The 56,163-nt window shown below is 69.6% G+C and carries 60 protein-coding genes and 1 pseudogene (2 of these 61 running past the window's edge); 28 read left to right on the top strand and 33 right to left on the bottom strand.

All coding sequences use genetic code 11. The features are described from left to right. Positions 1-244 carry the end of an amidohydrolase family protein gene (locus Pme01_RS16700; protein ID WP_168114220.1) on the top strand. It extends 764 nt beyond the left edge of the window, so only the last 244 of its 1,008 coding nucleotides appear in the window; the start codon falls outside the window, past its left edge; it ends in the stop codon at positions 242-244. Positions 245-406: 162 nt separating this feature from the next. Here the strand turns inward: Pme01_RS16700 and Pme01_RS16705 are convergent, their stop codons facing one another. Further along, positions 407-1,780 carry a glycoside hydrolase family 6 protein gene (locus Pme01_RS16705; RefSeq protein WP_239088277.1) on the bottom strand — a complete coding sequence of 458 codons (1,374 nt, stop codon included), beginning with the start codon at positions 1,778-1,780 and terminating at the stop codon, positions 407-409. A 197-nt stretch (positions 1,781-1,977) separates the two neighbouring features. Between Pme01_RS16705 and Pme01_RS16710 the strand changes: the two genes are divergently transcribed. Together Pme01_RS16710 and hypF are read left to right on the top strand one after the other, a co-directional pair. Further along, complete coding sequence (locus Pme01_RS16710) at positions 1,978-2,823, top strand: M15 family metallopeptidase (protein ID WP_168114218.1); 846 nt, start codon at positions 1,978-1,980, stop codon at positions 2,821-2,823. Positions 2,824-2,840: 17 nt separating this feature from the next. Further along, entirely contained in the window at positions 2,841-5,159 is a 2,319-nt protein-coding gene (gene hypF, locus Pme01_RS16715; protein WP_203935678.1) for a carbamoyltransferase HypF, read from the top strand. Positions 5,160-5,162: 3 nt separating this feature from the next. Here hypF and Pme01_RS16720 read toward each other — a convergent pair whose 3' ends face one another. From Pme01_RS16720 to Pme01_RS16790, 17 genes are all read right to left on the bottom strand, one after another. After that, positions 5,163-5,564, bottom strand: coding sequence for a hypothetical protein (locus Pme01_RS16720; protein ID WP_168114216.1), 402 nt, complete (start codon positions 5,562-5,564; stop codon positions 5,163-5,165). Between the two features lie 11 nt (positions 5,565-5,575). Then, entirely contained in the window at positions 5,576-6,658 is a 1,083-nt protein-coding gene (gene hypE, locus Pme01_RS16725; RefSeq protein WP_168114215.1) for a hydrogenase expression/formation protein HypE, read from the bottom strand. Then, complete coding sequence (gene hypD / locus Pme01_RS16730; protein WP_203935679.1) at positions 6,655-7,791, bottom strand: hydrogenase formation protein HypD; 1,137 nt, start codon at positions 7,789-7,791, stop codon at positions 6,655-6,657. The genes hypE and hypD overlap by 4 nt, the downstream gene beginning before the upstream one ends. 63 nt (positions 7,792-7,854) lie before the next feature. Further along, complete coding sequence (locus Pme01_RS16735) at positions 7,855-8,127, bottom strand: HypC/HybG/HupF family hydrogenase formation chaperone (RefSeq protein ID WP_168114214.1); 273 nt, start codon at positions 8,125-8,127, stop codon at positions 7,855-7,857. Then, positions 8,105-8,509 carry a hydrogenase maturation nickel metallochaperone HypA/HybF gene (locus Pme01_RS16740; protein WP_168114213.1) on the bottom strand — a complete coding sequence of 135 codons (405 nt, stop codon included), beginning with the start codon at positions 8,507-8,509 and terminating at the stop codon, positions 8,105-8,107. Before Pme01_RS16740 ends, Pme01_RS16735 begins: the two co-directional genes overlap by 23 nt. Positions 8,510-8,513: 4 nt before the next feature. After that, on the bottom strand, positions 8,514-8,621 hold the full coding sequence (locus Pme01_RS31795; protein WP_373315491.1) for a DUF6893 family small protein: 108 nt from the start codon (positions 8,619-8,621) through the stop codon (positions 8,514-8,516). Positions 8,622-8,631: 10 nt separating this feature from the next. Then, positions 8,632-8,721 carry a DUF6893 family small protein gene (locus tag Pme01_RS31800; RefSeq protein WP_373315492.1) on the bottom strand — a complete coding sequence of 30 codons (90 nt, stop codon included), beginning with the start codon at positions 8,719-8,721 and terminating at the stop codon, positions 8,632-8,634. Positions 8,722-8,742: 21 nt separating this feature from the next. Then, a complete protein-coding gene (locus Pme01_RS16745; RefSeq protein WP_168114212.1) occupies positions 8,743-9,228 on the bottom strand; it encodes a hydrogenase maturation protease in 486 nt (161 codons plus the stop codon). Next, a complete protein-coding gene (locus Pme01_RS16750; protein ID WP_168114211.1) occupies positions 9,225-10,547 on the bottom strand; it encodes a hypothetical protein in 1,323 nt (440 codons plus the stop codon). The genes Pme01_RS16745 and Pme01_RS16750 overlap by 4 nt, the downstream gene beginning before the upstream one ends. After that, a complete protein-coding gene (locus Pme01_RS16755; protein ID WP_168114210.1) occupies positions 10,544-11,185 on the bottom strand; it encodes a DUF6084 family protein in 642 nt (213 codons plus the stop codon). Before Pme01_RS16755 ends, Pme01_RS16750 begins: the two co-directional genes overlap by 4 nt. A 1-nt stretch (position 11,186) precedes the next feature. Next, entirely contained in the window at positions 11,187-11,822 is a 636-nt protein-coding gene (locus Pme01_RS16760; RefSeq protein WP_168114209.1) for a DUF5947 family protein, read from the bottom strand. Continuing rightward, positions 11,819-12,706 carry a NifU family protein gene (locus Pme01_RS16765; RefSeq protein ID WP_168114208.1) on the bottom strand — a complete coding sequence of 296 codons (888 nt, stop codon included), beginning with the start codon at positions 12,704-12,706 and terminating at the stop codon, positions 11,819-11,821. The genes Pme01_RS16760 and Pme01_RS16765 overlap by 4 nt, the downstream gene beginning before the upstream one ends. 4 nt (positions 12,707-12,710) lie before the next feature. Then, positions 12,711-14,516 carry a nickel-dependent hydrogenase large subunit gene (locus tag Pme01_RS16770; RefSeq protein WP_168114207.1) on the bottom strand — a complete coding sequence of 602 codons (1,806 nt, stop codon included), beginning with the start codon at positions 14,514-14,516 and terminating at the stop codon, positions 12,711-12,713. A 10-nt stretch (positions 14,517-14,526) separates the two neighbouring features. After that, the gene (locus Pme01_RS16775) at positions 14,527-15,594 is read right to left on the bottom strand and encodes an NADH-quinone oxidoreductase subunit B family protein (protein WP_168114206.1); all 1,068 of its coding nucleotides are present in this window, start codon (positions 15,592-15,594) and stop codon (positions 14,527-14,529) included. A 34-nt stretch (positions 15,595-15,628) separates the two neighbouring features. Next, positions 15,629-16,321 (bottom strand): D-sedoheptulose-7-phosphate isomerase, encoded by a 693-nt coding sequence (locus Pme01_RS16780; protein WP_168114205.1) that lies wholly within the window; start codon positions 16,319-16,321, stop codon positions 15,629-15,631. After that, positions 16,318-16,587: a HypC/HybG/HupF family hydrogenase formation chaperone gene (locus Pme01_RS16785; protein ID WP_168114204.1), complete on the bottom strand. Its 270-nt coding sequence runs from the start codon at positions 16,585-16,587 to the stop codon at positions 16,318-16,320. Before Pme01_RS16785 ends, Pme01_RS16780 begins: the two co-directional genes overlap by 4 nt. After that, a complete protein-coding gene (locus Pme01_RS16790) occupies positions 16,584-17,204 on the bottom strand; it encodes a D-sedoheptulose-7-phosphate isomerase (RefSeq protein ID WP_168114203.1) in 621 nt (206 codons plus the stop codon). The genes Pme01_RS16785 and Pme01_RS16790 overlap by 4 nt, the downstream gene beginning before the upstream one ends. Positions 17,205-17,557: 353 nt before the next feature. Between Pme01_RS16790 and Pme01_RS16795 the strand changes: the two genes are divergently transcribed. From Pme01_RS16795 to Pme01_RS16820, 6 genes are all read left to right on the top strand, one after another. Continuing rightward, on the top strand, positions 17,558-18,244 hold the full coding sequence (locus Pme01_RS16795; protein ID WP_168114202.1) for a hypothetical protein: 687 nt from the start codon (positions 17,558-17,560) through the stop codon (positions 18,242-18,244). Between the two features lie 235 nt (positions 18,245-18,479). After that, complete coding sequence (locus tag Pme01_RS16800) at positions 18,480-19,805, top strand: sugar ABC transporter substrate-binding protein (RefSeq protein ID WP_168114201.1); 1,326 nt, start codon at positions 18,480-18,482, stop codon at positions 19,803-19,805. Positions 19,806-19,808: 3 nt separating this feature from the next. Next, entirely contained in the window at positions 19,809-20,690 is an 882-nt protein-coding gene (locus Pme01_RS16805; RefSeq protein WP_168114200.1) for a carbohydrate ABC transporter permease, read from the top strand. After that, positions 20,687-21,577, top strand: coding sequence for a carbohydrate ABC transporter permease (locus tag Pme01_RS16810; RefSeq protein ID WP_168114199.1), 891 nt, complete (start codon positions 20,687-20,689; stop codon positions 21,575-21,577). Before Pme01_RS16805 ends, Pme01_RS16810 begins: the two co-directional genes overlap by 4 nt. Further along, positions 21,574-22,665 carry a Gfo/Idh/MocA family protein gene (locus tag Pme01_RS16815; RefSeq protein WP_168114198.1) on the top strand — a complete coding sequence of 364 codons (1,092 nt, stop codon included), beginning with the start codon at positions 21,574-21,576 and terminating at the stop codon, positions 22,663-22,665. Before Pme01_RS16810 ends, Pme01_RS16815 begins: the two co-directional genes overlap by 4 nt. A 10-nt stretch (positions 22,666-22,675) precedes the next feature. Then, the gene (locus Pme01_RS16820; RefSeq protein WP_168114197.1) at positions 22,676-23,527 is read left to right on the top strand and encodes a sugar phosphate isomerase/epimerase family protein; all 852 of its coding nucleotides are present in this window, start codon (positions 22,676-22,678) and stop codon (positions 23,525-23,527) included. A gap of 44 nt (positions 23,528-23,571) precedes the next feature. Here the strand turns inward: Pme01_RS16820 and Pme01_RS16825 are convergent, their stop codons facing one another. Then, entirely contained in the window at positions 23,572-24,174 is a 603-nt protein-coding gene (locus Pme01_RS16825) for a TetR/AcrR family transcriptional regulator (RefSeq protein ID WP_239088278.1), read from the bottom strand. A gap of 143 nt (positions 24,175-24,317) precedes the next feature. Between Pme01_RS16825 and Pme01_RS16830 the strand changes: the two genes are divergently transcribed. The 3 genes from Pme01_RS16830 to Pme01_RS16840 all read left to right on the top strand — a co-directional run bounded on the left by Pme01_RS16830 (position 24,318) and on the right by Pme01_RS16840 (position 27,422). Beyond that, positions 24,318-25,511, top strand: a complete 1,194-nt coding sequence (locus Pme01_RS16830; RefSeq protein WP_168114196.1) for an alkane 1-monooxygenase — start codon at positions 24,318-24,320, stop codon at positions 25,509-25,511. 112 nt (positions 25,512-25,623) lie between these two features. Further along, a complete protein-coding gene (locus Pme01_RS16835) occupies positions 25,624-26,448 on the top strand; it encodes an MEDS and STAS domain-containing protein (RefSeq protein WP_168114195.1) in 825 nt (274 codons plus the stop codon). Next, positions 26,445-27,422: an anti-sigma factor RsbA family regulatory protein gene (locus Pme01_RS16840; protein WP_168114194.1), complete on the top strand. Its 978-nt coding sequence runs from the start codon at positions 26,445-26,447 to the stop codon at positions 27,420-27,422. Before Pme01_RS16835 ends, Pme01_RS16840 begins: the two co-directional genes overlap by 4 nt. Here the strand turns inward: Pme01_RS16840 and Pme01_RS16845 are convergent. Then, positions 27,419-28,051, bottom strand: a complete 633-nt coding sequence (locus tag Pme01_RS16845; RefSeq protein WP_168114193.1) for a LysE family translocator — start codon at positions 28,049-28,051, stop codon at positions 27,419-27,421. The two genes, Pme01_RS16840 and Pme01_RS16845, sit on opposite strands and share 4 nt — an antisense overlap. Before the next feature lie 214 nt (positions 28,052-28,265). Further along, complete coding sequence (locus tag Pme01_RS16850) at positions 28,266-28,493, bottom strand: flavin reductase (RefSeq protein WP_168114192.1); 228 nt, start codon at positions 28,491-28,493, stop codon at positions 28,266-28,268. Between the two features lie 455 nt (positions 28,494-28,948). Here Pme01_RS16850 and Pme01_RS16855 point away from each other — a divergent pair, with 455 nt between their 5' ends. From Pme01_RS16855 to Pme01_RS16870, 5 genes are all read left to right on the top strand, one after another. Beyond that, positions 28,949-29,152 carry a lipid A biosynthesis lauroyl acyltransferase gene (locus Pme01_RS16855; RefSeq protein ID WP_203935680.1) on the top strand — a complete coding sequence of 68 codons (204 nt, stop codon included), beginning with the start codon at positions 28,949-28,951 and terminating at the stop codon, positions 29,150-29,152. A gap of 2 nt (positions 29,153-29,154) precedes the next feature. Further along, entirely contained in the window at positions 29,155-29,703 is a 549-nt protein-coding gene (locus Pme01_RS16860; protein WP_168114191.1) for a DUF6879 family protein, read from the top strand. Between the two features lie 14 nt (positions 29,704-29,717). Then, the gene (locus tag Pme01_RS16865; protein ID WP_275408536.1) at positions 29,718-30,563 is read left to right on the top strand and encodes a helix-turn-helix domain-containing protein; all 846 of its coding nucleotides are present in this window, start codon (positions 29,718-29,720) and stop codon (positions 30,561-30,563) included. After that, complete coding sequence (locus Pme01_RS31530; protein ID WP_275408535.1) at positions 30,547-30,672, top strand: hypothetical protein; 126 nt, start codon at positions 30,547-30,549, stop codon at positions 30,670-30,672. Before Pme01_RS16865 ends, Pme01_RS31530 begins: the two co-directional genes overlap by 17 nt. A gap of 100 nt (positions 30,673-30,772) precedes the next feature. After that, positions 30,773-31,252, top strand: coding sequence for a hypothetical protein (locus tag Pme01_RS16870; protein WP_168114189.1), 480 nt, complete (start codon positions 30,773-30,775; stop codon positions 31,250-31,252). Between the two features lie 22 nt (positions 31,253-31,274). Here the strand turns inward: Pme01_RS16870 and Pme01_RS31535 are convergent, their stop codons facing one another. The 5 genes from Pme01_RS31535 to Pme01_RS16895 all read right to left on the bottom strand — a co-directional run bounded on the left by Pme01_RS31535 (position 31,275) and on the right by Pme01_RS16895 (position 36,247). Further along, a complete protein-coding gene (locus Pme01_RS31535; RefSeq protein WP_240947802.1) occupies positions 31,275-31,931 on the bottom strand; it encodes a DUF4232 domain-containing protein in 657 nt (218 codons plus the stop codon). A gap of 151 nt (positions 31,932-32,082) precedes the next feature. Beyond that, positions 32,083-33,141 (bottom strand): SIS domain-containing protein, encoded by a 1,059-nt coding sequence (locus Pme01_RS16880; protein WP_168114187.1) that lies wholly within the window; start codon positions 33,139-33,141, stop codon positions 32,083-32,085. A gap of 27 nt (positions 33,142-33,168) precedes the next feature. Further along, positions 33,169-34,002: a carbohydrate ABC transporter permease gene (locus Pme01_RS16885; RefSeq protein ID WP_168114186.1), complete on the bottom strand. Its 834-nt coding sequence runs from the start codon at positions 34,000-34,002 to the stop codon at positions 33,169-33,171. Next, positions 33,999-34,886: a carbohydrate ABC transporter permease gene (locus Pme01_RS16890; RefSeq protein WP_203935681.1), complete on the bottom strand. Its 888-nt coding sequence runs from the start codon at positions 34,884-34,886 to the stop codon at positions 33,999-34,001. The genes Pme01_RS16885 and Pme01_RS16890 overlap by 4 nt, the downstream gene beginning before the upstream one ends. 38 nt (positions 34,887-34,924) lie before the next feature. After that, positions 34,925-36,247, bottom strand: a complete 1,323-nt coding sequence (locus tag Pme01_RS16895; protein ID WP_203935682.1) for an extracellular solute-binding protein — start codon at positions 36,245-36,247, stop codon at positions 34,925-34,927. Positions 36,248-36,443: 196 nt separating this feature from the next. On the opposite strand from Pme01_RS16895, the gene Pme01_RS31055 reads away from it, so the two are divergent. Together Pme01_RS31055 and Pme01_RS16905 are read left to right on the top strand one after the other, a co-directional pair. Continuing rightward, positions 36,444-37,403 carry a hypothetical protein gene (locus Pme01_RS31055; RefSeq protein WP_239088279.1) on the top strand — a complete coding sequence of 320 codons (960 nt, stop codon included), beginning with the start codon at positions 36,444-36,446 and terminating at the stop codon, positions 37,401-37,403. Continuing rightward, entirely contained in the window at positions 37,400-39,103 is a 1,704-nt protein-coding gene (locus Pme01_RS16905; protein ID WP_168114183.1) for a peptidase M16 family protein, read from the top strand. The genes Pme01_RS31055 and Pme01_RS16905 overlap by 4 nt, the downstream gene beginning before the upstream one ends. Positions 39,104-39,128: 25 nt before the next feature. Here Pme01_RS16905 and Pme01_RS16910 read toward each other — a convergent pair whose 3' ends face one another. The 3 genes from Pme01_RS16910 to Pme01_RS16920 all read right to left on the bottom strand — a co-directional run bounded on the left by Pme01_RS16910 (position 39,129) and on the right by Pme01_RS16920 (position 41,867). Continuing rightward, positions 39,129-39,851: a hypothetical protein gene (locus Pme01_RS16910; protein WP_168114182.1), complete on the bottom strand. Its 723-nt coding sequence runs from the start codon at positions 39,849-39,851 to the stop codon at positions 39,129-39,131. A 100-nt stretch (positions 39,852-39,951) separates the two neighbouring features. Beyond that, complete coding sequence (locus Pme01_RS16915; RefSeq protein WP_168114181.1) at positions 39,952-41,259, bottom strand: MFS transporter; 1,308 nt, start codon at positions 41,257-41,259, stop codon at positions 39,952-39,954. Beyond that, the gene (locus Pme01_RS16920; RefSeq protein ID WP_239088280.1) at positions 41,256-41,867 is read right to left on the bottom strand and encodes a GntR family transcriptional regulator; all 612 of its coding nucleotides are present in this window, start codon (positions 41,865-41,867) and stop codon (positions 41,256-41,258) included. The genes Pme01_RS16915 and Pme01_RS16920 overlap by 4 nt, the downstream gene beginning before the upstream one ends. A gap of 423 nt (positions 41,868-42,290) precedes the next feature. On the opposite strand from Pme01_RS16920, the gene gsmA reads away from it, so the two are divergent. From gsmA to Pme01_RS16955, 8 genes and pseudogenes are all read left to right on the top strand, one after another. Continuing rightward, positions 42,291-43,751: a sporangiospore maturation cell wall hydrolase GsmA gene (gene gsmA / locus Pme01_RS31540; protein ID WP_168114179.1), complete on the top strand. Its 1,461-nt coding sequence runs from the start codon at positions 42,291-42,293 to the stop codon at positions 43,749-43,751. A gap of 372 nt (positions 43,752-44,123) precedes the next feature. Further along, a complete protein-coding gene (locus Pme01_RS16930; RefSeq protein ID WP_308441090.1) occupies positions 44,124-45,119 on the top strand; it encodes a glycoside hydrolase family 5 protein in 996 nt (331 codons plus the stop codon). Positions 45,120-45,282: 163 nt separating this feature from the next. Further along, positions 45,283-45,429: pseudogene (locus Pme01_RS31065) on the top strand (transposase); the annotation flags it as partial. A gap of 62 nt (positions 45,430-45,491) precedes the next feature. Continuing rightward, positions 45,492-47,027: a glycosyltransferase family 2 protein gene (locus Pme01_RS16935; RefSeq protein WP_203935683.1), complete on the top strand. Its 1,536-nt coding sequence runs from the start codon at positions 45,492-45,494 to the stop codon at positions 47,025-47,027. A 200-nt stretch (positions 47,028-47,227) separates the two neighbouring features. Further along, positions 47,228-48,025 (top strand): ABC transporter ATP-binding protein, encoded by a 798-nt coding sequence (locus tag Pme01_RS16940; protein ID WP_239088281.1) that lies wholly within the window; start codon positions 47,228-47,230, stop codon positions 48,023-48,025. After that, positions 48,022-48,783: an ABC transporter permease gene (locus tag Pme01_RS16945; protein WP_168114175.1), complete on the top strand. Its 762-nt coding sequence runs from the start codon at positions 48,022-48,024 to the stop codon at positions 48,781-48,783. Before Pme01_RS16940 ends, Pme01_RS16945 begins: the two co-directional genes overlap by 4 nt. A 46-nt stretch (positions 48,784-48,829) precedes the next feature. Continuing rightward, positions 48,830-49,615 (top strand): MerR family transcriptional regulator, encoded by a 786-nt coding sequence (locus tag Pme01_RS16950; RefSeq protein WP_168114174.1) that lies wholly within the window; start codon positions 48,830-48,832, stop codon positions 49,613-49,615. Between the two features lie 240 nt (positions 49,616-49,855). Continuing rightward, positions 49,856-50,536 carry a TMEM175 family protein gene (locus Pme01_RS16955; RefSeq protein ID WP_168114173.1) on the top strand — a complete coding sequence of 227 codons (681 nt, stop codon included), beginning with the start codon at positions 49,856-49,858 and terminating at the stop codon, positions 50,534-50,536. Here Pme01_RS16955 and Pme01_RS16960 read toward each other — a convergent pair. The 4 genes from Pme01_RS16960 to Pme01_RS16975 all read right to left on the bottom strand — a co-directional run bounded on the left by Pme01_RS16960 (position 50,522) and on the right by Pme01_RS16975 (position 54,846). Continuing rightward, complete coding sequence (locus Pme01_RS16960; RefSeq protein ID WP_168114172.1) at positions 50,522-51,577, bottom strand: LacI family DNA-binding transcriptional regulator; 1,056 nt, start codon at positions 51,575-51,577, stop codon at positions 50,522-50,524. The genes Pme01_RS16955 and Pme01_RS16960 overlap by 15 nt on opposite strands. Positions 51,578-51,730: 153 nt before the next feature. Next, complete coding sequence (locus tag Pme01_RS16965; protein ID WP_239088282.1) at positions 51,731-52,561, bottom strand: carbohydrate ABC transporter permease; 831 nt, start codon at positions 52,559-52,561, stop codon at positions 51,731-51,733. A gap of 3 nt (positions 52,562-52,564) precedes the next feature. Next, positions 52,565-53,530 (bottom strand): carbohydrate ABC transporter permease, encoded by a 966-nt coding sequence (locus Pme01_RS16970; protein WP_168114171.1) that lies wholly within the window; start codon positions 53,528-53,530, stop codon positions 52,565-52,567. Beyond that, complete coding sequence (locus Pme01_RS16975) at positions 53,527-54,846, bottom strand: ABC transporter substrate-binding protein (RefSeq protein WP_168114170.1); 1,320 nt, start codon at positions 54,844-54,846, stop codon at positions 53,527-53,529. Before Pme01_RS16975 ends, Pme01_RS16970 begins: the two co-directional genes overlap by 4 nt. Before the next feature lie 301 nt (positions 54,847-55,147). On the opposite strand from Pme01_RS16975, the gene Pme01_RS16980 reads away from it, so the two are divergent. Next, a protein-coding gene (locus tag Pme01_RS16980; RefSeq protein ID WP_239088283.1) for a beta-xylosidase/alpha-l-arabinosidase crosses the window boundary here: on the top strand, positions 55,148-56,163 show its start. 1,459 nt of this gene lie beyond the right edge of the window; 1,016 of the gene's 2,475 nt are visible here — the first part of the coding sequence; the start codon lies at positions 55,148-55,150; its stop codon lies off the right edge, out of view.

Consider the following 56,163-nt stretch of genomic DNA (forward strand, 5'->3'; position numbering starts at 1 on the left):
CAAGCTGCTGTTCTGGTGCGGCGAGGACAAGATCGTGTACGGCTCGGAGGCGCCGATCTTCCATCCACAGTGGGCACTTCGGGCGTTCATGGACTTCCAGATCCCGCAGGACCTGTGCGACGGGTACGGCTACCCGCAACTCACCGATCAGGCCAAGCGGAAGATCCTGGGCGAGAACCTGCTGCGCCTGCACGGCATCGACGTCGCCGACGCCCGTGCCAGGCTGGGCCGTACCCACACCTAGCATCGCCCCGATGGGGACGTGACAAGCTCACCACCGACTCAGGCGTCGAGGACCGCGAATCCGGTGGCTTCGGCGGGGTGACGCCGGTACACAACGCACGGTCCCGGGCTCTTGGACGCTTGTGCCACCCATAGGCGGCCCAAGCGTCCAAGAGCCCAGAAGCTACGGGCTGGTACAGGTCAGCGTCGGGTTCGACGCGCTCCCGTTGGCGGTGAACCCGAACTGGGTCGACGCCCGCGCGGCGAGCGATCCGTTCCACGAGGCGTTCTTCACCGTCGCGGTGGAGCCGCTGACGCTCAGCGTCCCGTTCCAGACCTGGCTGATCGACTGGCCGGAGGCCAGCGTCCAGGTCACCGTCCAGCCGTTGACGGCCGAGGTACCGGCGGTGACCGTGACCTGTCCCTGGAACCCGCCCTGCCACGAGTTCACCGTCTGGTACGCAGCGGTGCAGGCACCCGTAGCCGGTGGGGGCGTGGTCGGGGACGGGGTGGACGGCGGGGTTGGAGACGGAGTCCTCGTCGGCGTGGGAGACGGCGTGGTGGACGGAGTAGAAGGCGGTGCGGTGGTGGGTGGCGCGGTCGTCGGCGGCTCGCTGGGCGGGTACGGTGCGCTGCTGGCCAGGCTGTACGCGAGATCCGGTACGAACGAGCCGGCCGCGTACCCGCAGCCGTCGGCCTCGCCCGGCGGCTTGATCCACAGGTACGCGTCGATGTTCGCGTCGCCGGTGTTCGTGGTCGGGTACTGGCCGATGCGGCGGTCGGTGTTGTCGTCGGCGCACCAGTCACCACTGGCCCCGCCGTTGCGGCTGGTGTCGATGATCTGGCGCTTGCCCGGGACGCCGGCCCCGGCGAGGGCGGAGATGATCGACCGGCCGTAGCTGGCCTCGCTCGACGTGGATTGGAAGTTCGACACGTTGGTGTAGAAGCCGTCGGCGTACTGCACGCCGGCCGCCCTGAGCCGGTTGGCCTGCTCGCTTGCGCTGTTCCAGGCCGAGTGCCCGCCGTCGAGGTACACCTTGGCGTTCGCGTTGCCGGCCTTGATGGTCTGCGTCGCCGTCGTCAGGGCCTGGTTGCGTGCGGCGAGCTCGCTCGCGCTCAGGCAGGTCTGCAGCGCGATCGAGTCGGTCTCCAGGATGACGATGACGGTCCGGTCGCCCAGACCTCGGGAGAAGTTGGAGACCCAGGTCTGGTACTGGTTGAAGTCCGGGGCGCCGCCCGCGCTGGCGCCGCCGCAGTCGCGGTTGGGGATCTCGTAGACCGACAGGACGGGGATCCGGTTCGCCGCGTTCGCGGCGCCGATGTACGTGGAGACGTCGGACTGGACGGTCGACGGGTTGAAGGACGACAGCCAGTGCGCCTGCGGCTGGCTGGCGATCTTGTCACGGATCACCGGGGTACGCGAGTCGTTGGGGTTGGCCGCGACCCACTTGACGACCTGGGTGTTCGGATCGCGGTACAGGGCGCCGGAGAGGGTGCCGGCGGACGCGGAGCCGCTGGTGAACCACACGCTGGCGGCGACCGCACCAGCGACGGCCACCGCGGCGATGGTCGCCGGTCGGCGGCGGCCGGATGAGGGGCGAGAGGGCACGGGGGTGTTCCTTCCTCCCAGAAAACTGACAGATATCGATGGGAGCGCTCCCAGGTGAGGTTAGTGCACCCGGCTGTCAACTGCCAAGAGGTACGCGGCGCACTCAGTCCCATCAATCCGGCGGCGAATCGTGGTAGACACAGGTCATGGCGACCCTTCGATGGCTGCGGCCGACGGCACGCGTCCTCGCCACCCTGCTCGTGACCACGGTCCTCAGCTGGACGCCGACCGCCGCCACGGCCGAGGCCGGCATCGTCCGAGCCTCCGCGCCGGCCGGGGCCGGCGGGCGCGGCCCGGCCGGGTTCGTCGCCTTGTCCGATGTGGATCACACGATCCTCCAGGACATCCGGTACGACACGTACCACAACTTCGTCGGCCGCCCGATTGTCGGCTACCGCGACCCGATCTGCATCCTCACCCGGCAGGCCGCCGAGGGCCTGCACCGGGCACAGGTCGCCGCTCAGAGCCTCGGGTACAGCCTCAAGGTCTACGACTGCTTCCGCCCCCAGCGCGCCGTGGACGACTTCGTACGCTGGGCGGAGCGCCTCGACGACCAGCGGATGAAGGCCGAGTTCTATCCGCGCGTGGACAAGACCGTGCTGTTCGCCGACGGGTACATCGCCAGCAGGTCGGGGCACAGCCGGGGCAGCACCGTCGACCTCACGCTGGTCGCCCTGCCGCCCCGCCCGCAGCGCCCGTACCTGCGGGGCGAGCCACTGGTCTCCTGTTTCGCGCCCCGGTGGCAGCGGTTCGGAGACAACACCGTGGACATGGGTACCGGATTCGACTGCTTCGACCCGCTGGCCAACACCCTCGACCCGCGGATCACCGGCCGCGCGATGGACAACCGCCTGCTCCTCAAGCAGGTGATGACGGACGCGGGCTTCACCAACTACGCCAGCGAATGGTGGCACTACACGCTCGCCGGCGAGCCGTACCCGGACACGTACTTCGACTTCCCGGTGGCGCGCCGAGCCGTGACGGGCGGATAACCAGGGCGGAGGTCGTCGTGGCGGACGAGGACACGCCGGTACGGTGGCGGATCCGGGTCGAAGGCATCGTCCAAGGGGTCGGCTTCCGGCCCTTCGTGTACGCCCTGGCCATCCGCCACGGCCTGGCGGGGCTGGTCGGCAACGACGCGCAGGGGGTCTTCCTCGAGGTCGAGGGGCCCCCGTCCGGTGTCGCGGAGTTCCACCGTGACCTGACCCGCGAACCGCCGCCGCTTGCGGTCATCGAGCGGGTCACCGCCGAGCCGATGCCGGCGACCGGGCTGCCGGGTTTCGTGGTCGCCGCCAGCGAGCCCGGTGGCGAACGCCAGACGCTCATCTCACCCGACACCGCCACCTGCGCGGACTGCCTTCGTGAGCTGTTCGACCCGGTCGACCGCCGGTACCGGTACCCGTTCGTCAACTGCACCAACTGCGGCCCCCGGTTCACCATCGTCCGCGACGTCCCGTACGACCGGCCCTTCACCACGATGGCCGGGTTCCCGCTGTGCGCGGAGTGCGCCCGCGAGTACGCCGACCCGGCCGACCGGCGCTTCCACGCGCAGCCCGTGTGCTGCCCGGCGTGCGGCCCCCGGCTGCGGCTGATCACCTCGCCGGGCGAGGACATCACCGGCGCACCGCCGGGCGAGGACGTACCCGGTGACCCGATCGCGGCCACCGTCGCGCTGCTGCGGGCCGGCAAGGTCGTCGCCGTCAAGGGGCTCGGCGGCTACCATCTCGCGGCGGACGCGGCGTCGCCGGAGGGCGTCGCCGCGCTGCGCTCCCGCAAGCACCGCGAGGAGAAGGCCTTCGCGGTCATGGTGGCCGACGTCGCCGCCGCCCGGAAGCTGTGCGCCGTCGACGACGCCGAGGAGCGGGTGCTCACCAGTCCCCGGCGCCCGATCGTGCTGTTGCGGCGCCACCGGGACTCGGCGCTCGCCGAGCAGGTCGCACCGGGCAACCGGTTCCTCGGCCTGATGCTGCCGTACACGCCGCTGCACCATCTGCTGACCCGTGAACTCGACCGCCCGTTCGTCCTCACCAGCGGCAACGTGAGCGACGAACCGATCGCCTACGAGGACGCCGACGCGTTGGCCCGGCTGTCGCCGATCACCGACGCCTTCCTGCTCCACGATCGGCCGATCCACATCCGTACCGACGACTCGGTCACCCGCGCGGTCGCCGGGCGGGAAATGCCGATCCGGCGCTCCCGCGGGTACGCCCCCGCTCCGCTGCGCCTGGGCCGCGCCGTCCCCCGCCCGGTGCTCGGCTGCGGTGCGGAGCTGAAGAACACGTTCTGCCTGGCGAAGGGCGAGTACGCGTTCGTCTCGCACCACATCGGCGACCTGGAGAACTACGCCACCCTGCGCTCGTTCACCGATGGGGTCGCACACTTCCGGCGGCTGTTCGACATCGATCCGCAGGTGATCGCGCACGACCTGCACCCCGAGTACCTGTCCACGAAGTACGCCCTGGACCAGACCGCGATCGGCCACCGGGTACCGGTGCAGCACCACTGGGCCCACATCGCCTCCTGTCTGGTCGACAACGGGGAGGTGGAGCCGGTCATCGGGGTGGCCTTCGACGGCCTCGGCTACGGCGAGGACGCCACCATCTGGGGCGGCGAGTTCCTGGCCGCCGACCTGACCAGCTTCGAGCGCGTCGGGCTCCTCGAACCGGTACGGATGCCGGGCGGGGTGGCGGCGATCCGGCAGCCCTGGCGGATGGCGGCCGCGTACCTCGACGCCGCGTTCGCCGGCGACCCGCCCCGGGATCTGGCGGTGGCCGAGCGCAACGCGTCCACCTGGGACGCCGTGCTCGCGGTGGGGCGCTCCGGGCTCAACTCCCCGCTCACCTCGAGCGCGGGTCGCCTCTTCGACGCCGTCGGCGCGCTGCTGGGCGTACGCGACGTCATCAGCTACGAGGGTCAGGCCGCGGTGGAGCTGGAGCAGCGCGTCGACCCGCACGCGGACGGGGCGTACGAGGTCGGGTTCGCCGAGGGGCGACCGTTCCGGGTACGCGGAGCCGACCTGGTCCGGGCGGTCGTGGCCGACCTGCACCGTCACGTGCCGGTCGAGACGATCGCGATGCGCTTCCACCGGGGTATGGCGACGGCGATCGTGGCCGGCGCCGAGCGGGCCCGGGCGGCGACCGGGCTGTCGGCCGTGGCCCTGTCCGGTGGCGTGTTCCAGAACATGGTGCTGCTGTCGGGCGCCGTCGAAGGGCTGAGCCGGCGGGGTTTCCGGGTGCTCACGCACCACCGTGTGCCGCCCAACGACGGCGGGATCAGCCTCGGCCAGGTCGCGGTCGCCGCCGCCCGCGACCGGGCCGGGCTGGTGTGACGGTCAGCCTCCCTGGTCACCCCGCTGCAGGTTCGGGCTCTCCTCGTCGATGGGGCCCTGCGCGTTGACGCCGGACGAGTCCCGCTCGTCCGAGGTGCCGTACGGGCGCTCGGACGCGCCCTTCGTACCCTCGTCGGTCCGTCCGGACTCCTGGTCGGCGCCGACCTCCTCGCCGCGGCGGGTCATGCTCTCGCCGACGCCGAGGGGCGTCTCGGCGTCCATGTCGGTGGGCGGCACGCCGCTCTCGTCGACGGCATCGTCGTGGTAGCCGCCTTCGCCCGCGACATTGGACGACCGGCTGATCGGGTTCTCCTGGATTGCGCCTCCCGCGCCCTTCTCGTCGTCGTAGGGCGGCAGTGGGTGTTCGTCGCCCCGCTCGTAGGGCGGGACCTGGTGTTGGGTCATGGGGCGTCTCCCTAACAGATGCGTGGCAGTGGGTCGCCGACGAGGACGTCGACGATGCGGGTACCGCCGAACTCGGTCTTGAGCAGCACCAGCGACGGCGGGTCCGCCTTGACCTGACCGATGACGGCGGCCTCGGTACCCTGCGGATGCGTGCGCAGCGCGTCGAGGGCCGCGTCGGCGTCCTCGGGGGCTACCACGGCGATGAACCGACCTTCACAGGCGACGTACAGCGGATCAATTCCCAGGATCTCGGACGCCCCGCGGACCTCGGTCCGCACCGGAACGGCACGCTCGTCGAGGACGACGGCCACGTCCGAGGCGCGCGCCACCTCGTTGAGGACCGTCGCCACGCCGCCGCGGGTGGCGTCACGCAGGCAGCGAACCCCGGGGGCGGCGGCGAGCAGCCGGTCGACGAGGTCGGCCAGTGGCGCCGTGTCCGACGTGAGGTCCGCTTCGATGTCCAGTTCGCCGCGGGCGAGCATGATGGTGATGCCGTGGTCGCCGATCGGCCCGGAGACCAGGACGACGTCGCCGGGCCGGGCGCGGCTGGCGCCCAGCGTGAGGTCGTGGGAGATGACGCCGACGCCCGCGGTGTTGATGTAGCAGCCGTCGGCCTTGCCGCGCTCGACGACCTTGGTGTCCCCGGTGACGATCTGGACCCCGGCCGCCTCGGCGGCGCGGGCCATCGACTCGGCGATGCGGACGAGGTCCTCGGTCGGTAACCCCTCCTCCACGATGAACCCGCTGGACAGGTACCGGGGCCGGGCACCCGACATGGCAAGGTCGTTGACCGTACCGTTGACGGCCAGCTCGCCGATGTCGCCGCCCGGGAAGAACAGCGGGTGGACCACGAACGAGTCGGTGGTGAACGCCAGCCGCGGCCCGCCCAGCGAGAGCACCGCCTGGTCTTCCAGCGGTTCGAGCAACGGGTTGCGGAACGCCTCGAGGAACACCGCCTCGATCAGGGTGTGGGTCGCCTTGCCCCCGGCACCGTGGGCCAGGGTGATCCGTTCGTCCTTGATCTTCGCCCGGCGCCGGCGGGCCTTGTCGATGCGCTCGAGGACCTGCCGTTCCCGGTCGTCGACGCTCGTCATGAGCGCGTCGCCTCCATCACGCGGGTACGGGTGAACCGGCCGAAGTTGTAGTACGCCGCGCACGCGCCCTCGGGCGAGACCATGCAGGTGCCGATCGGCGTCTCCGGGGTGCACGCGGTGCCGAACACCTTGCACTCCCACGGCTTCAGGACGCCCTTGAGGACCTCGCCGCACTGGCAGGCCTTCGGGTCGGCCACCCGCACGCCGGGCAGGTCGAAGATGCGTTCGGCATCGAAGCGGGCGTACTCCTCCCGTACCTTCAGCGCGGAGTGGGAGATGAAGCCGAGGCCCCGCCACTCGAAGTACGGGCGTAGCTCCATGACCTCGTTGATGACTCCGAGTGCCCTGAGGTTGCCGTCCCACGGCACGACCCGGCTGTACTGGTTCTCCACCTCGCAGCGGCCCTCGGACAGCTGGACGAGGATCATGTAGATGGTCTGGAGGATGTCCAGCGGCTCGAACCCGGCGACGACCAGGGGCTTGTCGTACTGGCGGGTGATGAAGTCGTACGGCCGGCAGCCGATGACCGTGGAGACGTGACCGGGGCCGATGAACCCGTCCAGGCGCAGGTCCGGCGAGTCGAGGATGGCCTTGATCGCCGGGATGATCGTGACATGGTTGCAGAAGATCGAGAAGTTCTCGACCCCCTCCTTGGCGGCCCGCAGGACCGTCATGGCGGTCGACGGCGCGGTGGTCTCGAACCCGATCGCCATGAACACCACGCGCTTGTCCGGGTTCTGCTTGGCGATCTTCAGCGCGTCCAGCGGGGAGTACACCATGCGGATGTTCGTGCCCGCCGCGTTGGCGTCGAAGAACGTGTCGCCGCTGCCCGGTACCCGCATCATGTCGCCGAACGACGTCATGATGACGTCGGGCTGCCGGGCGATGTAGATGGCGTCGTCGACCCGGCCCATCGGGATCACGCAGACCGGGCAGCCGGGCCCGTGTACCAGCGTGACGGACTCCGGCAGGTAGTCCTCCAGTCCGTGCTTGTAGATGGTGTGGGTGTGCCCACCGCACACCTCCATGAACTTGTACTGCCGGCCCGGCTCGCACAGCTCGGCGATCCGGGCGGCCAGTGCCTGTGCCTTGTCCGCGTCGCGGTACTCGTCGACGAATCGCATCCGTGTCATCTCTACCTCGATCCGGGCCGATTGGCCGCGGGTGCCGCACAGGCGCCACCCGCGGCCCGGTTGTCATTCGATCTTGGATTCGCGCAGGGCGTTCAGCTCGTCCTCGTACGCCTGGCCGATCCCTTCCAGGAACTCCAGCGCCGCCTTGGCCTCGGACTCGTCGATTTTGGACAGAGCGAAGCCGACATGGATCAGGATCCAGTCCCCGCGCCCCAGGCTCTCGCCCTCGAGCAGCCCGATGTTGATGGCCCGCCGCACGCCACTGACGTCCACCCGGGCCAGGTCCGGGTGGTCATCCATGATCTCGATGACCTCACCGGGAATCCCCAGACACATCCGAACTCACCTCCTCGCGCGGCGTACCGCTCGCGCCCGGCGTGCCGTTCTCGGCCACCGTGATGGACTCGAGCACCAGCTCGTCGCCACCGATCAGCTCGGTCCCTGACGCGCCGCAGGCCGGGCAGAGGGCCACCGGCTCGGCGGTCTCGTCCTGCCAGCCACAGGCCGGGCAGGCGGCCCGCGCCGGTACGGTGACCAGCTCCACCGCCGCGCCCTCGGCTACCGTCCCCGCCGACACGAGCGCGAACGCCTGCTCCAGCGACGGCTCCACCACGCGGTGCAGGACACCGATGCGCATCCGGACTGCGGTCACCCGGCGCCCGGCGGCCCGCCGCTCGATGGCCTCGACGAACGGCTCACAGAGGCCGATCTCATGCATGCGATCACATCCTGCGGATGCGCAGGTAACGGTTGATGTCGGGGAGGCTCACGATCAGGAAGGCCGCCACGATCACCACCACCACCGCGATCAGCCACAACCACCAGGTCATCGTCGTCTCCTCACATCATCCGAATCTTCAGGTAGCGCGCGAGGTCGGGAAGCGACTGCACCACGACCACGGCGACACCGACGACCAGTAACGGGACCATCACTCGCCGTATCATCGGCGCTCACACCCTCTCCGTTTCGTTGGCTACCAGGTCCAGTACGGTCCGGACCGCGTTGTCCACGGCCGCCTCGACCGGCGCGGACAGCCCGATCCGGTCGGTCATGTCGGCCGGCTCGCACCCCACGATCAGGACCCGGTCGAGGGTGCCGCCGAGCGTGTGGACCAGCGCGAGCACGGTGTCCGGGGTCATGTCGTGCGCGTCCATCGCCGGGCCGCCGCTGTCGGGGACCGCGGTCACGTCGGGTTCGAAGACGTACACCGTGCCGGGCGGCTCGCCGCGCGAGAGCGCGTCGACGAGAATGACCGTCTCGTACCCGTCGAGCAGTTCGTACGCGAGGTGCACGCCGCGGATGCCGTAGTCGGCGACCTTGACGCCGGGCGGCAGTTCGGTGCCGAGCAGGCGGCGGACCACCTCCACCCCGAAGCCGTCGTCGCCCAGGAAGACGTTGCCGATCCCCGCCACCAGCCACCGGGCCCGCTCGGTCATGACGCCTCCTCCACGAGCTCGACCTCGCCGGGGGCGAAGTACAGGAACCGGCCGACCGAACGGTTCAGCTCCGCGGCCGGATCGTCGTCGAGCGTCACCGCGAGATGGGTCGAGCCGTCGACGTCGAACAGCACCGCCTCGACCGTGGCGGTACGGTCCTGCAGGAACATGTCCTGGGCGTCCGCCCGGCCCATCGGATGCAGCCGGACCCGGCTGCCCCGCCGCGCCAACCCGCCGGGGACCGGGACGCTGTCGGTCTCCGGGTTGACCGAGCGGTCCGCGCCCGGGTCCCACCACGGCTGCGGGTCCGCCTTGCCGCCGTTGCCACCGTTCGACCCCGGCATCTCGGCCACCTCCTCGTCGCCGGTGGGCTCCCGCATCTCGGGCACACCGTCGTCACCGGTGACCCGGCGCAGGTACCGCACCGCGCCATGAAGGCGCTCCAGTACCTCCCCCGGCATGTTGTCGGCACGGTCCACAATGGCCGCCGCGCGCGGGTCGGTCTCCCGCGCCTCCCGCTTCTCCTCGTCGGTCAGCGTCATCGTGCGCAGCGTCAGCAGCTCGTCGATCTCGGTGCCGTCGTAGAAGTCCCCCGTGCTCTCCGGGGCGATCTCCGGGTGGTCGTACAGGATGATCGGCGAAGACAACATCACGTCACGCCGGCCCTCGCCGACCAGTACCGGCCAGGTGTGCTCGTTCCGGCACGACGCGACCGCGTCTTGCGCCCACTCCGGCGGTTCGAGCAGCGAGACGAACTGGCCGGACCGCACCGACAGCAGCGCATGGGTACTGATCAGCGCGAACGGGAGCATCTCGGCGCGCGGCGCGTCCGGGTCGTGGTCGGCGGCCGTGTGGTTCTCCACCTGGATCCGCACCCGCAGCAGCCCGTACGGCCCCTCGATCGGGGTCGTGGCGATCCGGATGACGCCGGAGAGCCGCGAGCGACGGCGTACCACGTCACCCTCGGTCTCCGAGCCGCCGGGGATGGCGAATCCGGTCGTCTGCTCGTCGGCGCCCGGCTTGAGGACGGCGGTCGCGGTCACCTCCTGCACCACGCCCTCGTCCCAGACGGGCGGGCCCTCCCGCCGCTGGATCTGCAGGAAGCGTACGGTCACGGTCAGCTCGGGATCGGTGTCGTCCGGTTCGACCAGGCACTCGGTCCGGGAGAACCACGGCTCGCTCCCGGCGGCACCGCGCGGGGCGAGTACCCCGAACTGCCAGCGCACCTGGTTCTTCGCCGCCGAGGCGCGGTACGGGTACAGCACGTACCCCTCGAACAGCACGGTGTCGGCGACCTGCCGGGCCAACTCCAGGCTCACCTCACCACCTCCCCGGCCTCGGCCAGCAGCACCTGCAGCGTCTCCTCCCAGGTGGCGAGGGTCCGCTCGGACTTGAACCTGGCCAGCGCCGCGAGCGTGTCACGGTGCAGCCGCAGCCAGGCGCTGTTCGGGAAGTGGTAGTCCATGGTTTCGCGCCAGACCCGTACCGGCAGCCGGTAGTTGCACTCCTTGTGCCACGGCACCTGCTCCACCTGCATGCCGGCCGGCCCCTGCAGGAAGACCGTGCCGCTGAACAGGAGCAGCAGCGGGACGTCGCCGCCTGCGAGCGCGTCGAAGTACCGCGTGGAGGCGACCTCGAGGTCGTAGCTGCACGGCACCGGCAGCTCGATCTCGATGCTGTTGCGGAACGCCGGCACCAGGGCCGACACGGTCGCGAACTGGAGTGGCTTGAGGGTGTCGCCCCACCGGTCGGGGGTGCCGAAGAGGTCGTTCAGCCGCTCGGCCTCCCCCTCGTCGTACGTGCGCCGAACGGGTTGGATGCGCATCTGGCAGCGCAGCCCGATGGCGCCGACCTGAGCACCGGTGGTCTCGGCCACCCGCAGCACGAGGGTCAGGATCGGTGCGGCCGCGTACCGCTCGGCACGGGAATCGATGCAGTCGAAGACGAGCTCCCCCATGTCAGGCCTCGTCCCCGGCCGGCCGGGCGTCCTCGGCTCGCTCGACCACCCGGTCGAAGAAGGCGTCGACCTCGCGCCACACGTCCTCGCCGCCGTCGAAACCGCGCCAGTTCATGCGCATCCGGCCCACCAGCTCGTAGCAGGCGTCGATGGGTACGAGGTAACCCTCGAAGCGGTCGCCGGCGCGGCGCAGCACGACCGCCTCGACGTCGGGGGCGAGGTCGGCGACGCTCGCGTTGGCCGCCAGGATCTCCGACCAGGCCTCGGTCGGCAGCATCGACTCGGTCGCCCCCGCCGGGCCGGGGTAGAAGGCGACGTGACGATCCTGCTCGGCGTTGCGGAACACGAAGATCAGGTTCACTGGGACACCAAGCTCGTCCCACTGCGCCGGGGTCATCCGGAACTCCGGGTCGTACCGGTACCGGTCCGGGATGGCGCGGTACCTGTTCTGGGCCGCGCCATCCCGGGTGAACAGCAGGTAGCACGCCCGGCAGGCGCACATCACGGTGCGGCCCTTCAGGTCGGCCACGTGCGAGTGGTCCGGACCGAGCGGCTCGGCGCACATCTCGCACCGCTCGCCGGGGACCACCTTGGCGCGCGTGCCCTCGATGAATCGCCGCAGCCCCGGAGCTGTCATGAGGCCACCTCGACCGGCAGCGCGATGCGGACCGCGCCGCCAGCGTCCTCCAGCAGCGGGAGCGGCTCGAGGTGTGCGCCGTCCTCGCCGCGTCCGGCGAGCCGGACGTCGTACCGCACACCGCAGCCGCCGCAGGAGAGCCAGGTGCCGGTCAGCGTGCCATCCACAAGGGACATCCCGCAGCCGGGGCAGGCGTCCCGGTACGCGACGAGCCTGCCGTCGGCGCGGCACACCGCGACCCGCTGCCCGCCGAGCGTCACCAGGCGCACCGACCCGGATTCGAGCGTGGACAGCGACGACACCTCCTGCCACTCCCCGGTGGCGTCAGCCGGGTTCGTACGCTGGCGCAGCGACTCGACGGGAATGAGCCGCGGCCCCGGAGCGGGCGGCGCCGCCACCCCCTCGGCATCGACGCGGAGCACCTCGGGCGCCGCCTCCAGGATCGCCCGCTCGATGGCCAGCTTCACGGTCATCGCCGAGGAGGGGCAGCCGTCGCAGCTGCCCTCCAGCCGCAGCCGCACCACCCCGTCGTCGTCGATTCCGAGAAGCTCCACGCCGCCGGCGTGCGAACCGAGGTACGGGCGGACCCCGTCGAGGGCGCGCTGCACCCGCTCGGCCACGCCGAGCGGGTGCAGCCCGTGCAGGATCAGCAGGCTGGCGACGAGGTCGTCGGCGGCGAACCTGTCGGCCAGGGCGGCGCTGTCCTCGCTCGCCGCGACGATCTCGACGATGCGGGACAGCCCCTCCCCGTACACGTCCACCAGCAGGCTCACCAGTTCCTCGGCCCGCTCGCTCACCCGCGCGTCGGCCTCCTCGCCGAGTTCGGCGAGGAGTTGCTCGACGCGGGCACCGGCCTTCCGGACATCCGGTGTAGTCGTGGTCATGCGTTCACGCCGAACCGGTGAACGCCGTCGGGGTGTGCAGTTTCTGGAGCGTCTTGCCGTTGCCGAGGTACATGTGCACGCCACAGGGCAGGCACGGGTCGAAGCTGCGCACGGCCCGCATGATGTCGATGCCCTTGAAGTTGTCCGGCGGGTTCTCCTCGAAGATCGGCGTGTTCTGCACGGCGTCCTCGTACGGGCCGGGCGTGCCGTACGAGTCGCGCACGCTGCCGTTCCACGGCGTCGGCGGGTACGGGTGGTAGTTGGCGATCTTGCCGTTGCGGATCACCATGTGGTGCGACAGGACGCCCCGCACCGCCTCGGTGAAGCCGCAGCTGATGGCCTCCTTGGGCACCTTGAACGGGGTCCAGGTCTTGGTGTGTCCGGCGCGCACCTCGCCCATCGCCTTCTCGGTGAAGTACAGCGCGAGCGCCGCGGCATAGGCCTGGAAGTAGGTACGGGCCCGGTTGCGCTCGATCGCGTTGCTCAGCGGCCGACCCTGCTTGTCGTGGGGGATCCGCCACACGAACGTCTTCTCGGGCTTGCCGACCGTGGTCGGCAGGTTGATCACCACGCTGTCGCCGGTCGCCTTCACGTACCCGCAGTCGACCAGGCCGGACAGCGCCGTCGCCCACAGTCGGGCGATCGGGCCGCCACCGGTGTCCAGTGCCAGGTAGTCCTTGCCGTCGTACCAGCGCGGCGACATCACCCAGCTGTACTTGTCGGCGAAGTCACGCTTCTGCGGCTGCGGGATGGTGTGCTGGTTCCACGGGTGGCGCTGGTCGACCGGATTGCCCAGCGGGTCGTGGGTGACGAACGGTTTCTGGTCGGCCCAGTCGTCGTAGTACGAGCTGCCGAGCAGGATCCGGATGCCGAGGTTGATGTCGACCAGGTCGTTGGTGACCAGCTTGCCGTCGACGACCACACCGGGCGTGACGAACATCTTGCGACCCCAGTTGGTCATGTTCTCGTACTTGAAGTCGCAGTACTCCGGGTCGTTGAGGCTTCCCCAGCACCCGAGCAGCACCCGCCGGCGGCCGACCTCCTCGTAACCGGGCAGCGCCTCGTAGAAGAAGTCGAACAGGTCGTCGTGCAGCGGCACGATCTTCTTGCAGAACTCGACGTACTTCATGAGCCGGGTCAGGTAGTCGGTGAACAGTTGCACCGTGGCCACGGTGCCCACGCCGCCGGGGTACAGCGTCGACGGGTGGACGTGGCGGCCCTCCATGAGGCAGAACATCTCCCGGGTGTACCGGCTGACCTGCAGGGCCTCGCGGTAGAACTCGCCTTCGAGCGGGTTGAGCGCGCGCATGATGTCGCCGATGGTCTTGTACCCGTGCTCATCGGCGTGCGGTGCCGGGGTGCGGTTGGCCTGATCGAGGACGCCGGGGTTGGTCTCGCGCACCATCTTCTCGCAGTAGTCGACCCCGACCAGGTTCTCCTGGAAGATGTTGTGGTCGAACATGTACTCGGCCGACTCACCGAGGTTGATGATCCACTCCCCCAGATGCGGCGGCGCGATGCCGTACGCCATGTTCTGGTTGTAGACGGAGCAGGTCGCGTGGTTGTCCCCGCAGATGCCGCAGATGCGGCTGGTGATGAAGTGCGCGTCCCGGGGGTCCTTGCCCTTCATGAAGATGCTGTACCCGCGGAAGACCGACGAGGTGCTGTAGCACTCCACGACCTTCTTCTCGGCAAAGTCGATCTTCGTATAGATGCCGAGACTGCCCACGATCCGCGTGATCGGGTCCCAGGCCATCTCGACGAGGCCGGTCTTCTCCTGACCGATGCGCTGCTGTTCGGTCGCTGTCATCGCCGTCTCCTCACCACGATGCCCGGTACCCGGTCGTGAGCTTGCGTTCTCGGTGCCGCCACCTCGGCTCCTTGTCAACCGTCTTCGCCGTGACGTTGCGCAACGCCCGGATCAGGCCGCCGTACGCGCCGCTGGCCGCGGTCGACACCTTGCTGCCCGGCGGCTCGTCCATGAACGGCATGAACTTGTCCGGGAAGCCCGGCATGGTGCAGCCGATGCAGATCCCGCCCACGTTCGGGCAGCCGCCGACGCCGTTGATCCAGCCGCGTTTGGGCACGTTGCACTTGACCACCGGGCCCCAGCAGCCCAGCTTCACCAGGCACTTCGGCGAGCCGTACTCGACCGCGAAGTCACCCTGCTCGTAGTAGCCGGCCCGGTCGCACCCCTCGTGGACGGTCGCGCCGAACAGCCAGGTCGGGCGGTGCGCCTCGTCCAGCGGAATCATCGGCGCCTGGCCGGTGGCCTGGTAGAGCAGGTACAGGAACGTCTCCGACAGGTTGTCCGGGTGGATCGGACAGCCAGGCACACACACCACCGGGATGCCGGCCGGCGTACGCCAGTCCCACCCCAGGTAGTCCAGGACGCCCATCGCACCGGTGGGGTTGCCCGCCATCGCGTGGATGCCGCCGTACGTCGCACAGGTGCCGACCGCCACCACGGCGAGCGCCTTGGGCGCCAACCGGTCGAGCCACTCGCTGGTGGTCATCGGCTGGCCGGTGGCCGGGTTGTTGCCGAACCCGCACCAGTAGCCTTCCTTCTTGATCGACTCGTTCGGGATCGAGCCCTCCACGACCAGCACGAAGGGGTCGATCTCGCCACGGTCGGCCTTGTGGAACCACTCGATGAACGTGTCCGCACCCTGCTCGGGCCCGCACTCGAAGTCGATCAGCGGCCAGTGCACCGCCAGCCGCGGCAGCCCGGGTAGGGCGCCGAGCACGATCTCCTCGATGCTGGGCTGCGTGGCGGCGGTGAGGGCCACCGAGTCGCCGTCGCAGCTGAGCCCAGCGTTGATCCACAGCAGGTGGACCAACGGTTTTTCCGTCTCGCGCGGGGCGCCCCGCGACGCTGTTTGGGTCATCTCTCGCCGCCTTCCGCAAAGGCGGCCGTCACGGCTAGACCGCGGCGGTCGCCGCCCTCTCATCTGTGGCGCCTAGCGCCTGCTGGGTGAGTTCCCACAACACGTGGTAGACCGTCGTCTGCGCCTCCTGGATGCGGTGCACCGACGGAGACGGGATGACGAACAGGTAGTCGATGGAGTCGAGCTCGGCCATCTTGCCGCCGGCGTAGCCGCTCAGCCCGACGGTGAGCATGCCCCGCCGGTTGGCCTCCTCGAACGCCCGGACCACGTTTGTCGACCCCCCGCTGGTCGACAGTCCGAACGCGATGTCGCGGCTACGGCCGAGAGCGGCCAGTTGCCGGGCGAACACCACGTCGAACCCGATGTCGTTGGACAGCGCGGTCATCACCGCGACGTCGTTGGTCAAAGACAGCGCCGGCAACGTGCGGCCCGACGACGGGTGCAGGTACGTCGTCGCAACCTCGGCGGCGTCGGTACTGCTGCCGCCGTTGCCGAAGGTGTACAGCCGGCCGCCGGCCGCGAACCGGGCCGCCATCGCCGCGGCGCAGGCCGCGAGCCGTGGGGCCTCCCGCGCGAGCACGACCTTGCGCAGCTCGACGATCTCGGCCGCCTTGGCCACGGTGGACTCCCGCACCTGGGTCAGTACCGAGTCGAGATCGGCACGGGCATCCGCGTAGAGGAACGGATACAGCGCCTGCACCCCGGCGGGGTGCGGGTTCTCGGTCATGAGCCCGCCCCCTCCCGCACCACGACGATCGCCTCCTTGGCGTGCACCAGAACGGTGTCGCCGACCGAGGCGTCGACCAGGGCCACGCTCACCTCTTCCTGGGAGACCCCGGTGTCCACGAGCGCCAGCCCGTCATCGAGAAGGCGGACCACCCGTACCGGTACCGCCTCGTCCGAACACGTCACGCAGACGTCGTCGTGGCAGGCGGGTACCGCCTGACGGGAGACCGCGTTCGGCGGAAGCTGGGTCAGGGGAAGCTCGGTCATCGGATCACTTCCGGTCCCAGCAGCCCGGGCTGCTCGAAGAAGACGTGTACCAGCTCCCAGAGGACGTGGTACATGGTCACGTGCACTTCCTTGACCACGGCCGGGTCCGTGCTCATGGCCACCAGCACGTGGTCGACCGCCCCGCCGCGCCCGACGGCTCCCCCGTCGCCCCCGACCAGGGCCACGGTCAACAGCCCGAGCTCGCGTGCGACCGCCAACCCGCGGCCGACGTTGACGCACTCGCCGTCGGCGGAGATTCCCAGCGCGATGTCGGGCGGGTCGGCGAAGCAACGCAACTGGTGCGCGAATACTTCAGCGAAACCCTCCCGGTTGGCCACGCCGGTGACCGTTGCCGGGTCGTTGGTCAGCGCCATCGCCGGCAGCGCCCGCTTGCCCACGATCACCGGGTGCACGAACTCGACGGCGACATGGTTGGCGTCCGTACCGGCTCCGCCGTTGCCGAACACGATGAGCTTGCCGCCCTGGTGGAACCGAACAGCCATGTCGTAGCAGGCGCGGGCGACCGCCTCGGCCTGACCCGCGAGGGCCTGACCGGCTGACTCGCGGCGCGCTGAAGCAACGGGCGTTGCCGCTTCAAGGGACAAAATCAGGCTCATACGCACATCCCTGCGTAGTACCTCAGAGGCAGCATCGTCGTTTGTTAACACCATGTCAACACCGCATGCGCAGCCATAAATGTCGATCTAGCTGCGGCAATATCCATTGATGCTTGTCGACGGCGTGACCGCACTCCACGCTTCGACGAGACTCGCCGACGGCCGACATCCACCGTCGTAAACGGACCGCGATCGCATCCCGGACCGGCATTGTATCCGGATCATCGTTGTATCTCGATCATGAGCGTTGCACCTCGGTCACCAACGTCGCGTGTGGACAGCCGATCAAATCACCGGGCCGACGGTGCCGAACCCGCTACGGTGATCGGGTCACGTCGGAAGGAGACCACACGATGGCGAGTGCCACGCCACCCCCAGGCGCGCGCGTACGGCCGGCGACCGTCACGTACGCCTGCTATCTGCTGTACCTGCTGGCCGCTCTGCAGGTAATCAGCGCAATTGTGCAATTCTCGGTTCTCGGCACCTACAGCGACGTCATGAAGCGGGCGTTCGAGAACACCAGCATGGGGAACACCGTCGCGACCACGACGACCATCTTCCTGGCGGGTGCCGCCGTCGTCGCGCTGCTCTTCGCCGCCGCGTGGGTGGTCCTGGCGATCCTCGACAGCCGGGGCAAGCAGGCGGCCCGGATCGTCACCTGGGTCCTGCTCGGCCTGTCGCTGTGCTGCGGAGGGTACGGCCTGGTCGGCAACACCACGGGCGGCATCGGCGGCAACACCGGAGGCGTCGAGGGCGCGCCCTCGCAGAGCGAACTTCAGAAGATGCTCACCGAGGGGCTGCCGGGCTGGTACCAGCCGACGGTCATCGTGCTGGGCGTCCTCGGGCTGATCGCCTCGATCGCGGCGATCATCCTGCTGGCGCTGCCCGCCTCGAACCAGTTCTTCCGCAAGCAGGAGCCCGCCTGGGAGCCGCCGCCGCCGACCTACCCGGGCCAGCCGGGTCAGCCGGGTCAGCCGGGCCAGCCGACGCCGCCGCAGCAGCCGGACGACCCCACGGTGCCGCCGGTCGCGGGCCCCTGACGCGCTCCTCAGCCATCGGGTTCGGCGCGGCCGTCGGCTACGACGGCCGCGCCGGATCCTCCAGCCATGACGGCCGCGCCGGATCCTCCGGCCATGACGGCCGCGCCGGATCCTCCGGCCATGACGGCCACGCCGAATCGTCCCCGGGCTGGTACCGTCCCCTCCATTCCAGTAATGGAAGTTAATCGATATCGCGCCGCGCGGCCGGGCGTCTCGATCAACGGGGAGTGGGCGGATGACACGTCGACGTACTCCATCGGTCCTCGCCATCGCCATGATCGCCATCTCGGCGCTGTCGGCCTGCGGCTCCGGCGGCGGCAGCTCGGGCACCGGCAAGACCCTGCACGTTCTGGTCTCCGCGAACACGATCTACCCCGAGCAGCAGCGCGCGTGGTTCACCGACGTCTCCGCGCGGTTCAAGCGGGAGACCGGCGCGACGCTGACCTTCGAGACCTTCGCTACGCCCAACGACGAGCTCACGAAGATCCAGACCTCGGTACTGTCCGGCCAGGGCCCCGACGTCTACTCATTGGGCACCACGTTCACCCCCACCGCGTACGCCACCGGCGCGTTCCTCGTACTCGGCCGCGCCGACTGGGACACGATCGGCGGCCGGGACAAGTTCCTGCCCGCCACGCTCGGCATCTCGGGCCCGGACCGTGATCACGAGGTCGGCGTACCGTTCACCACCCGCCCGTTCGTGATGGCGTACAACAAGGACCTGCTCGCCGCCGCTGGGATCGACAAACCGGCCGACAGCTGGGACGGCCTGCTCGCCCAGGCCAAGCGGGTCACCACCGGCGGCACGTACGGCCTCGCCGTCGGGTACGGCGACAGCTTCGACCCGTGGAAGTTCGTCTGGGCGATGAGCCTCCAGGCGGGGAACCCCCTGGTCGACAAGGGTCGGGCGCGCCTCGACGACGCCACCACGATGAAGGCCTACCAGACCTACCTCGGCTGGATCGCGACCGACCACGTGGTCGACCCGGCGGCGGTCGGCTGGAAGAACGCCCAGGCCCTCGCGGCCTTCGGCGCGGGCAAGGCCGCCTTCGTGCCGATGGTGTCGGCGACGTCGAAGGTGTCGCTGGACAAGTCGGCGGTCGCCGGCAGGTACGGGTACACGATCATGCCGACGATCCCGCCGGGCGCCACCGCACTGCCCGCCGGCGGGGTGGGCGCCGCGAGCATCCTGTCCGGCGACAACCTCGTGGTGGCCAGGTACACCAGGAACAAGGACCTGGCCCTCGCGCTGATCAAGATGCTCACCAGTCAGGACCTGCAGGAGAACTACTACCGGACCTTCGGGGAGATGCCGACGAACGCGCAGGCCGCCGCGTCGCTGCGCGGCGACCCGGCGCTCGCCGCGATGGTCGAGTCGGCGTCGCGGTCCGTCGCCACCCCGTTCACCGGCGCCTGGAGCCAGATCCAGCTCGCGCTGGTCAACGTGGTGGTGCAGTCGGTCCCGTCCGTCTCCACCGGCAGGGTCGACAGCGCGGCGCTGCGGTCGCTGCTCGGGCAGGCGCAGTCGTCGGCCCAGGCGGCGCTCGACAAGGCGAAGTAGCCCATGCAGCGACAGCGCCCACTGTGGATGCTCGTCCCCGGTGGCGTCCTCGCCGCGCTGCTCATCGTCGTCCCGCTGGCGGTGGCGGTACAGATCTCGCTGCTCGACCTGGACCAGTACTCGTTCCGGCAATGGCTGGGCGCGCCCTTCGTCGGCGTGCGCAACTACCACGAGGCGCTGACCCGGTCGCCCCTGGCGCACTCCATCCTGGTCAGTACCGGGTACGCCGCAACGGTGACGGTCGTGACGCTGCCGCTCGGGGTCGCCGCGGCGCTCGCCACCCACAACCGGTTCGCCGGGCGGGCCGTGGTCCGCTCCGCCTTCCTGATCCCGTTCGTCCTGCCGTCGTTCGTGGTCGGCACCCTCTGGCGGATCATCCTCCAGCCGGCCGGGGTGGCCAACCGGGTCCTGGACCCGCTCGGCGTGCCGACCGGGCTGTGGCTCAACGGCCCGCGCAGCTTCTGGGCGCTGGTCATCGTGCAGGCCTGGGCCGCCTGGCCGCTGGTGTACCTGCTCACCCTCGCCGGCCTGCAGACGCTCGACCGGGACCTGCACGAGGCCGCGGCGCTGGACGGCGCCGGCTGGTGGGCGAAGCTGCGGTACGTCATCTTCCCGTGCCTGCGCGGGCCGGTATCACTGGCGATGCTGATCTCGTTCCTGCACGACATCAACAACTTCGCGCTGCCGTTCGTACTCTTCGGCGTGCCCAGCCCGCACGACGTCGAGGTGCTGCCGGTCCTGACGTACATCGAGAGCTTCCAGAACTTCCGGTTCGGGTTGAGCGCGGCGATGGCGGTGCTGTCCGTCGCGCTGATCGCCGTCCCGATCGCGGTCTACCTGCGGGCGGTGAAGCTCGACGTGGGCGAGGAGGCGAGGACGACATGACCGACGTTCTGCCCGGCCGGCGCGCCCGCCGGGACCCGGAGGTGACCCAACTGCTGCCCCGGCCGCTGCGCACGCTGGTCATCGCCGTCCTGCTGGCGGTCGTCGGGGCGCCGATGCTGTACATGGTCCTCGCCTCGGTCAACTCGGACCTGGCGGTGGCCCGGGGCGCCGTCCTGCCGACCGGCCTGCACCTCGACAACTACGTGCGGATCTGGTCGACCGTGAGCCTGGACCGCGGCCTGGTCAACAGCGTCGCGGTGGCCGGGACGGTGGCGGTCGTGTGCGCGCTGGTCGCCGTCTGCAGCGCGTACGTCCTGGTCCTGCACGGCTTCCGGGGTCGGCTGGCCATCCTGCGCGGGTTGCTCGCCCTCCAGACCATTCCGGGCACGCTGGTACTGCTGCCGGTCTTCGTGCTGTTCGCCAGCGCCTCGACGGCGCTCGGCATCCAGGTGATCGGCACCCGCTGGGCGCTGTTCGTCACGTACCTGACCTTCTCGTTGCCGTTCTCCACCTGGGTGATGGTGACGTACCTGCGCGGGCTGCCGCGCGAGTTGGACGAGGCGGCGCGCATCGACGGCGCCTCGTCGTGGCGGATCCTGACCCGGATCATCACTCCCCTGAGCTGGCCGGGGCTCGTGGTCTCGGCCATCTTCGCGTTCCTGCTGGGCTGGAACGACGTCCTGTTCGCGTCGGTGCTGACCAACCCGGACACCCGCACCGCGGCGGTCGCGCTCCAGGTGTTCGGCGCCACCCAGGAGGGTGGCGCGATTCCTGTGTACGGGCAGTTGATGGCCGCCGCCCTGGTGTGCGCGCTCCCGGTCGTGGTCGTGTACCTCGTCTTCCAGCGCTATCTGGTCAGCGGCCTGGCGGCGGGCGGGGTGAAGTGACGGCCGCCCCGATCTGCGTCGCGATCGTCGGCGGCGGCATCATCGGCCGCACCCACGCCGACGCGATCCTGCGCCATCCGCGCCTGCGAATCGCCGCCGTGGTGGACCCGGTGAGCGCGGCGAGCGCGGCGCTGGCCGAGCGCGTCGCCGCCGGCACGGGTACCCGACCGCCGGCCCGGTACGAGACGCTGACCGCCGCCCTCGCCGACGGTGACGTCGACCTGGTCGCGGTCTGCACGCCGAGCGGGCTGCACGCCGGCGTCGTCGAGGAGGCGCTCGCCGCGGGCCGGCACGTGGTCCTGGAGAAGCCCCTCGACGCCACGCTGCCCAGCGCCCGGCGGCTGGCCCGGCTGGCCGCGGCGGCCGAGGAGCGCGGCCAGGTCTGCTCGGTCATCAGCCAGCACCGCTTCGACCCCGCCAGCGTCGCCGTGTCCCGGGCGGTGGCCGAGGGTCGGCTGGGCCGGCTCACCTCCGCCGTGGCGTCCGTGGCGTGGTGGCGCGGCCAGGACTACTACGACTCGGCGGCCTGGCGCGGCACCTGGCAGTACGACGGCGGCGGCGCCGCCATGAACCAGGGCATCCACACCGTCGACCTGCTGCTCTGGCTGCTCGGCCGGCCGGTGGAGGTGTTCGGGTACACCGGCCTGCTCGCCCACGAACGCATCGAGGTCGAAGACGTCGCGGTGGCGACGGTACGGTTCGCCTCCGGCGCCCTCGCGGTGCTGCACGCCACCACCGCCGCGTACCCCGGGCTCGCGGTACGGCTCCAGGTCCACGGCTCACGCGGCTCGGCGGTCATTCACGACGACCAGGTGGAGTACCTTCACCCGGACGGTGGCGTGCCGGCCGACCAGCTTCGCGGTGCGCCCGAGCCGGCGGACGGCTTCGTGGTCGGCCACCTGCGCCAGTACCGCGACATCGTCGACGCGATCGAGCACGGACGGCCGCCCGCCGTCCGCGTCCCCGACGCGCTGCTGGCGTTCACCGTGGTCAAGGCGGTCTACCTGGCCGCGACCCTGGGGCGGCCGGTGCTGATCGACGACGTGCTCTCCGGTGCGTTCGACCACGTTCCCGTCAGGATCGGGTAAGGGGGCGCTCGTGCGGTTCTCGGTCTTCACCGCGTCGACTCCGGAGTGGACACCCGTGCAGGCCGCCACGATCCTCGCCGAGCAGGGGTGGGACGGGATCGAGTGGCGGATCACCGACCAGGACGACGCGCCCGAGCCGGGGTTCTGGGCCGGCAACCGGGCGACCTGGCCGCTGACCGGGCTGGAATCGCAGGTGCCCATGATCGCCCGGATCACCCGCGAGGCCGGCCTCGAGTTCTCCGCCCTCGGCGGGTACGTCCCGAGCCACGACCGCGGAGGCGTCGACCGGATGCTGGCGGTCACCGCCGCCCTCGACGCGAAGCGGGTACGCGTCGTCATGCCGGGCCTCGGCGGCGGTGACTACCGTGACCGGTTCGCCGCCACCCGCCGGAACCTGGAGTGGATCGCCGGCCGGGCGGCGCGGCACGGCGTCACCGCGCTGGTCGAACTGCACCACCGTACGATCGTCGCCTCGGCGTCCGCGGCGGTCCGGCTCGTCGACGGGCTGGATCCGGCGCACGTCGGCGTCATCCACGACATCGGGAACCTGGTCATCGAGGGGTACGAGGACCACCTGGCCGGGTTCCAGATGCTCGGGGAGTACCTGGCGCACGTCCACGTCAAGAACGCCGCGTGGCGCCCGGTCGGGCGGTCCCCGGACGGCTCGACACAGTGGACATCCGAGTGGGCGCCGCTGCGTGAGGGGCAGGCCGATCTCGGGGTGTACCTGCGCGCGCTCGCCTCGCACGGGTACGACGGCTGGGTGACGGTGGAGGACTTCTCCACGACGACGCCGCTGGCCGAGCGTACCCGCGACAACCTGGCGTACCTGCGCGGCCTCCTTCACGTGGCCGCTCCATGATCACCCAGACTTTTGGCCGCTATGACGGTCAAAAGTCTGGGTGATCATGGCGTGACAGGATCAGTGACGAGGCGGACGACCAGATCGGCCAGGGCGCCCGCGGTCCGGTCCACCGGGGCCAGCGGCAGCACGATGTGGCTGACCACCAGCCGGATGATGGTCTCGGCGGCGAACGCGACGGCCTCGTCCGGTAGCGCCGGCAGCCGGTCGGCCGCCCACTGCCGCAGCACCCCGGCCGCGGCGACGAGCACGAGCTCCGACCGGGTCGTGAGGAAGGGCAGGAGCGGGTCGGAGCCGCCCCGGGCGCTGGTGAGGATCGCCTTGATCAGAGGGTTGCCGGCCGCCTCGTCCAGTACCTGGAAGATCGCGGCGTGCGCGGCCTCGCGCACGTCGTCGTGGCCGTAGAGCGCGTCGTTCACGCCGGCGAGGAACCGCTCGGTCTCCGCCTGCGCGATCGCCTCGGCCAGCGCGGGCTTGCTTCCGAACTCGTTGTAGACGGTCTGCCGGCTGACCCCAACCTGAGTGGCGACGTCGGCCATGCGCACGGCGTCCCAGCCGCGGGCGATCGTGAGGTCGCGGGCGGCCTCGACGATCGCGTCGCGCATCCGCTGCCGGGCGGTGTCGCGATACCGGGAAGTCGTGTCCATCCTGCGACGCAGTGTACCGGCGGCGGGGGCACTTGTACTCATCACCGCTTCGAATCAATTTACTTTACTCAAATCGGGGTCTTGTCAACCGCTGTGAGGTGTGTGACAGTCATCGACAAACCTCGACCGGGTGGAGGTCCCACATGGAGCAGCGGCTCAGCCCTGCGTGGCACGACAACAAGAAGTACCTCTGGCTGTTGGCGCTGCTCGTGCCCACGCTCCCGTTCGGGGGCCTGTGGCTCTGGTACGCCACCCATTCCCCGCTCGCCTGGTGGCTCGCCCCGGTGGTCGTCTTCGGCGTGATCCCCCTGGTCGACGTGCTGTTCGGCGACGACCGCGAGAACCCGCCCGAGGAGCTGGCCGGCCAGCTCCAGGAGGTGCGGTACTACCGCTGGATCACCTACCTGTACCTGCCGGTCCAGTACGTCGCCCTGGTCGTGTGCTGCCAGGTGTGGACCGACGGCGGCCTGGGCGTCGTCGGGACGGTAGGCCTGGTCTTCACCCTCGGGATCGTCAACGGCATCGCCATCAACACCGCCCATGAGCTGGGCCACAAGCGGGAGACCGTCGAGCGCTGGCTGTCGAAGATCGCGCTGGCGCCGACCGGGTACGGGCACTTCTACGTCGAGCATAACCGCGGCCACCACACGAGGGTGGCCACCCCGGAGGACCCGGCCAGCTCCCGCCTCGGCGAGAGCTTCTGGGCGTTCTGGCCCCGTACCGTCGTCGGCAGCCTGCGCTCGGCCTGGCGGCTGGAGACCAACCGCTTCCGCATCCGCTCGCGTAGCCCGTGGACCGTCCGCAACGACGTTCTCAACGCGTGGGTGATGACGGTCGTGCTCTTCGTCGCGGCCGTGGCGGTCTTCGGCGTCGGGGTGGTGCCGTTCCTGCTGCTCCAGGCCGTCGTAGGCTTCTCCCTGCTGGAGGTGGTCAACTACCTGGAGCACTACGGCCTGCGCCGCCAGCGCAACGCCGCCGGGCGGTACGAGAAGGTGGACCCCCGCCACAGCTGGAACTCCGACCGCATCGTCACCAACGTGTTCCTGTTCCAGCTCCAGCGCCACAGCGACCACCACGCCAACCCGCTGCGCCGGTACCAAGCCCTGCGCAGCTTCGACGTCTCGCCGCAGTTGCCGGGCGGGTACGCGACGATGATCGTCGCCGCGGTCATCACTCCACTGTGGCGGCGCATCATGGACCCGAGGGTGATCGCCCACTACGACGGCGACCTGAGCCTGGCCAACGTGCACCGGCCGGCGCTGGAGCGGCTACGCGCCCGGTACCCGGAACAGCCCGCCGCCCAGCCGGGCACCGCGCCGTCGCTGGGCAGCGCCTGACGGATCTCCTCCGAGATCTTGGAGATCGCGACGCCGATATCGGTGCCGAGATCTCCAAGATCCGACGAGGGGGCCGTGCGCCGCGACGGTCGCGGTGAGTAACGTTCACGGTGTGGGGAACGGGGCGCCCCGGTCCCACGGTCCGGAGTGGGACGGGCATCTGTTGCTGCTGCACCGCTCGGAGTCCGAGCGGCTGTCGAGCCTGGCTGCGTGGATCTACCGCGGCCTCGACCGCGGCGACAAGGTCATCTACGCCGAACTGCCCCGCGCGGCGGGCGAGTCGGTGCTCGACGTCGCGAACGGGTGGGGTGTCTACTTCGCCGCGGCGGTGGCCGACGGCCGGTTGGCGGCGCTGCCGTTGGAGCGGTTCTACCCGCAGGGCGGCCAGGAAGAGATCGTCGACCAGGCGCTGGACGCGGGGTTCCCGTCGGTACGACTGGCCGCCGAGTCCAGTGCCACGTGGGCCACCGGATCGCTGTCGGCCCACCTCGACATCGAGCGGACGGTTGACCGGCTGTGCCGGACCCGGGCGGTGTCGGCGCTGTGCCAGTACAAGTACTCGACGACCGAGCGGACGGTCCTCCACGAACTCGTCGCGATGCACCGGGACCGGCTGCGGGACTCCGCCCTCAGCATGGCCGCCAGCTCGCACGGCCTGGTTCTCGACGGCGAGATCGACCGCGGGAACGCGGACGTGTTCGCCACCGTCATCCACCTCGCGAGCGCCTCCTCGGTAGGCGTCGTGCGGCTGGACCTCGCGGCGCTGGAGTTCATGGATGTGGCGGCCTGCCGGCAGTTGCTGTACGCCAGCCGGGACTTCCGGCAGGCCGGTGGGCGCGTCGTCCTGGTGGCACCCCGAGCGTCGGTGGACCTGACGCTGCGGCTACTGGGCGTCGATCAGGTCGCCGGCATCGACCTGGTCGGCGGCCAGCCGTGAGCGCCGCGGCCGTCACCCACTTCATCCACCAGGGGCTGTTCTTCTCCTCGCCGGAGGAGCTACTCGCCGCGGCCCTCCCGCTCCTGCGCGAAGGGCTGGCAGCCGGCGACGCGGTGATCCTGGCCTGCCGCGACGAGTACGCCGCTCTGTTGGTCGACGCGATCGGTCCGCACCCACGCATCACCCGCCTCCCACCGGTCCGCGTCTGCGCCCGGACAGCCACGGCCATCGAGGACTACCACGAGATGGTCGCCCAGCGGGTCGCCGTCGGCGCCCGGCGGGTCGAGGTGGTGGGCGAGCCGAACGACTTCGGCGCCAACCCCGACGCCTGGGCGGAGTGCAGCCGATTCGAGGCGATCTGCAACGTAACGCTGGCAATGTGTCCGTTGACAAGCACCTGCACCTTTGATGTCGGAGCGCTACCCGAACCGGTGATCAAGGACCTGGCCAGCGCCCACCCGTTCCTGCTCACCCCTGCCGGCCGCATCCGGAACGAACGGTACGTCGACCCGGCGACGTTTCTGCGCCGGTTCGCGGCCGGGCCGGACCCGGTGGAGGAGACCAGCCCGACGGTGGCGTTCGCCGCGGTGACCGATCTTCACCAGGTAGCCGCCCTGCGCAACCAGCTACGGGCCGCGCTCGACGCACACGAGGTGGATCTGCCGATCATGGCCGACGTCGTGGCCGCGGTCCAGGAGCTGGTCGTCAACGGCCTCGTGCACGGCAGGCCACCGGTACGGGTACGGCTCTGGACCCCGCCCGAGCGGCTGGTGTGCACGGTCACCGACGCCGGCCCGGGCTTCGACGACCCCGTTGCCGGGTACATGCGGCCCGACCCCGACGACGCCTTCAGCCCCGGCAGCGGTACCGGGCTGTGGCTGGCCCGGCAGCTGTGCGACCGGGTCGAGACGGCGCGGACCCCGGCCGGCTTCACGGTACGACTGATCACCTCGGCCCCGGCCGCGCGTACTTAGACCCGATCGGCGGCGAGTCGGGTACCGAAACCCAGCAGCGCCACGCCGGTGGCGGTGTCGAGCGTCCGGCGGACCCGGCGTCGGGTCAGGAACCGGCGTACCCGGTGCAGAAACGTCGTCAGCATCAGCAGGTAGAGCAGTGACAGCAGGGCGTGGCTGAGCGCGAACGCCAGCAGGACCGTCGATCCCGCGCCCGGGGCGAGGAACTGCGGCAGCACCGCGAGGTAGAACACCAGTACCTTCGGGTTGGTGATATTGGACAGGAACCCCTGCCGCCAGCCGCCCAAGGCAGCACCTTTGGCGCGCCCGCCGGTATCGGGGTCGAGCGCCGGGTACCGGCCGCGGACCGCCGACCGGATGGCCTGGATGCCGAGATAGCTCAGGTACGCCACGCCGGCCCACCGGACGACCTCCAGGACCGGTTGCGCACGCACAATCAGCGCGCCGAGCCCGGCCGCCGCGGCCGTGCCCTGGACCGCGTTGGAGCAGGCGACGCCGACCCCGCTCCAGGCGCCGCGCCAGCGACCGGAGGCGAGCGTGTTCTTGGTGACGACCGCGAAGTCGGGGCCGGGTGCCAGGACCAGGGCGACCGCGAACGCCAGGAACGATGCGTACGACGACCACGTCATCGTGCCACCGTAGCTCCGGTTACGGCGCCGACCCGGTACCTGTCGAGCACCGACCGCGCCCACTGCGCCTGAGCGCACGGGCTCGGGGCCAGGCGGCTCCGCTCGGTCAGGCAGCCGGCACACAGTCCGTCGGGTCGTGCGCTGTGGGCGTGTGCGACCTCGGAGGCGGCTGCTACCAGTCGTACCAGCGCTTGCCGGTCGATTGTCGACGCCATCATGGGCTGCCCATCCAGCCGAGAAAGCGGACGTACAGTTCACCCGCCGGTACGGCGTACAGATCTTCGGATGCCTGGACGAAGTAGGACGACATCACCAGCGACAGGCAAACCCTCGCCCGGTCGTACTCGGCGGCGAGTTGACCGGGGCGGGTGAGGCACGGCCAGTCGCACCCACAGCCAACGCAGATCCACTGTGGCCGGAGTGGAGTGTGCAGCGCGGTCATCAGGTCACGGTTTCCGCGTCGACCGGGAGGTGCGTCACGGCTGCACCTGCGCCTGGGGTCCCTCTGCCCGGGTACAGACGGAACAGGTGAGCCGCGCGCCGCACAGCGGACACCACCTTGACTTGACCTTGAACGAGAACAGTCCGGCCATGAAGCCGAGTACTGCGGTTCCGATGAGCGCGAACGCGAATGCCACGTCCGTCACCTCCTGGGCCGGCAGGGTGCGCACGGGTCCGCCGCGCCCGATGCCTAGAGATAGGTCCGCCCCAAAGCGTGCCCCACAATTAAGCATCCAGTCAAGCAATTGCATGCAATTGTCGGAAGACTTGTCTGTCAGGTTGTGCCAGACACAATTGCCACCGCCATCTGAGCAAGACAGCTGGCGCAATTGCGCAAGCACGAGCAATCGTGTCAGCATCGAGAATGCCCAGATCAATAACTGGAAGGGGCATCCCGTGCGAAACCTGGTCTATCTGTGGAAGGACGCTGACTCGGGCGGCGGCGGCTGCCCTGCCCTCTACACCACCAACGGCGGCTACGTCGTCCAGGGCATCCGGCTCACCGGCGACGAACGCGCCCAGCTGCGCCAGTTGGCCGACAACGAGGACGCGGTGTACGTGCCTGCCAACGTCCTCGATCGACTGCGAGACCTGCCCTGACCATGACCACCCCGCTCACCGAAGCCGAGTTCGCCGAGCAGCTTCACACCTTCGAGCGCTCTGCGTTCCGGCTTGAGCTTCAGCGGGAGTACCGCGAGCCCACCGAGACCGACACCCTCGCCCGGTTCCTCGCGGGCGATCCGCAGGACCCGACCGAGGTACCCAGCCTGCGCGCCTGGTACGTCCACATCGCCGCCGTCACCAGACGCGGTCGGCACGTCGAACGCGTCCGAGTCCATGACGAGCCTCCGACCGGCTACCAGCGCTGGGAACGCTGGATCGGCACCTGGAACATCGCCGCCGGCGAGACGATGCGGTACCTGACCCGCCAGCAGGCGTACGACATCGGGCTCCTGCCAGCGGCCGGCAACACCGACTGGTGGTTGCTCGACGAGACGCGGCTGATCATCTTGCGTTTCGACGAGGTTGGGCATCGCATCGCCAACGAAATCACCACCGACCAACAGATGATCGATCAGGCGTGTACGTGGCGGGAACTGGCTATCCGCTATGGCGTTCTGGAACGTCCACCCAACGCCGCCACCGCCTAGCCTGGAGCCCCGCCGTGATACGACCACAGGACCGGTTGACGCAGCCGGGCGGTCTCGCCGACCGGCTGCGTAACCTACGCACCGCCGCCGGGATGGCTGGCAAGGACCTCGCCGAGATGCTCGGCTGGGCGCCGTCGAAGGTGTCGAGGCTGGAGAACGGCCGGCAAATGCCGTCGACTGAGGACATCGCCGTCTGGGCCCAGGCGACGCGGGCCGGCGACGAGGACGCCGAGGATCTACGCCTACTGCTGAACGACGCACAGACCGTGCACCGGGACTGGCGCCGGCGGATGAGCCGCGGGCAGGTCGCGGTCCAGAAGGACTACAACGATCTGGTCGCGAACTCGACCCGGATCCGCTACTTCGAAACGACGTGGATACCAGGGTTCTTGCAGATTCCCGACTATGCCCGACGGGCGTTCGCCGAGATGGTCGACCTGCACGACCTAGCGGTAGGCGACGTAGAAGCGGCCGTGACGACACGGCTTGAACGTCAGCAGGCGCTGTACGACACCACCAAGCAATTCGAACTGATGATCACAGAACCGGTGCTGGGCTGGATGCCGATTCCACCGGCTGTGATGCGAGCCCAGTTGGACCGGCTGCAAACCGCGATCGACCTGCCGAATGTGCGCTTCGGGATCGTGCCGCTGCGGCGGCCGCTGTCGCGGATCCCGCAGAATTCGTTCCAGTTGTACGACAACTATGGGGTGGTGGAGACGTTCGTCGGGGAGACCGAGTGCGGACCCGAGGACGTCGAGAAGTACCACCGGGTCATGGACCAACTGTGGGAAGAGGCTGTGACCGGCTCGGAGGCCCGGCGACTGATCGTCGCCGCGTCGGATGCCCTTCCGCGGTGACTACCGCAACGACGGCGACGGCTCGGCGGTCCGCGACTTCGTCCTCGCCATCGACGGGGCGTCAGCCGTCAGCATGGCGGAGAACCCCGACCTCGGCGCTCCCCATTGACAGGCATTGATCCGCTGCTGCGCCGAACTCTAACCTCACCTTGACTCGGTCGTAGCGACAGGTGCCGACCGGACGGTGGGTTCCCAGCGGAGGGGCGACGATGGCGGCAAATGTTGACGCGTGGGTTCCGTACTTCCAGAATCTCACCGCCGTCGCGGCGGCCTTGCTCGCCATCGCCTTCCTGACTTTCCAGTTCCGTTCGGACATATGGCGCACGCATCCGCTGAAGCAGACCGTCGCCATCACAACCCTCGGCGAACTGGCCGCGCCCATGTTCCTCGGGATCTTGTTCCTGATGCCCGGTCATCCCTGGGTCCTGGGCGGTCGGCTCGTGGGGGTCGGCGGCTACCTGATCATGGCGTGGCACGTCGCGGTCTTCATCCGGTACCGCAGGCTCGCAGACCGGTTCGACAAGTGGCAGCTCTGCGGGGTAGCCATCACGGTGGTCACGTTCAGCTTCCTGCTGTGGTGGGACAGTCTGGACGTCAAGGCGTACACGGCAGCCTGGATGATCTTCTCCGGATTCTCCGAGGCCTGGGTGTTCCTGGTGCCGCACAAACCAGCAGTAGACGCCTCGTAGGCCCCGCTCACCGGAGTCCGGATCAGCCGACCTGAGACCCTCGCTCGCCGGGCACCACCGGATGCACCTCGAGCCCACTGCACCCGTTCGCGGTCACGTCGAGCCGTACCGAGTGGGTCTCGTCAGGCGGAGTGACCAGCACGCCTTTGTAGACAGGACAGGTCGACGCACCACCCGGTGGCACGTTGGCCCCTTCGACCAGTGCGGACGCCACACCTCCGGGAGCCAGGTCGACGGCCGGTGGCTGTCCGGACGGGTCACGGAGGCCACCGAGATACCCGGACGGCGTACGCCGGGCCTGCGCCACCTGGGCGCCGTTCTCGTCGAGGGCGGCGACCCCGGGGTAGCCCTGCAGTCGGCAGGTCGTGGTCTGGTCGTGCCGGAAGACGAGGACGAAACCGTAGTGGCCGGCGGCGGCGCCCGACTGCACCAGCGCGAGGTTCAGGTGGGCGACGGTACACTCCCCCGTCCCGCCGTTCGCACCGCCGGGGGGCGCTTGGCTACTGGGCGCCTGCCCACCGGGAGCCTGGACACCGGGCGTCGAGGGCGCGGACGGCGCCGCCGACGCGGGCTGCACGGACGGTCCGGACGCCTTGGGCTTGGACGACCCGCTACACCCGGCAAACGCCACCAGTGTCAGAGCCGCCAGAGATGTCGTCAGTAGAGTCCCGCGTACCATCGGAGCACCCCGCTCTCCCGTGCCGCCGGCTTCGACAACGGCGGCCAGACGGATCCATGCTCTCCGTCCACGGGACCGACGTCAGTCAACTCGGTGACTCCCCGAGGGGCGACATGCCGTCGTCGGCACGCGACGACCACTCCTGTCCCGGTCAGCCCTCCGGTGGCCCGACCTTCGTGTCGTCGGGCATATGGTGCAACCCGATCGCCATTCCCTTCCGCTGCGCCAACCCGGCGGCCACGACCTGTACCGGCAGGATGTCGAGCACCGCGCCGGCCAGTCCCCCGACGGCCGGCAACCGAACCACCCGCAGGTTCGACTGCTCGGGCACGTCGCCGCCGCTGCTGACGAAGACGACGGCCGCGCCCCAACCAGCCAGTTCACCGGCCAACCGGGCCTCCCGGCCGCCGGGTTCGCCGAAGACCAGCGCGCCCCGTCCGGGCGCTGCCACCTCCAGCGGCCCGTGCAGGTACTCCCGCGTCGTGAACCCCGCCGTCGGCAGATGCACCGACTCCCGCAGCAGCAGCGCCGCCGCTCCCACCGAGGCCAGCCGTACGCCCGAGCCCACCACGTCGATCGCGGCGACGTCGGCGAACGCGTCCACGACCGGCGTGGCGTCGCCGCGGAGCACGTCTGCCGCCTGCCCCGGCAGCGCGTCCCAGTCCGCCGACACGGTCCCGGTCAACGCGTCCACGAGCAGCCCCAACGCCTGTACCGTCGCCGTATAGCTCAACGTCGACACGCGCGTGTCCTCGCCGCAGCCCAGTGGGAGCACGGCGTCGGCGACGGCGCCCAGCGGGTACCCGGGGTTGTTGGTCAGGGCGACCCGTGGGGCGCCACGGCCGACCGCCCGCATCGCCTCGACCGTCTCCGTGCTGCGCCCGGACTGGCTGACACCGAGATACGCATCGGCGAGCCCCGCCGGCACGCCGTCGGAGACCACGCCGTCGGAGACCACGCCGTCGGACACCACGCCGTTTGAGACCAAGTCGGCGGCGCTCAGCGCAACGGCCGGTCGACCCGCGGCACGCAGCGCGGCGGCGAAGCCGGCCACGGCATGCGTGCTGGCGCCCATTCCGATCGCGGCGATCCGCCCGCGGCCCAACAACTCCGTGACCGGTCCCCCGTCCAACGCCTCCCGGACGGCAGCGGCCGACCGGCGGAGCACGTCCGGTTGCGACCGCACCCCGTCGATGAACTCAGGCGCCACGCGCCCCTCCCAACCTCGTCACGGCGGTCAGCCCTTCAGCGAGCCGGTCGACAGGCCGCCGATCAGGTACCGCTGGAAGACCAGGGCGATCAGGACCGGCGGCAGCGCCGCCAACACCCCGCCGGCCGCGATCAGTCCGAAGTCGACGGCGTTTCGCCCGGTGAACTCGGCGATCGCGACCGGGATCGTCTTGGCGTTGCCGGTCGAGGTGAAGATCAGCGCGTACAGGAACTCGTCCCAGCACAGCAGGAACGCGAACAGGCCGGTCGCCACGATGCCCGGCCGGGCCAGCGGCAGGATCACCCGTACCAGCGCACCGAGCCGGGTGCAGCCGTCGACGCGCGCGGCCTCCTCCAACTCCACCGGCAGCGTGGCGAAGAAGTTGCTCATCGTCCACAGCGTGAACGGCGTGGCGAGCGAGCAGTACACGACGATCAGGCCGGTCCGGGTGTCCAGCAGCCCGAACCTGGCCATCAGCAGGTACAGCGGGATGATCAGGCTGATCGGCGGCAGCATGTACGTCACGAGGAACGCCAGCAGCGTGGTGCGTCGCAGCGGGAAGCGCAGCCGGGCGACGGCGTACCCGCCGAGGATGCCGACGACCAGCGAGATCACCACCGTCCCCGAGGCCACCAGGAAGCTGTTGACCACGGCGTCCCGGAACAGCGCGGCGGCGCCCTGGTCCGCCGAGAAGATCTCGCGGTACCGGTCGAGCGTGACCCGCTCCGGCCACCAGCGCAGCGGCCGGGCAAGCAGGTCGGACTGCCCCACCAGCGACGAGTACGCCAGCCAGCCGAACGGCGCGAGAATGACCACGGACGCGAACAGCGCGGCTGCGTGAATGAAAACTCGGTACCTCACGTCGACCTCTGGCGCAGCAGTCGCAGGTACACCATGGCCAGCGCCAGGACCGCCAGTACGGTCAGGTACGCCAGCGCGGAGCCGACGCTGAACCGCTGCGACGAGAATGCCTGCAGGTACGTGAAGAAGGTGATCGTCTGGGTGCCGCTCGCCGGCCCGCCGCCGGTCATCACGTACACGATGTCGAAGACCTTGAACGCCTCGATGGTGCGCAGCACGAGCACGATGGCGACGGTCGGTACCAGCAGCGGCAGCGTGATCCGCAGGAACGATCGCACCGCACCCGCCCCGTCGACCCGCGCGGCCTCGTACAGTTCGCGCGGGATCGTGCTCAGGCCGGCCAGCAGGAAGAACGCGACCAGCGACGTGTTCTTCCAGACGTCGGCCGCGACCACCATGTTCAGCGCCACGAACGGGTCGCTGCCAAGCCAGGAGCGGTAGCCGTCGGCCAGGCCGAGTTGGGTGAGGACGGCGTTGAGCACCCCGTACTCGGCGTTGAGGATCAGCCGCCACATGGCACCGTTGACGATCGTCGGCAGCGCCCACGGCAGGATCACGATCGATCGGAACAGCCAGCGCAGCTTGAGCGGCGCGGCGAGCAGCAGCGCGAGCCCCATGCCGAAGACCAGTTCGGCCGCGGTGGAGACGACGGTGAAGTACAGGGTGTGCCCGGCCGCCGTCCACACTCGACCGTCGGAGAGCACGGCCGCGTAGTTGGCCAGGCCGAGGAACGGGTACGCGCCGGGGAACGGGCTGTTGACGTCGTAGAACGAGATGACCAGGGCCCGCCCGGCCGGGTAGAGCACGACGCCGAACACCAGCACGGCGGCCGGCAGCAGCAGTGCGTACGCCAGCCGGGCGGATCCGCTCCTGCTCGTCTTCACGCGATGACCGGCTTCGCTCACGCCACGAGCGGCTTCGCTCATGCCACCAACGGCTTCGCCTGTGCGGCGGCGTCGTCGAGGGCCTGTCTGGGTGACTTCCGGCCCAGCAGCGCGTTCTGGATCTCGGCCTGCAGGAGCTGGCTGATCTCGTTGTAGCGGGGTACCTGCGGACGCTCGATCAGCGACGCGAGCTGCTTCTTGGCCACCGGTACGACCTTGGGGTTGGCCTCGACCACCTTCCGGTCGTCGTACGAGGCCGCCCAGCACGGCAGCGAGTTCTTGGCGTACTTGTTCTGCACCTCGGCGCTGGTCAGGTAGCTGACGTAGCGCCAGGCCGCCTTCTGGTTGCGGCTGCCCGAGGTGACGCTGAGCGCCATCGAGCCGTTGACGCCGGGACCGCCGGAGGGTCCGCTCGGGGTCGGTAGCACCGCGACCTTGCCGGCGACCTTCGAGTTCGCCGTGTCGTCGGCGGCGCTGACCATGTACGTCCAGTTGATCGCCATGGCGGCGCCGCCCTCGGAGAAGACCTTGCGGACGTCGTCCTCGACGGACTCGAGGGAGTTGGGGTTGGTCAACTTCTCGTCGAGGGTCCTGCGCATGAACTCCAGCGCCGCGAGGCCGCCGCCGGTGTTGAAGGCGACCGCCCTGCCGTCGTCGGCCAGGAACTTTCCCCCGAACGCGCCGACCAGCTGCGTGTAGTCGCAGATGAGCGCCTCGACCTGCTTCCAGCTCCACAGCAGCGGGTACTCGATGACGCGCTTGTCCTTGAGCGCCCGCGCGGCGGCGAGGACGCCGTCCCAGGTGGACAGGCTCACCGGGTCGACGCCCGCGCGGCCGAGCAGCTCGGTGTTGGCGAACAGGTACTTGGTGTCCAGGATCCACGGCACGCCGTAGAACCTGCCCTGGTACTTCGCCGTGGTCAGCGCGCCGCCGAGCATGCCCGACTGCCACGCCGCCGGTACGTCGCCGCTGACCTCAGTGACGATCTTCTTCGTACCGAACTCGGCCGGCCAGATCACGTCGATGAGCACCACGTCGTAGGTGCCGGCCGGCGCGGCCGCGACGATCTTGTCGTGCAGCGCGTCGTACGCCACGAAGGTGGGCTCGACCTGGATCTTCGGGTTGGCCTTCTGGAAATCCGCGGTCATGTTACGGATGTCGGCCTCGGAGTACGCGGCCTGCTGCATGAACAGTGCCTTGATCTTGCCCTCACCGCTGCCCTGCCCGCCGGCGTTGCCGCCGCCACCGGCGACGTCGCAGCCGGCGAGGATGCCGGCGCCGGCCGCCACGGCCGACAGCCGGAACAGCTCGCGGCGCGACAGCATGCCCTTCGGTTCCGACGTGCCCTTCGGTTCCGACATCGCCGCTCCTCGATCAGGCCGGAATAGTTAAGACGTTTAACTGACCTTCTACCCGCGCTGCTGCGAGCCGTCAAGGGATGCAACGAAGTCGATACGCCCGCAGCGCGCGCGGCGTTCCACCGGGGATGAGCACGCGGACGAGAGCCGGACGTTTGTACGACTGGCGGCGACGGCGGCGGATCGTATGATCTTGCGCGTGCCCCCACCCCTGCCTCCGCCCAACTTCGATCCGGCTGCCGCGTCTCCCGAGCTCGCACGGCTCCGGAACGCCGTCGCAGCCCGCGACTGGCCGACCATCTCGACCGTCTTCGCGCGCGTGGATCAGGTCACCGACGCGACTCTCTACAACTCGGCGGTCTGGATCGTCGCCGAGCAGACCGGCATGGAGCCGTTCCTGGAGGACCTGGCGGCGCGGGAGACGCCGTCCACGTTGGCCCGTACGCTGCTGGCCTGCCGGCTCATCGAGATCGGCTGGGGCATCCGCTCCAACGCCCGGGCACCGCACGTCAGCCGCGAACAGTTCGCCGAGTTCCACGAGTACCTTCGCCGCGCCGAGCGGATCCTGATCGACGTCACCGCGCTGCAGCCGGAGAACCTGGCCGCCTGGTCACTGCGCCTGACCACCGCGCGCGGCCTCGAACTGGGTCAGGCCGAGGCGCGGCGCCGTTACGACCGTGCGGCCGCCCACGACCCGAACAACCTGCCAGCCCAGCGCCAGCTCCTCCAGCAACTGTGCCCGAAGTGGAGCGGCTCCTGGGAGGAGATGCACGCGTTCGCGAACGGCTGCATGCTCAACGCGCCCGAGGGTGCTCTCAACGCCGTCCTCGTCGCCGAGGGCCACCTTGAGCGCTGGCTCGACCTGGGGCGGGCCGAGGGCGCCAAGTATCTCAACCAGCCCCAGGTACAGCAGGAGCTCGTGGCAGCGGCGACCCGCTCGGTCCTGCATCCGTCGTTCCAGCCCAGGTACGGGTGGGTCCTGGCGCACAGTACGTTCGCCATGGTCTTCAGTCTCGCCGGCCGTCATCAGCACGCGGCGGTGCACTTCCGCGCGCTGGGCAACCTGGCGAGCGAATCTCCATGGACGTACCTCGGTGATCCGGCGCAGGCCTTCCAGCGTCACCGGGCCGAGGCGCTGGCGAAGGGAGCGGCGGCATGATCCGCCAGACCGAGGTCGACGGCGTACCCACGATCATCGCCCCCACGCCCGGACCGATGCGCGCCGGCCTGGCCTTCCGGGTCGGCCGCGCCGACGAGACCCTCGCCCGCGGCGGCATCACCCACCTCGTCGAGCACCTCGCGCTGCACCGGCACGGCCTCACCGACTACCACTTCAACGGCGCGACCGGCGCCGTCGTCACCCACTTCTACACCCGGGGCTCAGAGGACGACGTCGTCTCCTTCCTGACCGGCGTGTGCGAGGGGCTGACCGACCTCCCGCTCGAGCGGCTGGAGACCGAGAAGCAGATCCTGCGTACCGAGGAGAACAGCCGGACGCCCGGGGTCACCGAGCAGTTGCCGTTGTGGCGGTACGGGGCGCGCGGATTCGGACTGCTCAGCTACCCCGAGTGGGGCCTGTCGGAGCTCACTCCGGACGACGTGAAGGGGTGGGTGGACACCTGGTTCACCCGGGAGAACGCGGTCCTGTGGATCGCCGGTGAGGACGTGCCCGGCGGTCTCCGGCTGCGGCTGCCCGGTGGCGTCCGCCGACCGCTGCCGGCACCGTCGTCGGCGCTGCCGGTCGCCCCGGCCTACTTCCACGGCCCGGACAACGTGGTCGTGTTCGACGCCGTGGTGGGCCGGCGCACGGCCGCCTCGCTCTTCACCGGAGTACTGGAGCGGGAGCTGTTTCGCGCCCTACGCCAGGAGGGTGGCTTCTCGTACACGGTCGGCACGTCCTACGACCCGCGCGGTGACGGCTTCGCCACCATCACCGCGGTCGCCGACGCCCTCCCCGAAAAGCAGGGCGCCACGCTCGGCGGGTTCATCGACGTGCTGGCGAAGTTGCGGGTCGGGCGCCTGGAGCAGGCCGATCTCAACGCCGCGCGGACGAAGGCGGAGGAGCCGCTCAGCCATCCGGAGGCGGCAGCCGCCGGGCTTCCGTCGTACGCGGTCAACCTGCTGACCGGATACCCGAACAAGACCCACGACGAGCTGCGCGCGGAGTTGCACGCGGTGGACCTGCAAGACCTGCACGAGGTCGCCGTCGAGGCGATGGGCTCGGCGCTGCTCATGGTTCCGGAACGACACAGCGCCGACTGGGCCGGCTTCACGGCCGCGCCCACCTCGTCGGAGCAGGCCGTCCACGGACAGGGCTACCGGTCCCTCGAAGACGATCGGGTGAGCCTGGTCGTCGGCGCCGAGGGCGTCAGCATCGTCACGCCGCACGCCCCCGCGACCGTGCGGTTCGACCGGTGCGCGGCGAACCTCGCTTGGCCTGACGGCGGCCGCCGGCTGATCGGCGACGACGGGATCACCGTTCGGATCGAGCCGACGCTGTACGCCGTGGCGCCCGCCGCGCTGGCGGCCATCGACGCGGCCGTGCCCGCCGCCGTCACCGTCCCGATGCCGGCCCGCCGGCCGGAGGCCGTCCCCCGGCCGACTCCCCAGTCGGCGGCGCAGCCGGCGAAGGGCAGACGGCTGGAGCAGGCCCTCATGATCGTCCTGCTCGTGTTGGCGGGGATCGTCGCGTGTCTGGCGGGGTTGACGACGGCCGGCGTGGCCAGTGACGCGGAGACGTCGTCGGACGGCGTGACGTGGGCGCTGGTCGGCTTCGTCTGGTTCTTCGCCGCCCTGCTGGCGTTGCCTGCGGCCCTCATCGCCCGGCACCGTCGCCAGCGTGCGGCAGGTACCCGCTGAGCCACCCTTGAGCGTCACAACTTCCTCATCGGAGGTTGTGGTCTCCGGCGGGGGCCTGAAGCAGCACCTCTCCGGAAGTTGTGACGCTCAAGGGCCCGCCGGACGGATCCCGCCGGATCCGGGCGGCGAGCCGCTCGGCCCCGCCGCAGAGCGCACCGACGACCACCCCGACCAGGTGCTCGCGCTGCGACAGGCCGTTGAAGATCGCGACCTCGGTGATGTCGTAGGCGACCAGCGCGCCGACCAGCCAACCGGCTCCGCGCACGAGCCCGAGGTACGCGACGAGGGCCACCACGGCGACCGAGGGCCCCGCGTCGCCGAAGGAGTCGTACCGGTGGCCGACCCCCAACGGCCGCCCGAGCAGGATCCACAGGTGAGCCGAGTACGTGGCGAGCACGTGCCCGATGACCGCGACGGCGACCGTCCGGCGCCAGCCCAAGATGGCCTGCGCCAGCCCGTACACCACCCCGACCTGGACGATCGCGAACCAGAACGGCAGTAGCGCGGCCGGCGCGAACATCGACAGCGGCAGCCGCGGCGCAACCGTCGACCAGTCCTCACCCGGCCGCGTGATCGCGTACGCCTCGATGAACGCGTGCCCGGCCGGGGTGCGGTAGGCGCACCCCAGCGCGATCACCATCAGCGACGCGGCCGGCCCCAGCCAGAACCGGTACCACTGCCGGCACCGGACCGCGCCGACAGCGGGCCCGAACACCCGCTGAAGCTCGGCGCCAACCCATCGGATCACGCCCGCGACCACAGCACCGATTATGGGCGTCAATGTCCACCCTCCCCTTCCTCCGTGCGGCCCTTCCCCGCTTGCGGGAAAAGATGGCACGGGTACGGGGTCAGTCCGCGGTGGCGGCCACCAGTCCCCGCCGCAGCGCGGCGAACGCGTCCGGGTCACGCTCGGCCAGCTGGCGGCGGGCGGCGTTGCGGTACCGCACGACCTGTACCGCCCCGATCCCCCACAGCAGGTACTGCGCCCCGAAGGCCCAGCGGAACGCGGTGAGGGAGTAGTGGTTGCCGGCCGACGCAGGGGTGAGCACGTCGAGGACGACGCCGATGCCGAGGATCAGCGCGACCGCGGCGACGAAGCCGCCGACATTGACGATGCCGGTGGCACCGCCGATCCGGCTGGCCGGGTTGAACGTCCGCGCGTAGTCGAAGCCGATCATGGAGCCGGGTCCGTTGATGGCGAGCACCAGCACGAGCACCGTGAGCATCCACAGCGGGGCCCGACCCGGCCAGAGCAGCACCACGGCCCAGGCGACGGCCGAGCTCGCGGGGATGGCCAGCACCAGGACCGAGCGGTGGTAAGGCCGCCGGGCGCAGAAGTTGGCGATGACCGGGCCGCAGAGGATCGCGGCGACCGTCAGCAGCGACAGCAGCAGCGCGGCGGTGGCCGGCGGCAGCCCCTCGCCGGAGACCAGGAACGGGTACCCCCACAGCAGCGCGAAGACCGTACCCGAGAACTGGGTGACGAAGTGCGTCCACAGCCCCAGCCGGGTGCCCGGCTCCGACCACGAGGCGCGCAGGCCGGCGCGTACCGCGGCGTTCGAGGGCGGTACCGGCGGCGCCTCTCCGGTGTAGGGGTGGTCGCGCAGCACGGTGGCCACGCCGACGACGGCGACGACGCCGAGCCCGGCCGCGGCGAGGAAGGTCGGCGTCCAGCCCGCGCCGTGCAGGAGGAGGACCAGGGGGAACGCTGAAGCCAGCGACCCGAGCTGGCCGATCACGCCGGTGAGCTGCACCATGAGCGGATTGCGGCGGGGCGGGAACCACAGCGCGACCACCCGGATCACGCTGATGAAGGTCATCGCGTCGCCGAGGCCGATGAGGATCCGGGCGACGATGGCCAGGCGCACGTCGGTCACGAGCGCGAACAGCAGCTGACCGGCGCCCATGAGCGCGGCGCCGGCGACGAGCAGCCGCCGGGAGCCGAACCGGTCGAGCAGGATCCCGACCGGTACCTGCATCGCCGCGTACACGACGAGCTGACCGACCGAGAACATCGCCAGCATGGACGCGCCGATGCCGAAGCGGTTGGCCGCCTCGACCCCGGCCACGCCCAGCGAGGAGCGGTGGAAGACCGCCGCCCCGTACGCGAACACGCCCGCGCCCCAGATCAGGAGCGCCTTCTTTCCAGAGATCACGCCTGCGCTCCTCGCAGGTACCCGGCGGTGGTGGCGACGTGCCCGACGACCAGGTCGGTCCAGTGCCGTGCGTCGTCGGCGCGCAGGGCGGCGACCATCTCCTCGTGGTCGGCGATCGCCCGGTCCATCCGGTCCGGCGACATGCGCATGGAGGCGACGCCCATGCGCATCTGGCGGTCGCGCAGCCGGTGGTACAGGTCGCCGAGGATCCGGTTGCCGGCAATCTCGACGACGGCCTCGTGGAAGGCGCGGTCCGCCTCGACGAACGCGGTGGGCTCGCCGGCCGAGCGCGCGGCGCGCATCGCGTCCAGCAGCGGCTCGAGCGCGACCACCAGGTCGGCCCGTCGGTCCCAGGCCCGACCGGCCGCGTGGCCCTCGACAAGGGTCCGGGCCTCGATGACCTCGTCGATCTCGCGCGCCGACACCGGCAGCACCAGGGCGCCGCGCTTGGGGTAGAGCACGACGAGCCCCTCGGTCTCCAGGCGCAGCAGCGCCTCGCGCACGGGGGTACGGGACACGCCCACCGCCTCGGCTATCTCGGCCTCGGTGAGGAGAGCGCCGCCGGGGTGGAGCTGCTCCAGGATGGCCCGCTTGAGGTGCTGGTACACCCGGGTGGTCGCGGACGGTGCGGTGTTTTGCGCAGGGTTCGGCGCGGATCTCGATGAGGGATACATGATGTATCTATCCTACGGCGCACCGCGGCGACCAGGGCCGATCGCCGACGTGATCTCCATTGCATCTGGGCTGCGCATCTTGGGCTGCCGCATCGTGGGTCGCCGCATCGTGGGTCGCCGCATCGTGGGTCGCCGCATCGTGGTCGCCGCATCGTGGGTCGCCGCATCGTGGGCCGCCCCCGAAGGCCGCCCCCGAAGGCCGCCCACCGCCGGCATCCGCCGTTCTGCGCTAAGCGGGTATAACGCTTATTCCGCTTAATTCACCGCCGCAACCGAGCGGCACCCTTCCGCGAACCGGGTCGACAACCGACGCGCCCGACCGTCGATGTCGAACCCGCCACGGAAGGCATACTTCTCATGAACCCGAACATCCGACGGCTCCTGCTGGGCGCGATCCTCGCGACGTCGACCACTGGTGCCACCCTCGGCGTCGGCATGGAAGCCGCGTCCGCCGCCTCGACCGTCAACGTCACGGTCCGTACCGACGGTGGCCCCCTCAACATCCGCAGCGGCCCGACCGCCCAGTCGACGACCGTCCAGCAGGTTCGGAACTGGACCACGCTCGCCGTGTCCTGCCAGACGTCCGGGCAGTGGGTCAAGGGCACGATACGCGCCACTGCCCAGTGGGACCGGCTGACCAACGGCCGCTACGTCGCGCACGCCTACATTCAGCAGAACCCGAGCCTGCCCTCGTGCGCGTCGCTGGACGCGCCGCAGCCCGCCACCCCGGCGCCGGGTAACCCGAACCCGTACGTCCGTACCGACGGCGGCCCGCTCAACGTCCGCAGCGGCCCCAGCTCCCGGTCCGACCAGGTCGGCACCGTCCCCAACTGGAGCGGCGTCTCCCTGACCTGCCAGGTCAACGGCGAGACGGTACGCGGTACGGTGCGCTCCACCGCCCAGTGGGACAAGCTCACCAGCGGCGGGTACATCTCGCACGCGTACGTGGTGACCGGCGTCGCCCTGCCGGCGTGCGGCGCCGCCGCCCCGACGCCCGCTCCGGCACCGACCCCGACCCCCGCGCCGGCCCCGACCCCTGCCCCGGCCCCTGCCCCGGCGCCGGCCACCTACTCCGGCACCGCGCGTACCGAGGGCGGCCCGCTCAACATCCGCAGCGGCCCGTCCACCGGTTCGGCGCTGCGCGGCGAGATCTCCAACTGGGCCACGGTCACCCTCGTCTGCGCGGTCTCCGGCGACTACGTCAACGGTGCCCTGCGCGCCACCAGCCAGTGGGACCAGCTGTCCAGCGGCAACTACATCTCCCACGCCTACGTGGACACCTCGGCCACGCTGCCGACCTGCGCCGGCGGCGCGCCGGTCACCGGTGCACCCGGCCCGGTGGGCAGCGGTACCAACGCCCAGTTCATCGCCGCCGCGGTCGCCCCGGCCCAGCAGGGCTTCCGCGAGTTCCGGGTACCGCCGTCGGTGACGATCGCCCAGGCGATCCTGGAGTCGGGCTGGGGCCGTAGCTCCCTGACCGCCAACGACCGCAACTACTTCGGCATCAAGTGCTTCAGTGGCAACCCCGGCCCGATCGCCAACGGCTGCCACACGTACGCGACGTACGAGTGCACGCCGAACTGCTACCCGACGTACGCCTCGTTCCGCACGTACGCGTCGATCACCGACTCGTTCCGCGACCACGGCAGTTTCCTGACGAGCAACAGCCGTTACCGCAACGCGTTCAACTACAGCAACAACGCCGACCAGTTCCTGTACGAGATCTGGAAGGCCGGGTACGCCACGAGCCCGACCTACGTGGAGAACACGAAGGCCCTGATGCGGCAGTACAACCTGTACCAGTACGACAAGTTCTGACATCCTGTTCGCCCTGGTGGCGATAGGTACTGACCTGGTCAAAGGCCGTCGTCAGGAAGCGTCATTGGTTGGTTGGGTCAACCTCTGACGGCCTGGCGACGGCCTGGTCGTGGTTATCGCGGTCTATTACGGACTCGGCGGACTGTCGAACTGCGACTGCCTCACGGTCATATCAGGATCTCGTTGTGCAGTTCTACGGAATCGATCATCAGCGGATCGGCCAGCATCTGATCGCGAGTCGAAGCGGTGAGCCCGCCCGCAGGAACTCGAGGTAGCCGCAGGAATACGTGGAGTTACCTGTACGTTTCTCGGTCGGCCACCGAAGCCGAGCCGAGGGAGATCATGAGAAAGCCAGCTGTTACAGTGGGAGCGGTGTGCGCTGCACTCGTCGCATTCGTGTTCGCTGCCGCGCACGCGCCACGGTCGGCGCAGTCGCCGCCCTCGGTGCCAACGGCGCAGAGCGTGGCCGGCCTGCACGTCAGCGGCACGAACATCGTCGAAGGCAACGGAAACAGCTTCGTCATGCGCGGCGTCAGCTACCCGTACGCCTGGCACAAGAACCAGAACCAATCGTTAGCCGACATCAAGAAGCTGGGTACCAACACCGTACGTGTGGTGCTGGACAGCAGCATCGGAGCCGGCGAGGTGTCCGACGTCATCTCGACGTGCAAGCAGAACCGGCTCATCTGTGTCCTGGAGAACCACGACACCACCGGGTACGGCGATAGCGGCAGCGCCATCACCCTGGACCAGGCCGCCGACTACTGGGTCGGACTGAAGAACGTGCTTGCCGGCCAGGAGAGCTACGTTGTCATCAACATCGGCAACGAGCCGTACGGCAACAACAGCGCCTCCGCCTGGACCGACGCGACGAGCGGAGCGATCAAGAAGCTGCGCGACGCTGGCCTCAAGCACCTGATCATGGTCGACGGACCGGGCTGGGGACAGGACTGGTCGGGCGTCATGCGCAACACCGCCTCGTCGGTGTTCGCCAGCGACCCGCAGCGCAACACCGTGTTCTCCGTTCACATGTACGGCGTGTACGGCACCGCCTCCAAGATCACCGACTACTACGACGCCTTCCAGAGCGCGGGACTGCCGTTGGTGGTCGGTGAGTTCGGGTGGAAGCACACCGACGGTGACGTGGACGAGGACGCCATCATCAACGAGGCACGGTCCCGCGGGATCGGATACCTGGGCTGGTCGTGGAGCGGCAACAGCGGCGGTGTCGAGTACCTCGACATGGCGACCAACTTCAACCCCGACCAGCTGACCTCGTGGGGTCAGCGGCTCTTCAACGGCGCCAACGGCATCCGGGCGACCTCGAAGGAGGCCACCGTTTTCGGTGGCCGGGTGGCAGTCGAGTAGGTCGGCGATCTCGGCGGGGGCATGCCGGCGGCGAGCTCAACCGGTCGCTGCACCACTTCCTTCGTGATCTCGACGGAGGTGGTTGGGGTGGCGGCTCGGTTGAGCGTCGCTGACCGCGAAGAGATCACGTTGGGGTTGGCCCGCGGCAACCCGCCCTCTGCAGTTCGCCATCGCCACCGACTGTCCGGTCTGCTTCTGCGACCCGCACAGCCCCTGCCAGCGCGGTAGTAACGAAAACACCAACGGCCTGCTACGCCGGTACTACCCCAAAGGCAAGGCCGACTTCCGCACCATCACCCAGGCCGACCTCGAGCCGTCTACGGGTAGCTACTCATGGCCCGGCGACTACGAGCACGCAGGGGAGAAGCAAACGTGGGAGGACCGAAAGCTGCGCCTGCGGATTGGGACGCCTGGCTTGATCGGGACGCCTGGCTCGCGGGCCGGGAAGCGCTGGGCACGGGGCAGTTCCGGGTCGCGCTGACCTCGTTCGACCCGCAGCAGGCGCGAGAACTGCACCGCAGGCTCGCCCGCTGGAGACCAACGTACTGGCCGCTGGTGCTCTCCTATCTGGTGATTGTGGTGGGTGACTTCTGGTCCAACGCCCCAGTTGCGGGCGCGCTTGGCTGGCCGCTGACGGTGCTGTGGACGTGGCCCATCTTCACCACGCTCACCGGTATGGTCGGCATACGACGGACTCGCAAGGCACTGCGCGAGTCAGAGGCTCGGTGGTCCGGCCACGGGCTGACGAGAAGCGAGGGTTTCCTGATCGTTGTCGTTCCCACCATCGGCCGGCACGACACCTACCCCGCGCTCGAGCGCTCGGTCCTGTCCTACGTCGCCTATCTCCCCAGGTGCTTTCCCCGGCTCAGGATCGACATCGTCATCGACGAGGGCTGCGAGGCGACAGGCCGGATCGCCAGGCTGGCCGCCGGAAGCGAGCTGATACGGATTGTCACCGTACCGAGGCGGTATCGCACTGCTAACGGAACGAGATTCAAGGCGCGTGCCGCCCACTATTCACATGAGCTGCGGATCCGCGAGCACGAGGACTGCGACGACGTGTGGGTGCTGCACATGGATGACGACACCGGTGTGGGCCCCGATACCGCCCTGGCCATGGCCCGGTTCATCGAGGAACAGTTTCAGGCTGGCCGCGATGCCAAACACCTGGGTCAGGGCATCCTGACGTACCCGCGCGAGTACGCTGCGAACAGGCTCATCTGGCTCGCAGACTCGGTCCGGCCCGCCGAGGACGTGGGGCGCTTCTCAGCCTGGACCGGCAATGGCACGCCGCGCGCGGGCGTGCACGGTGAACTACTGCTGGTACGGGCCTCGATCGAGGCGACAATAGGCTGGGATTTCGGCCCTCGGAGCATTGTCGAGGACGCCCAGTTCGCACTGATCTTCAGTGCTCGCTACGAGGGCCGGAGCGCCTGGTTCGGCGGCCGGAGCTACGGCGCGTCGCCGGCCAGCCTCCGCGATTTCTTCCGGCAACGCGAGCGCTGGTCCTGGGGCCTGGCGGCCCTGATATTCAACCGGTCGCTGCAACGGCGAAACCGGCTGCTACTCGGGTACTCGGTGATGTCGTGGGTTGTCGGCCCGATCACCAATGTCGGAGTAGTTCTGCTCCTCGGCATTCTCATCGCGTCCAATACATCTCCGGAAACGCTCTTCGTCATTCCACTCTGGGCGCTGAACATGGCCTACACGATCTGGATGTACTGGGAGGGACTGCGGGTCAATGCCGGAGTATCCGGTGACGGCCGGCGCAAGTGGTGGGAGCCGTTGGCCGTGATCCTGCTGATCCCGGTCTTCGGGCTGATGGAGAGCCTCCCCGGGCTACGCGGATTCGTGAAGTTCGCCCGGCGCACCGAGAACAAGTTCATGGTCATCGCGAAGCCGTCATGACATCGGGTGAGATGCGTCGACTCTGGGGCCGGCAGGCCCAGGCGCTCCCCGCCGCCGCCCTCCCACTTTGTCGATCCGCCTGACGAGAGTCAGCCACCCTCGTCGGGCGTCGCGGGCCGTAGCTTCCATGTGAGTGGACGAATCGAATCTGCCCCGCGGGCTTGACCATGACGCTGCGTCAACCCTCCATGCTGGCTGTCATGAGCATCCCACCAACAACCGATCAGGTCGAACAGCCCGCGATACACGTGCAGGGCCTGGAGAAGTCGTTCAAGCATCTGAAGGTGCTGCGCGGCGTGGACCTCGAAGTGGCGCGGGGCAGCATCTTCGCCCTGCTCGGCTCGAACGGGGCCGGCAAGACGACGGTGGTGAAGATCCTGTCGACGCTGCTCAAGGCCGACACAGGGGCTGCCCGAGTCAACGGCTTCGATGTCGCGACACAGGCCGCCGACGTACGCGAGTCCATCAGTCTCACCGGGCAGTTCGCGGCGGTCGACGAGATCCTCAGCGGGCGGGAGAACCTCGTCCTGGTCGCCAGGCTGAGGCACCTCAAGGACCCGGGCGCGATCGCGGATGACCTACTGAGGCGCTTCTCGCTGACCGAGGCGGGCACCCGGAGGGTGGCGACGTACTCCGGTGGCATGCGCCGCCGCTTGGACATCGCGATGAGTCTCATCGGCAATCCGCCGGTCATCTTCCTCGACGAGCCGACGACCGGGCTGGACCCGGAGGCGCGCATCGAGGTGTGGCAGGCCGTCAAGGAGCTCGCCGAGGGCGGCACGACCGTGCTGCTCACGACTCAGTACCTCGACGAGGCAGAGCAGCTCGCCGACCGGATCGCGATCCTCCACGAGGGCCGGATCATCGTGAACGGCACCCTCAATGAGCTCAAGCAGCTCCTCCCAGCCCCGGAGGTCGAGTACGTCGAGAAGCAGCCGACCCTCGAGGACGTCTTCCTCACCCTCGTCGGCGCCAGAACGGACAAGGAACAACGATGAACAGGCACTTCCTCGGCGACACCGCCGTCCTCCTGGGGCGTTCGCTGCGCCACATCACCCGCAGCCCGGACACCATCATCACGACCGCGATCATGCCGATCGCCTTCATGCTGCTGTTCGTCTACGTCTTCGGCGGCGCGATCGAGACCGGGTCCGACTCGTACGTGAACTACCTGCTGCCCGGCATCCTGCTCATCACGATCGCCTCGGGCATCTCCTACACCGCCTACCGGCTCTTCCTGGACATGCAGGGCGGCATCTTCGAACGGTTCCAGTCCATGCCGATCGCCCGATCGGCCGTGCTGTGGGCGCACGTCCTGACCTCGCTGGTCGCCAACCTGACCTCGCTCGTGGTCGTCGTCGGCGTCGCCCTCCTCATGGGTTTCCGCACGGGGGCGGGCGTGCTGGGGTGGCTCGCGGTCGTCGGCATTCTGGTCCTGTTCACCCTGGCACTGACCTGGATCGCCGTGATCCCCGGCCTCACCGCAAAGTCCGTGGACGGCGCGAGCGCGTTCTCCTACCCGCTCATCTTCCTGCCGTTCATCAGCTCGGCCTTCGTGCCCACCGAGTCCATGCCCGGCCCGGTGCGCGCCTTCGCCGAGCACCAGCCGGTGACCTCCATCGTCAACGCGATCCGAGACCTGTTCACCCGGCAGCCGGTCGGCACCGACATCTGGACCGCCCTCGCCTGGTGCGCCGGCATCCTCGTCGTTGCCTACATGTTCGCCAACATCTCCTACCGGCGCAGGATCTCCTGAGCCGGCGTCGACCGGGTCCGGGCGAGTTGAGGGCAGGATCTACAGCATGCTGACGATCGGTCAACTGGCGGCGTACGCCGGGGTCACGGTGCGGGCGGTGCGGCACTATCACCAGATCGGACTACTGCCCGAGCCGCAGCGGGATGCTTCGGGTTACCGGCGGTATGGTCCGACGGCCGTCGTGTCCCTGATCAGGATCCGCACCCTCGCCGACGCCGGTGTGCCGCTGTCTCAGATCGGTCAGATGCTCGAAGCCGACGCATCGACCTTTGCCGAAGCGGTCCACAGGATCGACAGCCACCTGCGAGACGAGATCGAACGGCTGGAGACCAGCCGCAAGCAGATCGCGCAGCTCGCCGCCGGGGACAGTCTGGCGCTCCCACCGGAGGTGATCTACTACCTCGATCGGCTTCGGGAGATCGGGGCGTCAGAGCGGATGGTGGAGGGCGAGCGGGACGGGTGGATCTTGATGGCTGCCCGCTGGCCCGATCGCGTTCGCGAGTGGATGCCAGGGAAAATCGCGCAGCTCGATGACCCGCAACTCGTTCGGCTCTATCGGATCCTGTCGGAGATCTTCGAAAGCGACGCAGGCGACGACCCGCGTCTGGAGGAAGCCGCCGACATCATGGCCGGCCTGGCCGAGCAGGCATACACCTCCGGCGAGATCGACCTGGGCGAGGAGGCGCACGACGATCTACCGTTTGACCTTCTGGACGCACTTGCCGTCGAGGCCGACCCGCGGGCGCAGCGGCTGCTGGACCTGATGCGCGAGCGTGGCTGGGCCAGTTGGACCCGGACCCGGCCGGAGCGGCTGGCGGAGCCGCCCGACTAACCTCCGGGCGTCGTTTCACACCTGGATGTCGACTACTCATGTCGGCAGGAGGCTCACGTGCCCACGTTCCAGGACCCCGCAGCAGGCGCCGCGGAGGCCCGCAAGCACTGCGCGGGCCGGCGCACACCCTTGGAGAGTTGGGCACCACAGCGGCGCCCAACTCTCCAAGATCGCGCAGTCCGCGGCGGGTGAAGCCGCGGTGAACGGGTAGCCGCTCCGAACGCCGGAGAAGAAGTCGTGATGACCGGAATCGACGAGCAGTACGTCCTGAGTACCGACACCCGCCGGGCCGAAGCGTTCAGCGACGGCGTGCTCGCGATCGTCATCACCCTGCTGGTACTGGATCTTCGCACTCCTTCGGTGCCACCCGGCCACCTGCTGGAAGGGCTGCTCGCGCAGTGGCCGGCGTACCTGGCCTACGTCACCTCGTACATCTACGTGGCGGTCGTCTGGCTCAACCACAAGGCCGCGTTCAAGCGGGTCGTCCACGTCGACCGGGGGCTGCACTGGGCGAACCTCGGGGTGCTGTTCACGACGGCGCTGCTGCCGTTCCCGACCGCGGTACTCTCCCGCACCGTGCTGGAGGAGAACCCGACCGACATCCGCACCGCGGTGGCGCTGTACGCGCTGGTCGGCGCGCTGGTCTGCGCCGCCTGGCTGGCGCTGTTCCAGCACCTCAGCACCCACCCCATCCTGCTGGCCGAGGGCGTCGAGGCGGAGTTCTTCGCCAAGGAGCGCATCCGGGCGTGGGCCGGCATCGCGCTGTACATCGTCGCCGGCATCATCGGGGCGCTGATCGCCCCGCCGATCGCGTTGGCGATCTTCCTCGCCGTTCCGGCCTTCTACGGCCTGACCAGCAGCGGTCTCTACTCGATGCCCGCCGTCGCGCGGGCCGTCGACGACGACTCAGGCGAGCGGTGACGGCTCCGAGTCAGATGAAGACACGCCCGCCGGCGCGGCGGTGCTCTCCCGGACGACCAGCTCGGTGGCGAGCTCGACGCGCGGGGTCTCCAGCGTCTCGCCCTGGGCCAACCGCAGTACCGCACGCGCCGCGAGCCGCCCCATGTCGACCAGCGGCTGACGCACCGTGGTCAGCGGCGGCGGCGACCAGCAGGCCTCCGGCAGGTCGTCGAAGCCCACGACGCTGACGTCGTCGGGTACCCGCAGACCCCGCCGGCGCACGGCCTCGTACACCCCGAAGGCCATCTGGTCGCTGGAGGCGAAGATCGCCGTCGGCGGCCGGTGAAGGTCGAGCAGCGCGGCGGCGCCCTCGAAGCCGGAGCTGTGGTAGAAGTCGCCGGGCTTGATCAGCTCCTCGTCGACCTCGACGCCGGCGGCCTCCAGCGCGGCCCGGAAGCCGTCGAGGCGGGCCCGGCTGCACAGCAGGCGCGGCGGCCCGGCTATGAAGCCGATGCGCCGGTGACCGAGTCCGATCAGATGCTGGGTGGCGACCAGCCCGCCGGCCCAGTTGGTGGCGCCGATGGTGGGAACGTCGAGGGTCGGCACGCCGGCCGGGTCGACCAGCACCATCGGTACGTGCAGCCGGCGCAGCTCGGCCGGGATGGACGGGGCGAGGTCGCTGGCGACCAGAATGACCCCGTCGGTGGCGCGGGTACGCAGGTTGTGCAGCCACTGGCGGGTGGGCGCGGTGCGCCGGTGGATCGCGGAGACGACGGTGCCCACGCCGCCGGCGTGGGCCACCTCCTCCACCCCCCGGATGATCTCTACGGCCCACGGGCTGTCGAGGTCGGTGAAGACCAGGTCGATCAGGCTGGCACTGGTCCGCGACACCGTGACCCTGCGCTTGTACGCGTGCCGGTGCAGTAGCTCCTCGATGCGCTCCCGGGTCTCGGGTGCCACGTCGGAGTGGCCGTTGAGCACCCGCGACACCGTCGGCACCGATACGCCGGCCTCACGCGCGATCGCCGTGATCGTCACTCTGCGTCCATGGTCCGCCGCCACTAGCAGCTCCTCGGTCGGGGTTCACGCCTACGTTGGTGCCCTGGCAGCAGCCCTGACGTCCGGAACCAGTTTACGAAAGCCTTCCGAAAACTCGGCATACCGATCATCTCACGTACGGGTGGCCGCGTCCGGCCGTGCTCTTCACCTCCGTGCTCATTTGCCGCCGACGCCGGCGAGGCCGGCGACGAGCCAGCGCCGCGCGAACAGGTACAGGAACAGCACCGGCAGCGCCGACAGCAGCACCGCGGTCATCAGCATCGGCACGTCCACCCCGTACTCCTGCTGGAAGTCCCACAGGCCCAGGGTGGCGACCCGCTTCTCCGGGCTCTGGGTCAGGATCAGCGGGAAGATGAAGCCGTTCCAGGCGTTGAGACCGCTGAAGATCGCCACGGTCGTGATGGCGCCCCTGGACAGCGGCAGGGTGAGCCGGAAGAACGCGCGCAGCGGGCCGGCCCCGTCCACGGTCATCGCCTCGTACAGCTCCCCGGACACGTCTCGCAGTGAACCGGCGAGGATGAGAATGACCAGCGGCAGCCCGAACGCGACCGTCGGCAGCACGATGCCGGTGAGCGTGTCGTAGAGCCCGAGCCGGGTGAGGATCCAGTAGACCGGGATGATCGTGGCCTGGGCCGGGATCGCCAGCCCGAGCAGGAACATCCGGAAGACCGTGCCGGCCAGCCACTCGCGCGACCGTACGATCGCGTACGCCGCGGGCAACGCCAGCACGAGCGTGAGCACGATGCTGGCCACGGTGACGATCGCCGAGTTCACCATGTACTTGGTGAAGCCGGCGGCGATCACCGCCTGCACGTTGCCGAACGTGACGTTGCGGGGCAGCGCCAGGGGCCCGTTCGCCAGGTACTCGCTGCGCCGCTGCACGGCCCAGGAGATCATCCACACCACGGGCATCGCGACGATCACGAGCCAGATGCCCGCGAGGACGCCCGCCGCGTAGTTGGGGCGGGCGATGGAACGCTCGGCCACTGTCTACAACCCTTCCAACGTGGAGCGCATCCGGCCGAATCCGGAGAAGCGCACGATCAACAGCGACACCAGGGTGCCGAGCACGACGATCACCGCCGCGACGGTGGCCGCGAAGCCCATCTCGTAGTTGTTGAACGCGCCCTGGTACATCAGGTACGGCAACGTGACCGTTGCGTCACCGGGTCCGCCCTGGGTGAGCAGCAGGATCGTCTCGAAGTAGGTGAGCGACCCGACGATCATGATCGTCGACGACGTGATGATCGTGTTCTTCAGCTGCGGCAGGGTGACGAACCAGAAGGCGTGCCAGCGGGTGGCGCCGTCGATGGTGGCCGCGTCGTAGAGCATGGCGGGGATGTTGCGGGCCGCCGCCTGGTAGATCAACGAGTGGAACGGTACGAACTGCCAGATCAGCACGAAGACGATGACGTACAGGGCGGACTTCGGGTTGCCGATGATGTTGCCGTCGGGGAAACCGATGAAGGGGCCCAGGTACTTGGCGATCCCGAAGTTGGGGTCCACGATGGCACGCCACGCGATGGCGATCGCGCCGCTGGACAGCAGCAGCGGCAGGAAGTAGATCGTCGACAGCACGGCCCGGTTGCGCTGCCGGCCGGCCGCCCACACCCCGACCGCGATCGCGAGGGGGGTCTGGGTGGCCCAGCTCAGCGCCGTGAGCAGAAACGTGGTGCCGGTCGCCGCCAGCACTCCGGGGTCGGAGACGAGGCGTCGCCAGTTGTCCAGCCCGATGAAGGTCGGATCGCCGAGCCCCTGCCACGACGTGAACGACAGCACGAACACGCCGATCACCGGCACGACCGCGAACGCCAGGAAGAACAGCGTGGCCGGCAGGACGTACGCCGAGCCAGGCCGCGACGCGCGGCCGGGTGCGGCAGGGGCGGGGCCCCGCCGCTGCCCGGAAAGGGCGGACGGCGGGGCCCCGCCTTGAAAGCCGGTGGTCTGAGTCGTCACGGGAGGGCCACCATGGCGTCGACGAATCCCTTCGCGTCAAGCTGGCCGAGGAACACCTTCTGCAGGTTGGTCAGCATCGGCTGGGCGTACTTGTTCTCGATCGCCTGGTCCCAGGACAGCTGGAAGCTGCTGGCGTCCTGCACCATCTTGTAGACGAACGACCCGAACTGAGCGTCCTTCGACTGGGCGATCTTGCTCTCGAGACCGGTGATGGCGGGTACGTCGCCGTTGGCGATCCAGTCGTCAACGTAGGCGTCCGAGGCCATCGCCTTGAGGAACTCCTTGGCGCTGTCGACGTTTCGGGAGCGCTTGGTGACGGAGAAGTAGTTGGTCGGATTGCCCACGACCGCCTTGGCGTCGCCCTTGCCGCCCTCGAAGGCGGGGAACGCGGCCGAGCGCAGCGCGTCCTTGACGAAGGCCGGGTGCTGGTCGAGCTGGGCGGTGTACTCCCACGAACCCATCAGGTGCATGGCGGCCTTGCCCTGCGCGAACAGGGTGCCCGCTCCGACGTCGCCGTCGTAGTTGACCGAGGCGAAGTTGCTGTCGAAGCCGCCCCGCTTGACGAGGTCGATGATGGCGTTGAGGGCCTGGGTGATGGCCGGGTCGCGCCAGCCGTTCCTGTCGCCGGCGGCGATGCCGCCGAAGACCGCCGGGCCGCCGATCCGGTCGACCAGGTACTCCAGCCACATCAGCAGGGTCCAGGCCTGGGAACCGGCGAGGGCGAACGGCGTGATGCCGGCGGCCTTGAACCGGTCCACCTGCGACAGCAGCTCCGACCACGTCGCCGGCGGCGCGGACACCTTCGCCTTGTCGAGCGCCTGCTGGCTGTAGAACATGATGACCGGCTGCATGCCACGGTTGGGGATGCCGTAGTACTTGTCGCCGATCTTGCCGGCGTCGAGCACCGACGGGATGAACTTCGCCTTGAAGGCCGGGTCACCGTTCAGCATCGGCGTGAGGTCGGCGAGCAGGTCGTTCTGCACGTACTGGCGGATGCTGCCGCCGCCCCAGTTGAAGAAGACGTCCGGCTGCTGCGGGCTGCCCATCGCGATCCGCAGCTTCTGCTTGTACGGATCGTTGTCGTACGCCGTGATCTTGGCCTTTGCCTTGGCGGTGGCGTTGAACCGGTCGATCGCGGCCTGCTGGATCTTGTTCTGGACGTCGTCCTTGAGACACCAGACGTCGATCCCGGCGGCCGCGTTGCTCGCACCCTGGCCGCCGCTGCCACAGCCGGCCGTGCCGAGCGTCAACGCGCCCGCGCCGAGACCGGCAAGACCCAGCAACGATCTACGGGAGATGTGCGCGGGGGTAGTCATGAGCCATCCCTTCGACACTTACATCGGTGCACGGACTCGAAAACTTCCGGCTCCCGGTCGGTAGTTTCGCAACGTTGTGGCGCAGGCTACGACGGCGTCAACACGCGGTCAAGATTTAACTTCTCTCGATTTGGGCGCTACTGTGAGGCATCGTTCTTCCGGACATGGCAGGGCCAATGTTCCGGAAACCGGGCGAAAGTTTGCGACGGGGTGTCGCCAGGACCGGTCCCACCCGCGGGAGACCGCGGAGGGAGCACCTTAGCGGTCCGGGAGTACCCGAGACGACCAAGAGGAGACTGCTGTGCACCAGAGCGGCGACAGCCCCCTTGCCAACGGCCCCGGTGTTGATGGCCGTGGTGCCGACGGTCAGCTGGTCCTCGCTGAGGCCGGCACCGGCACCGAGGTCGGTGCCGGGACCGTACCCGCCGCGTGGCGGGACCCCGCGTTGTCCACAGCGGAGCGCGTCGCCGACCTGCTGGGCCGCCTCACCCTCGAAGAGAAGATCGGACAGCTGGCCAGCTACTGGCCCGGCGCCTCCGCCACCCCCGGCGACATGGCACCGCACCAGCACGAACTCACCGACGACACACCCGACTGGAGCGGCCTCATCCGTACCGGCCTCGGCCAGCTCACCCGTCCGTTCGGCACCGCACCGGTCGACGCGGGCGTCGGGGCCTCGGCGCTGGCCCGCATCCAGCGCGAGGTCGTCGCCGCCAACCGGTTCGGCATCCCGGCGGTCGCCCACGAGGAGTGCCTTACCGGCCTCATGACCTGGGGCGCGACCGTCTACCCCACTCCCCTGGCCTGGGGCGCCACGTTCGACCCGGAACTGGTGGAGCGGATGGCGGGCCAGATCGGCTCCGCGATGCGCCGACTCGGCATCCACCACGGGCTGGCACCGGTGCTCGACGTGACCCGCGACCCGCGCTGGGGCCGGACGGAGGAGACCATCGGCGAAGACCCGTACCTGGTGGCCACGATCGGCACCGCGTACGTGCGGGGCCTGGAGACGGCCGGCGTCATCGCCACCCTCAAGCACTTCGTCGGCTACTCCGCCTCGCGCGCCGGCCGCAACTTCGGGCCGGTGTCGATGGGCCCACGCGAGCTGGCCGACGTGCTGCTCCCACCGTTCGAGATGGCGATCCGCGACGGCGGCGCCCGGTCGGTCATGAACGCGTACGTCGAGCTGGACGGTGTGCCGGTGGCCGCCCACGGCGGGCTGCTGACCGACGTGCTGCGCGGGGAGTGGGGCTTCACCGGTACGGTCGTGGCCGACTACTTCGCCGTGCTGTTCCTGGAGCGGCTGCACCACGTCGC

Origin of the sequence: Planosporangium mesophilum, assembly GCF_016863255.1 — a bacterium.
GTDB lineage: Bacteria > Actinomycetota > Actinomycetes > Mycobacteriales > Micromonosporaceae > Planosporangium > Planosporangium mesophilum.

Coding starts and splice junctions, on each gene's coding strand:
- Pme01_RS16710 (WP_168114218.1), top strand. CDS start 1,978: ATGGCGACCCTTCGATGGCTGCGGCCGACGGCACGCGTCCTCGCCACC.
- Pme01_RS16720 (WP_168114216.1), bottom strand. CDS start 5,564: ATGACCCAACACCAGGTCCCGCCCTACGAGCGGGGCGACGAACACCCA.
- hypE (WP_168114215.1), bottom strand. CDS start 6,658: ATGACGAGCGTCGACGACCGGGAACGGCAGGTCCTCGAGCGCATCGAC.
- hypD (WP_203935679.1), bottom strand. CDS start 7,791: ATGACACGGATGCGATTCGTCGACGAGTACCGCGACGCGGACAAGGCA.
- Pme01_RS16735 (WP_168114214.1), bottom strand. CDS start 8,127: ATGTGTCTGGGGATTCCCGGTGAGGTCATCGAGATCATGGATGACCAC.
- Pme01_RS16740 (WP_168114213.1), bottom strand. CDS start 8,509: ATGCATGAGATCGGCCTCTGTGAGCCGTTCGTCGAGGCCATCGAGCGG.
- Pme01_RS31795 (WP_373315491.1), bottom strand. CDS start 8,621: ATGACCTGGTGGTTGTGGCTGATCGCGGTGGTGGTGGTGATCGTGGCG.
- Pme01_RS31800 (WP_373315492.1), bottom strand. CDS start 8,721: ATGGTCCCGTTACTGGTCGTCGGTGTCGCCGTGGTCGTGGTGCAGTCG.
- Pme01_RS16745 (WP_168114212.1), bottom strand. CDS start 9,228: ATGACCGAGCGGGCCCGGTGGCTGGTGGCGGGGATCGGCAACGTCTTC.
- Pme01_RS16755 (WP_168114210.1), bottom strand. CDS start 11,185: ATGGGGGAGCTCGTCTTCGACTGCATCGATTCCCGTGCCGAGCGGTAC.
- Pme01_RS16760 (WP_168114209.1), bottom strand. CDS start 11,822: ATGACAGCTCCGGGGCTGCGGCGATTCATCGAGGGCACGCGCGCCAAG.
- Pme01_RS16765 (WP_168114208.1), bottom strand. CDS start 12,706: ATGACCACGACTACACCGGATGTCCGGAAGGCCGGTGCCCGCGTCGAG.
- Pme01_RS16770 (WP_168114207.1), bottom strand. CDS start 14,516: ATGACAGCGACCGAACAGCAGCGCATCGGTCAGGAGAAGACCGGCCTC.
- Pme01_RS16775 (WP_168114206.1), bottom strand. CDS start 15,594: ATGACCCAAACAGCGTCGCGGGGCGCCCCGCGCGAGACGGAAAAACCG.
- Pme01_RS16780 (WP_168114205.1), bottom strand. CDS start 16,321: ATGACCGAGAACCCGCACCCCGCCGGGGTGCAGGCGCTGTATCCGTTC.
- Pme01_RS16785 (WP_168114204.1), bottom strand. CDS start 16,587: ATGACCGAGCTTCCCCTGACCCAGCTTCCGCCGAACGCGGTCTCCCGT.
- Pme01_RS16790 (WP_168114203.1), bottom strand. CDS start 17,204: ATGAGCCTGATTTTGTCCCTTGAAGCGGCAACGCCCGTTGCTTCAGCG.
- Pme01_RS16795 (WP_168114202.1), top strand. CDS start 17,558: ATGGCGAGTGCCACGCCACCCCCAGGCGCGCGCGTACGGCCGGCGACC.
- Pme01_RS16800 (WP_168114201.1), top strand. CDS start 18,480: ATGACACGTCGACGTACTCCATCGGTCCTCGCCATCGCCATGATCGCC.
- Pme01_RS16805 (WP_168114200.1), top strand. CDS start 19,809: ATGCAGCGACAGCGCCCACTGTGGATGCTCGTCCCCGGTGGCGTCCTC.
- Pme01_RS16810 (WP_168114199.1), top strand. CDS start 20,687: ATGACCGACGTTCTGCCCGGCCGGCGCGCCCGCCGGGACCCGGAGGTG.
- Pme01_RS16825 (WP_239088278.1), bottom strand. CDS start 24,174: ATGGACACGACTTCCCGGTATCGCGACACCGCCCGGCAGCGGATGCGC.
- Pme01_RS16830 (WP_168114196.1), top strand. CDS start 24,318: ATGGAGCAGCGGCTCAGCCCTGCGTGGCACGACAACAAGAAGTACCTC.
- Pme01_RS16845 (WP_168114193.1), bottom strand. CDS start 28,051: ATGACGTGGTCGTCGTACGCATCGTTCCTGGCGTTCGCGGTCGCCCTG.
- Pme01_RS16850 (WP_168114192.1), bottom strand. CDS start 28,493: ATGACCGCGCTGCACACTCCACTCCGGCCACAGTGGATCTGCGTTGGC.
- Pme01_RS16860 (WP_168114191.1), top strand. CDS start 29,155: ATGACCACCCCGCTCACCGAAGCCGAGTTCGCCGAGCAGCTTCACACC.
- Pme01_RS31530 (WP_275408535.1), top strand. CDS start 30,547: ATGCCCTTCCGCGGTGACTACCGCAACGACGGCGACGGCTCGGCGGTC.
- Pme01_RS16870 (WP_168114189.1), top strand. CDS start 30,773: ATGGCGGCAAATGTTGACGCGTGGGTTCCGTACTTCCAGAATCTCACC.
- Pme01_RS31535 (WP_240947802.1), bottom strand. CDS start 31,931: ATGGTACGCGGGACTCTACTGACGACATCTCTGGCGGCTCTGACACTG.
- Pme01_RS16895 (WP_203935682.1), bottom strand. CDS start 36,247: ATGTCGGAACCGAAGGGCACGTCGGAACCGAAGGGCATGCTGTCGCGC.
- Pme01_RS16905 (WP_168114183.1), top strand. CDS start 37,400: ATGATCCGCCAGACCGAGGTCGACGGCGTACCCACGATCATCGCCCCC.
- gsmA (WP_168114179.1), top strand. CDS start 42,291: ATGAACCCGAACATCCGACGGCTCCTGCTGGGCGCGATCCTCGCGACG.
- Pme01_RS16940 (WP_239088281.1), top strand. CDS start 47,228: ATGAGCATCCCACCAACAACCGATCAGGTCGAACAGCCCGCGATACAC.
- Pme01_RS16945 (WP_168114175.1), top strand. CDS start 48,022: ATGAACAGGCACTTCCTCGGCGACACCGCCGTCCTCCTGGGGCGTTCG.
- Pme01_RS16950 (WP_168114174.1), top strand. CDS start 48,830: ATGCTGACGATCGGTCAACTGGCGGCGTACGCCGGGGTCACGGTGCGG.
- Pme01_RS16955 (WP_168114173.1), top strand. CDS start 49,856: ATGACCGGAATCGACGAGCAGTACGTCCTGAGTACCGACACCCGCCGG.
- Pme01_RS16975 (WP_168114170.1), bottom strand. CDS start 54,846: ATGACTACCCCCGCGCACATCTCCCGTAGATCGTTGCTGGGTCTTGCC.